The 43,724-nt window shown below is 43.1% G+C and carries 47 protein-coding genes and 2 pseudogenes; 27 read left to right on the top strand and 22 right to left on the bottom strand.

What is annotated here, in order from left to right:
- Positions 1-546: 546 nt before the first annotated feature.
- From modB to BLS58_RS07750, 6 genes are all read right to left on the bottom strand, one after another.
- Positions 547-1,197, bottom strand: coding sequence for a molybdate ABC transporter permease subunit (gene modB / locus BLS58_RS07770; protein WP_090397664.1), 651 nt, complete (start codon positions 1,195-1,197; stop codon positions 547-549).
- The gene (modA, locus tag BLS58_RS07765) at positions 1,190-1,963 is read right to left on the bottom strand and encodes a molybdate ABC transporter substrate-binding protein (protein WP_090397662.1); all 774 of its coding nucleotides are present in this window, start codon (positions 1,961-1,963) and stop codon (positions 1,190-1,192) included. Before modA ends, modB begins: the two co-directional genes overlap by 8 nt.
- 19 nt (positions 1,964-1,982) lie before the next feature.
- Positions 1,983-2,207 carry a group-specific protein gene (locus tag BLS58_RS07760; protein WP_090397659.1) on the bottom strand — a complete coding sequence of 75 codons (225 nt, stop codon included), beginning with the start codon at positions 2,205-2,207 and terminating at the stop codon, positions 1,983-1,985.
- A 168-nt stretch (positions 2,208-2,375) separates the two neighbouring features.
- Entirely contained in the window at positions 2,376-2,552 is a 177-nt protein-coding gene (locus BLS58_RS17500) for a hypothetical protein (protein ID WP_176764663.1), read from the bottom strand.
- Positions 2,553-2,578: 26 nt separating this feature from the next.
- On the bottom strand, positions 2,579-2,899 hold the full coding sequence (locus BLS58_RS07755) for a hypothetical protein (protein WP_090397657.1): 321 nt from the start codon (positions 2,897-2,899) through the stop codon (positions 2,579-2,581).
- 20 nt (positions 2,900-2,919) lie between these two features.
- Positions 2,920-3,339 (bottom strand): hemerythrin domain-containing protein, encoded by a 420-nt coding sequence (locus BLS58_RS07750; RefSeq protein ID WP_090397655.1) that lies wholly within the window; start codon positions 3,337-3,339, stop codon positions 2,920-2,922.
- 173 nt (positions 3,340-3,512) lie between these two features.
- On the opposite strand from BLS58_RS07750, the pseudogene sdhB reads away from it, so the two are divergent.
- A pseudogene (gene sdhB / locus BLS58_RS07745) lies at positions 3,513-4,268 on the top strand (succinate dehydrogenase iron-sulfur subunit).
- A 58-nt stretch (positions 4,269-4,326) separates the two neighbouring features.
- Here the strand turns inward: sdhB and BLS58_RS07740 are convergent.
- Positions 4,327-5,274, bottom strand: a complete 948-nt coding sequence (locus BLS58_RS07740; RefSeq protein ID WP_090397653.1) for an Rpn family recombination-promoting nuclease/putative transposase — start codon at positions 5,272-5,274, stop codon at positions 4,327-4,329.
- Between the two features lie 220 nt (positions 5,275-5,494).
- On the opposite strand from BLS58_RS07740, the gene BLS58_RS07735 reads away from it, so the two are divergent.
- From BLS58_RS07735 to BLS58_RS07715, 5 genes are all read left to right on the top strand, one after another.
- A complete protein-coding gene (locus tag BLS58_RS07735; RefSeq protein ID WP_245723104.1) occupies positions 5,495-6,019 on the top strand; it encodes a hypothetical protein in 525 nt (174 codons plus the stop codon).
- An 82-nt stretch (positions 6,020-6,101) separates the two neighbouring features.
- Complete coding sequence (locus BLS58_RS07730) at positions 6,102-6,917, top strand: uroporphyrinogen-III synthase (RefSeq protein WP_090397651.1); 816 nt, start codon at positions 6,102-6,104, stop codon at positions 6,915-6,917.
- A 1-nt stretch (position 6,918) separates the two neighbouring features.
- Entirely contained in the window at positions 6,919-7,983 is a 1,065-nt protein-coding gene (locus BLS58_RS07725) for a sirohydrochlorin chelatase (protein WP_245723103.1), read from the top strand.
- Positions 7,980-8,336 (top strand): NAD(P)-dependent oxidoreductase, encoded by a 357-nt coding sequence (locus BLS58_RS07720; protein WP_090397649.1) that lies wholly within the window; start codon positions 7,980-7,982, stop codon positions 8,334-8,336. Before BLS58_RS07725 ends, BLS58_RS07720 begins: the two co-directional genes overlap by 4 nt.
- A 90-nt stretch (positions 8,337-8,426) precedes the next feature.
- Positions 8,427-8,930, top strand: coding sequence for a CoA transferase (locus BLS58_RS07715; protein ID WP_245723102.1), 504 nt, complete (start codon positions 8,427-8,429; stop codon positions 8,928-8,930).
- Between the two features lie 13 nt (positions 8,931-8,943).
- On the opposite strand, the gene BLS58_RS07710 is transcribed toward BLS58_RS07715, so the two are convergent.
- The 5 genes from BLS58_RS07710 to BLS58_RS07690 form a co-directional block, all read right to left on the bottom strand.
- Positions 8,944-9,327 (bottom strand): 5-carboxymethyl-2-hydroxymuconate Delta-isomerase, encoded by a 384-nt coding sequence (locus BLS58_RS07710; protein WP_090397648.1) that lies wholly within the window; start codon positions 9,325-9,327, stop codon positions 8,944-8,946.
- Positions 9,308-10,081, bottom strand: a complete 774-nt coding sequence (locus BLS58_RS07705; RefSeq protein WP_090397647.1) for a fumarylacetoacetate hydrolase family protein — start codon at positions 10,079-10,081, stop codon at positions 9,308-9,310. The genes BLS58_RS07710 and BLS58_RS07705 overlap by 20 nt, the downstream gene beginning before the upstream one ends.
- On the bottom strand, positions 10,081-10,830 hold the full coding sequence (locus BLS58_RS07700) for a fumarylacetoacetate hydrolase family protein (RefSeq protein WP_090397646.1): 750 nt from the start codon (positions 10,828-10,830) through the stop codon (positions 10,081-10,083). The genes BLS58_RS07705 and BLS58_RS07700 overlap by 1 nt, the downstream gene beginning before the upstream one ends.
- 21 nt (positions 10,831-10,851) lie before the next feature.
- Entirely contained in the window at positions 10,852-11,505 is a 654-nt protein-coding gene (locus tag BLS58_RS07695; RefSeq protein WP_090397645.1) for a GntR family transcriptional regulator, read from the bottom strand.
- Between the two features lie 71 nt (positions 11,506-11,576).
- Complete coding sequence (locus tag BLS58_RS07690; protein ID WP_090397644.1) at positions 11,577-12,461, bottom strand: LysR family transcriptional regulator; 885 nt, start codon at positions 12,459-12,461, stop codon at positions 11,577-11,579.
- A gap of 167 nt (positions 12,462-12,628) precedes the next feature.
- Between BLS58_RS07690 and hpaB the strand changes: the two genes are divergently transcribed.
- The 4 genes from hpaB to BLS58_RS17990 all read left to right on the top strand — a co-directional run bounded on the left by hpaB (position 12,629) and on the right by BLS58_RS17990 (position 16,205).
- A complete protein-coding gene (gene hpaB / locus BLS58_RS07685; RefSeq protein WP_090397643.1) occupies positions 12,629-14,098 on the top strand; it encodes a 4-hydroxyphenylacetate 3-monooxygenase, oxygenase component in 1,470 nt (489 codons plus the stop codon).
- A 21-nt stretch (positions 14,099-14,119) separates the two neighbouring features.
- The gene (gene hpaD, locus BLS58_RS07680; protein ID WP_090397642.1) at positions 14,120-15,097 is read left to right on the top strand and encodes a 3,4-dihydroxyphenylacetate 2,3-dioxygenase; all 978 of its coding nucleotides are present in this window, start codon (positions 14,120-14,122) and stop codon (positions 15,095-15,097) included.
- A gap of 23 nt (positions 15,098-15,120) precedes the next feature.
- Entirely contained in the window at positions 15,121-15,585 is a 465-nt protein-coding gene (locus BLS58_RS07675) for a flavin reductase family protein (RefSeq protein ID WP_090397641.1), read from the top strand.
- 431 nt (positions 15,586-16,016) lie between these two features.
- Positions 16,017-16,205: an aldehyde dehydrogenase family protein gene (locus BLS58_RS17990; RefSeq protein WP_245723101.1), complete on the top strand. Its 189-nt coding sequence runs from the start codon at positions 16,017-16,019 to the stop codon at positions 16,203-16,205.
- A 68-nt stretch (positions 16,206-16,273) separates the two neighbouring features.
- Here the strand turns inward: BLS58_RS17990 and BLS58_RS07660 are convergent, their stop codons facing one another.
- The 7 genes from BLS58_RS07660 to hisC are packed head-to-tail and all read right to left on the bottom strand — an operon-like array spanning position 16,274 to position 24,383.
- Positions 16,274-17,149, bottom strand: coding sequence for a CE1 family esterase (locus BLS58_RS07660; RefSeq protein WP_090397636.1), 876 nt, complete (start codon positions 17,147-17,149; stop codon positions 16,274-16,276).
- Positions 17,150-17,170: 21 nt separating this feature from the next.
- Complete coding sequence (gene nhaC / locus BLS58_RS07655; RefSeq protein ID WP_176764661.1) at positions 17,171-18,595, bottom strand: Na+/H+ antiporter NhaC; 1,425 nt, start codon at positions 18,593-18,595, stop codon at positions 17,171-17,173.
- Between the two features lie 31 nt (positions 18,596-18,626).
- Entirely contained in the window at positions 18,627-20,027 is a 1,401-nt protein-coding gene (locus BLS58_RS07650; protein ID WP_090397634.1) for a dihydrolipoyl dehydrogenase family protein, read from the bottom strand.
- On the bottom strand, positions 20,028-21,164 hold the full coding sequence (locus BLS58_RS07645) for a 2-oxo acid dehydrogenase subunit E2 (protein WP_090397632.1): 1,137 nt from the start codon (positions 21,162-21,164) through the stop codon (positions 20,028-20,030).
- Between the two features lie 20 nt (positions 21,165-21,184).
- A complete protein-coding gene (locus BLS58_RS07640) occupies positions 21,185-22,186 on the bottom strand; it encodes an alpha-ketoacid dehydrogenase subunit beta (protein ID WP_090397630.1) in 1,002 nt (333 codons plus the stop codon).
- A 2-nt stretch (positions 22,187-22,188) separates the two neighbouring features.
- Positions 22,189-23,253 (bottom strand): pyruvate dehydrogenase (acetyl-transferring) E1 component subunit alpha, encoded by a 1,065-nt coding sequence (gene pdhA, locus BLS58_RS07635; protein WP_090397628.1) that lies wholly within the window; start codon positions 23,251-23,253, stop codon positions 22,189-22,191.
- Positions 23,253-24,383, bottom strand: coding sequence for a histidinol-phosphate transaminase (gene hisC / locus BLS58_RS07630; RefSeq protein ID WP_342705523.1), 1,131 nt, complete (start codon positions 24,381-24,383; stop codon positions 23,253-23,255). The genes pdhA and hisC overlap by 1 nt, the downstream gene beginning before the upstream one ends.
- Before the next feature lie 388 nt (positions 24,384-24,771).
- On the opposite strand from hisC, the pseudogene BLS58_RS18370 reads away from it, so the two are divergent.
- The 17 genes and pseudogenes from BLS58_RS18370 (at position 24,772) to BLS58_RS07545 (ending at position 40,607) form a co-directional block, all read left to right on the top strand.
- Positions 24,772-25,109 (top strand): annotated as a pseudogene (locus tag BLS58_RS18370) (nucleotidyl transferase family protein).
- On the top strand, positions 25,082-25,213 hold the full coding sequence (locus tag BLS58_RS18485; protein ID WP_090397889.1) for a nucleotidyl transferase family protein: 132 nt from the start codon (positions 25,082-25,084) through the stop codon (positions 25,211-25,213). The pseudogene BLS58_RS18370 and the gene BLS58_RS18485 overlap by 28 nt, the downstream one beginning before the upstream one ends.
- A gap of 404 nt (positions 25,214-25,617) precedes the next feature.
- A complete protein-coding gene (locus BLS58_RS07605; protein WP_090397621.1) occupies positions 25,618-26,100 on the top strand; it encodes a flavin reductase family protein in 483 nt (160 codons plus the stop codon).
- Between the two features lie 262 nt (positions 26,101-26,362).
- On the top strand, positions 26,363-27,454 hold the full coding sequence (locus tag BLS58_RS07600; RefSeq protein ID WP_090397619.1) for a TRAP transporter substrate-binding protein: 1,092 nt from the start codon (positions 26,363-26,365) through the stop codon (positions 27,452-27,454).
- Between the two features lie 4 nt (positions 27,455-27,458).
- Positions 27,459-27,935: a TRAP transporter small permease gene (locus BLS58_RS07595; RefSeq protein ID WP_090397617.1), complete on the top strand. Its 477-nt coding sequence runs from the start codon at positions 27,459-27,461 to the stop codon at positions 27,933-27,935.
- The gene (locus BLS58_RS07590; RefSeq protein WP_090397615.1) at positions 27,935-29,239 is read left to right on the top strand and encodes a TRAP transporter large permease; all 1,305 of its coding nucleotides are present in this window, start codon (positions 27,935-27,937) and stop codon (positions 29,237-29,239) included. Before BLS58_RS07595 ends, BLS58_RS07590 begins: the two co-directional genes overlap by 1 nt.
- A gap of 126 nt (positions 29,240-29,365) precedes the next feature.
- Entirely contained in the window at positions 29,366-31,222 is a 1,857-nt protein-coding gene (locus BLS58_RS07585; protein WP_090397612.1) for a XylR N-terminal domain-containing protein, read from the top strand.
- A 228-nt stretch (positions 31,223-31,450) separates the two neighbouring features.
- Entirely contained in the window at positions 31,451-32,968 is a 1,518-nt protein-coding gene (locus BLS58_RS07580; protein ID WP_090397610.1) for a 4-hydroxyphenylacetate 3-hydroxylase family protein, read from the top strand.
- A gap of 211 nt (positions 32,969-33,179) precedes the next feature.
- Positions 33,180-34,094 carry a 2,4-dihydroxyhept-2-ene-1,7-dioic acid aldolase gene (hpaI, locus tag BLS58_RS07575; RefSeq protein WP_090397609.1) on the top strand — a complete coding sequence of 305 codons (915 nt, stop codon included), beginning with the start codon at positions 33,180-33,182 and terminating at the stop codon, positions 34,092-34,094.
- Positions 34,095-34,241: 147 nt separating this feature from the next.
- Positions 34,242-35,753 carry a 5-carboxymethyl-2-hydroxymuconate semialdehyde dehydrogenase gene (gene hpaE / locus BLS58_RS07570; RefSeq protein ID WP_090397607.1) on the top strand — a complete coding sequence of 504 codons (1,512 nt, stop codon included), beginning with the start codon at positions 34,242-34,244 and terminating at the stop codon, positions 35,751-35,753.
- A gap of 111 nt (positions 35,754-35,864) precedes the next feature.
- Complete coding sequence (locus tag BLS58_RS18365) at positions 35,865-36,077, top strand: hypothetical protein (protein ID WP_425433680.1); 213 nt, start codon at positions 35,865-35,867, stop codon at positions 36,075-36,077.
- A gap of 118 nt (positions 36,078-36,195) precedes the next feature.
- Complete coding sequence (locus BLS58_RS18360; RefSeq protein ID WP_425433679.1) at positions 36,196-36,537, top strand: aldehyde dehydrogenase family protein; 342 nt, start codon at positions 36,196-36,198, stop codon at positions 36,535-36,537.
- Positions 36,476-36,772 carry an aldehyde dehydrogenase family protein gene (locus tag BLS58_RS18355; protein ID WP_425433678.1) on the top strand — a complete coding sequence of 99 codons (297 nt, stop codon included), beginning with the start codon at positions 36,476-36,478 and terminating at the stop codon, positions 36,770-36,772. Before BLS58_RS18360 ends, BLS58_RS18355 begins: the two co-directional genes overlap by 62 nt.
- A gap of 98 nt (positions 36,773-36,870) precedes the next feature.
- Positions 36,871-37,902 carry a TRAP transporter substrate-binding protein gene (locus BLS58_RS07560; RefSeq protein ID WP_090397605.1) on the top strand — a complete coding sequence of 344 codons (1,032 nt, stop codon included), beginning with the start codon at positions 36,871-36,873 and terminating at the stop codon, positions 37,900-37,902.
- A gap of 5 nt (positions 37,903-37,907) precedes the next feature.
- The gene (locus tag BLS58_RS07555; protein ID WP_090397603.1) at positions 37,908-38,411 is read left to right on the top strand and encodes a TRAP transporter small permease; all 504 of its coding nucleotides are present in this window, start codon (positions 37,908-37,910) and stop codon (positions 38,409-38,411) included.
- On the top strand, positions 38,408-39,709 hold the full coding sequence (locus BLS58_RS07550) for a TRAP transporter large permease (RefSeq protein ID WP_090397600.1): 1,302 nt from the start codon (positions 38,408-38,410) through the stop codon (positions 39,707-39,709). Before BLS58_RS07555 ends, BLS58_RS07550 begins: the two co-directional genes overlap by 4 nt.
- Positions 39,710-39,731: 22 nt before the next feature.
- On the top strand, positions 39,732-40,607 hold the full coding sequence (locus BLS58_RS07545) for an FAD synthetase family protein (protein ID WP_090397599.1): 876 nt from the start codon (positions 39,732-39,734) through the stop codon (positions 40,605-40,607).
- Positions 40,608-40,713: 106 nt separating this feature from the next.
- Here the strand turns inward: BLS58_RS07545 and BLS58_RS07540 are convergent, their stop codons facing one another.
- The 3 genes from BLS58_RS07540 to BLS58_RS07530 form a co-directional block, all read right to left on the bottom strand.
- Entirely contained in the window at positions 40,714-41,337 is a 624-nt protein-coding gene (locus BLS58_RS07540; RefSeq protein ID WP_090397598.1) for a transposase, read from the bottom strand.
- Between the two features lie 101 nt (positions 41,338-41,438).
- Complete coding sequence (locus BLS58_RS07535; RefSeq protein ID WP_090397596.1) at positions 41,439-43,199, bottom strand: GMC family oxidoreductase; 1,761 nt, start codon at positions 43,197-43,199, stop codon at positions 41,439-41,441.
- A gap of 41 nt (positions 43,200-43,240) precedes the next feature.
- The gene (locus BLS58_RS07530) at positions 43,241-43,600 is read right to left on the bottom strand and encodes a hypothetical protein (RefSeq protein WP_218126188.1); all 360 of its coding nucleotides are present in this window, start codon (positions 43,598-43,600) and stop codon (positions 43,241-43,243) included.
- Positions 43,601-43,724 lie beyond the last annotated feature (124 nt).

Raw genomic sequence — 43,724 nt, 5'->3', positions numbered from 1 at the left:
GTTGTTATACCCCAAAAGCAGGGCATCTCACTCCGAGAGGGAGAAGAAGCGTGTTGTTATACCCCAAAGGCAGGGCATCTCACTCCGAGAGGGACAAGAAGCGCGTTGTTATACCCCAAAGGCAGGGTATCTCGCTCCGAGAGGAACAAGAAGCGCGTTGCCATACCTCAAAAGCAGGGCATCTCACTCCGAGAGGGCGATGTGATCTCCCTCGGGCTCGTCTTAGAAAGGCGATTTTTATTTCCCTTAAAAATCATTTTACTTTGACTTCACCTTGTGTGCTCAAAGGTATCGAATTCCAAATTCTAGCCTTTGGAATGTAAGCTGGCATAATGCTGAGTTCACTGATAAATTTTTAGATATCGCTGATATCTGACTCGGGTTCGGGGGATTCCATTAAAAGCAAAGGTCATGGCGGTGTTGATTCTATGGGTCTCTTTGTTGTTTACAATCTTTTTCCTTATTCTATTGGTGAGCATTCAATGGTTGTTGTTATTCATTGGCTCGTGTGTCACATGGTTTATCCTTAAGCAAAAGACGTTGTATTTAAGCGAATCGCCGCACGACAAACAGCAAGCTGAATGATAAAAGCACAATCGCGATCACCCACGTCCACGCGAGAGCCGTGTTGCCGGCTTCCAACGCGGTGAAGATGGCGATGGGCATCGTTTGCGTACGTCCGGGGATATTGCCGGCAAACATAAAAGTGGCGCCGAACTCACCGATCGCCCGAGCGAAGCTTAATATGAGACCGGTGACGAGTGAACGGGAGATCAATGGCATGGATATGTAAAAAAACACTTGCCATTCACGGGCGCCATTGACACGAGCCGCTTCCTCAATTTCAGGCTCAATCGTGCCGAGCCCCGTTTTTACGGACTGATACATAAAAGGAAATCCGACCACAACGGCAACGAGAACGGTGGCTGCCCAAGTGAACATCAAGGACTGTCCGAAGACAACATCCAGGATTTGCCCTGCCCAACCCTGCGCGCCAAAAATAATGATGAACAGAAAGCCGATAACGGTTGGCGGCAGAACCGTCGGCAACATGAACAATGTTTCCATGAGTGTTTTTCCGAAAAAACGCGCCCGAAACATCCAGCGACCGAGGACGATCCCGAGCACAAAGATGATCACCAGCGCGGTAAAGGCCGTCTGGATTGAAATCAAAACAGGGCTCCAAAACTCATTCATCGATGGTCACCTCGTATCCATACGCCTCGTATACCGCCTTGGCTTCATCGCTGACAAGAAAGTTGTACACTTCCAACGCCGCTTCCGGTTGATCGGTCTCCTCGATGATTCCAAGCGGATATATAATATTCCGGTGCAAGGACGTGTCAATCTTCTCCACTGTTTCGACGTCTTCGGAAGAAGCGGCATCGGTGGCAAACACAAATCCGGCGTCCACATTATTAGTTTCATTGTACGTAAGGATTTGGCGAGCGCTCCTCGCCTGCACTATTTTATCGTCCAATATTCCCCACATCTGTAAATTCTCCAATGTTTCCTGCGCGAACTTTCCGGCCGGAACGCTCTCCGGCGTTCCGATCGCGATTGTTTCAATGTCGCTATGCGCCAATTCCTCTAAGTTAGCGATAGGCGTTTCCGTAGCAGCGGGTTTTATCAAGACGAGCTTATTCCCGAGTAAATCCATCGATTGTTCCGGGTTAATTTTTTCAGCTTCGAGCAAGGCAGCAAAATCAGCTTCCGATGCAGAGAAAAAAATATCGAAAGGTGCGCCCTGTTCAATTTGCCGTTGCAATGCCCCTGACCCGCCGAATTGAAAAACGACATCGATATTATCTATGTGATTTTCGATTTCCTCTTCCAGTTCATGAAAAACAGGTTGCAAACTGCTCGCTGCAGCCACCTGTACCTCGGTAGGTTCCTCTGGTTCCTGGGAAGATGCACAGCCGCTTATAAAGATCATCATCAGAATGAATATGTATGTTTTCATTTCGCAAGGAATGGCTCCCCTAACTCAGCTGCAAAATATCAGCATTCCGTTGTTCCTGCTCCTGCGGCTCGGCGAGGTCGTACTTTTTCAATAAATGAAAGAGTTCATTGAGTGTTTCCTGCGCTTGTTCTTGCTGCAAAAGGTGGACAGATTTGTCGTAAACGTCAGTCGGCAAAAATTCGCGTTGACTTTGCAACTTTTTCTGTACTTCTTCAGGTGTGTGATCGATCGGGCAAGATCCCATGATGATCGACTCTCCTTTCTTATCTTACATAAGTGCAACTAAGGCTTTCGCCAGGCTTGGCGATAAGCCAAGTTTTCTTTACTTTATTCTCCCACAAACGCGTAGGGATGAAAAGTATGATAATATGTATATAGAATGTATGTTTCAAGGGAGAGGTTAGGATGAAACTCAGGACATTTGTCCGGTTAAAAGCTCTTTCTTTCGCAGGGAACTGCTCGCGGCTTGATCCCTTGATTTGTTTTTCCTTTTTATTCCTTTTGGGTCGCTTTTTCCTGTTTGCTCAGGACATTTACCGATCAAATCTTCCCGGTCCTGGATGAGATGGTCATCATCACATAAAAACAAAGGTCATCCTCCTTTTCTGCCTGTTTTTAAGGCTTCATCCTTTGAAAATAATCACTGACCATCACTTTGACACAATTTTTGCCGACCGCATGGATAAAGTCAGTAATGGTCGTATCCATTTGTTCAATGGCTTGATGAGAAAATGAATGTCGTTCTTCATGGTTAAAATCATCGCCATACCGTATAATCAGTTCCAATTCATGCTCCTCGCTGATCGCGGTCGCTTCGATATCGTACGAGTGGACATTATGAGTTGACTCCAATTCAATGGTGACGTGTTGGTATAAGGAAGGGGAAACCACCCGTAACAGTCGTTCCCGTTTCCAATCCCGTCCCTCGGCTTCCATGTTGCACCTCCAATGCCGGGTTAATGCTCCGGCAAAATTTTCTCCTCTTCCTGATTGTGTAAGACATCGACGAGAATCAATGCCTGAAACCGTTGGAGTACTTGGTCATTAATGCCTTCGGTGCCGAGCAGCTCCTTAATCTCTTCGACGAGCAGCCGTAAGAGATCATGGTCACGCGTTAAACCAATGACGGCTTCATTCAATTCCGCCGACTCCTCGGCCAGTTCTTTATAGAGTCCCTCTTCTTCGGAGGCCGCATGCTGTAAAGTCCGCGTTTCCCAATGTTCAACACCGATATAAGCCGTCTCCAAAGCCTTTTCGTATTGTTCCTTTTTGAGTAATTCCTCGAGTATATCAGTGATTTCTCGAGCCTCATTCAAGGCGGCTTCATGGATGGAAGAGTGGCTGTCAACTTTCCGCAACGCCGGTCCTGAAGTCATTTGTCTCAGCTCCTTTTCCATATATTTCAGGATGTAGGCAAAGATCACCATCCCAAAGCAGTAGACTAAATCGATTATAAAAAAACATTAAGGGTAAAAAAGTGATTTTTATCACACATAGGAGAATTTTGTTATGTAAGAATGGAGTATAGTGCATAATGAGGGGGACTTGCATGAGTGAAGAGCAACATGTTCGTTTGATTGTCACAAGACAGAATCATCCGGAGGCCTCGCTTTATACAGAGACCTTTGCTATTCCATATCGTCCGAATATGAATGTGATCAGCGCGTTAATGGAAATTCGACGAAACCCGATCACTGTTGATGGCGTGGAAACGTCGCCGATGGTGTGGGACATGAATCGTCTGGAGGAAGTGTGCGGAGCATGTTCGATGGTCATTAATGGCTGGCCCCAGCAGTCGTGCGCGGCGCTTATCGACGACTTGGAACATCCCATCCATCTGGAGCCAATGAAAACATTTCCGGTCGTCCGCGACCTGATCGTGGATCGCAGCCAAATGTTCGATTCCCTGAAGAAAGTAAAAGCCTGGATTCCCATCGATGGAACGTATGACCTTGGGCCCGGTCCGCGATGGCTGAAAATAAACGGCAATGGGCGTACGAACTTTCCAAATGCATGACTTGCGGGGTCTGCCTGGAAGTCTGTCCGAATGTCAATGACCATTCCAATTTTATGGGGCCCGCTCCCGTCATTCAGCCTCGCCTTTTTAATGCGCATCCATCCGGGAAGATGCATAAAAGCGAGCGTTTGCAGGGGATTATGGGTGAAGGTGGTTTACAGGATTGCGGGAATGCTCAAAATTGTGTGGAATCGTGCCCCGAAAGGCATCCCGATCACGACATCGATCGCCGCTCTCAACCGTGATATGAGCCTGCAATCTTTCCGTAATTTTTTTGGCGATCGTTAATGGTTAGGCTATGGAAGCAAGCAGGCTTGCTGTCACGTTAAGCCTGCTTTATCTTCTTTTAATTCTGATTCTTGATTTCCTCCAACTCATCTTCAGTGATGTTTGTTATTTCAATAATTTCTTGAGCTGAATAGCCTTTTTCTAGCATAACTTCAGCAATTTCTTTTGTATTTTGTCTTTTTATTTCCTCTTCTTCCCTTCTCAGCTTTTCAAATACAGGTTTGAACGTCGGTGGGTCGGGAAACGAAGTATCATGCATAAGGCTCACCTCCTCTTCTACTTTTGAGCTAAACTCACCTTGTAGCTTTTGGTCCATTTCCTCAGGCATAGCCAACAAAAAATCGACAAACAATATCAACGAAGTAGTATTCTCGCGTGAGTAGTTCTTGTGACGGATGATCAAGTCGAACAGCCGGCGTTTGAATTGATAGCGGTCATCGGCGTTTTTTTCACTTTTTAGGGCGTATTTACCGGCTAATACGACGAGGGCAAAAGGGTTGTTTGAATGCAGTAGCGTTTCTTCATCCTCACGCCAAATCTTATAGGTGTTGTAGGCGTAGGTTAGATTCGTTCCGTGGAAATGGTAGTCGTAGGATGTGGGATGGAACGACCGGTCAGCATCGGTGAGGAGAGCAATGGCATAGATCTTTTGGTTGTACTTGTCGAAAATACGGTAGAAATATTGAAACATTCGTTCCGCAAAATCATCTTCTTTGTCGCGTTGGACCTCAACATGAACAAGAATCCACTGTTCTTTACCGTCTTGTAGATGCACTTTCATGAGTTTGTCCGTGTACTTCGTCCCTTTTTTCACCGGAAATGTGCGTTTAAGTTCCTGTTCCAGTGAGTCAGGTTGCTTGCTCCAATCCATTTGTTCGTAAAGATCGGGAGCAAAAAATAGCATGAATGGTTCGAACAGATCGGTGATCACTTTTTTCCAAAGGCCGTCATGGTCCAAATGCCGGGCGGGTTCTTCCCGGACGAGTACTGGCATCGCATTTGTCATTATTTTACCACATCCTTTGTTTGAATATGAACATCCTTATAGGCAGAATACCATAAAGCAGAAATGAAAACAAGTGTTCCTGTATTATTTTTCATAAAAATAACTGCAAATATAAAGGGAAGTACTGGATCGTATAAATAAAGTGACTCCGGCCAAAATTAATGAAGGTAAGGATCATGTCATGTGATCTTTTTAAATAAAAACAGCTGGAGGCGTTCCTATGAGCGAAGTTATTCGTCCTGAAGTTGAAGCCAACGACCACGCAGTGGCTGAAGAGGTCAGTGGACTGAAAGAGCAATTGCAACAAATGCAGCAGCAAAATAATCAACAATCGTCCGGACAAAGTCAACAGTCATCTGGCCAGCAGGGTTCCAACCAGCAGTTGGATTCGTTGGTTCAACAACTGCAACAATTCAGCGACCAAACGACGCAACAGAGCCAACAAGCCGATCAGCAACTTCAGCAGTCGATGCAACAAGCCGTTGATATTTTGAGCCAGGGTTTGCAGACCGTGCAATCCAATCAGGCTTTAAGCCAGGTGAATCAAGCCTTGAAACAAGCCGAGCAACAACTTGACCAAATCAACCAGCAGTCAAAACAACAGCAACAAAGCCAACAAGGCCAGATGGGTCAAATGGGCGGCCAGCAAGGCCAGCAACAAGGTTCACAATCAGCGCAAGGGCAACAACAAAGCTCGCAGGGACAGTCCGCGCAAGGGTCGCAGGGAAGCCAAAGTTTTCAATAACCTTCCCATTGGGTCATATAACGCTGCTTTGGCGTTATATGGCCTTTTAAGTTAGGATGTGTTACAGGGAGGGAGTTGGAGAATGAACCATCTAGAGGGCAAATATGTGGCGCTAACGGCTTCGCGAAAAACGGATGATATGCAGACGCTTTTACGTAAACAAGGGGCGACGAGCGAAGTGCGGTCGATGCAAGGAACCGTCAAGCAAGATCAAGAAGCGGTTACGCGCTTAATGCAGGAAGGGCTGGCGGGCCGTGTTGATTGGTTTATTTTTACCACAGGCATCGGGGTTACCACCCTTATGGCATATGCCGACGAGGCGGGGATGAAAGAGCGGTTTTTGGAAAAAATGCAATCGGCACACGTCGCTGCCCGTGGATACAAGACGGTCGCGGCTTTGAAAAAATTAGGCATTAACGTGGATATACGTTCAGATGATGGCACAACCGCGGGGTTGAAGGAGAAATTAAAAACCGTCAATTTTTCCGGTGAACATGTGATTATTCAGCAATACGGGGTCTCTTCGCCGGTGTTGGAGGAATACCTAGAAGAACAAGGCGCGACACTCACAACGTGGCTACCTTATGTGCATGAGGCGCCAGATGATGCGGCGGTGGATCTTTTTATAGAGGAACTGCTTGCGGAAAAATACGACGCTGTCTGTTTCACCACCGGTTTGCAAGTCAGATCACTGTTTAATCGTGCCAATGAAGTGGATAGGCACCGGCAGTTGCTGAGGGTTTTTGCAGACAAGACGATTGCCACTGCTGTAGGCAAGGTGACCGCCGAAGCACTCGAGGAAGAGAGTGTATCGCGGGTAGTAGTACCAACAACCGAACGCATGGGCGCGATGATGGTGGAACTTGGGCGGTATGTGAGTGGAGAGGAGGTTAATTAAAATGGTCCAACGAATCATGAATGCTTCCAAAACAATGCTTGAAGATACGCTTCATGAGCATGGCTTTACTCATCTTAACGTTCGAACGCATGGATCTCATCTCGTTATCTATTCTGAGGAAGATATGGTAAAGGTCAATCGTGCGAGACTGACTCGTTTTAATCTCCAGACGTATGAACTGAGTATATGCAATCATCGCGGAGAATGGGAAGCCACCCCTTTTAGCGGTACGATGGCTGAAATGCTCACTTTAATAATTGAAAAATTTCCGCACACACTATCGAGAACTTTGCAGGCGATTTTATACGTTGGACACGGAAGCCGAGTAAAGGAAGGCAACGAGCAATTTGAAACGTTTATCGATTATGTCAAAAACAATTATGAAACAGAAATGATTCAAGAGATCGCCTACATTGAATTGGTTTCACCGACGATTACGGAAGGAATAAAAGCTTGCATAGAACAGGGTGCGACGAAGATCGCCGTCGTCCCGGTATTGCTGTTGAGCGCCTCCCACGCAAATGTAGATATTCCCCGTGAGTTGGAACGGGCAAAAGAAACGTATCCACACGTAAAGATATCCTGCGGCAGACCCTTCGGTATCGAAGATGATGTGATCGACGTGGCTGTTAGCCGTTTGCTGCACGCCGGGTTGCCGGCATTGGGAGATGATCGGGAGCGTGAAGACTGCACGGTGTTAGTGGTCGGCAGAGGTTCGAGTGATGGAAAGCAGCCAAGCGACGTCGCAAAAATCGCGCGCCTGATTTATGAAAGAGTCGCCTGCAATAACGTGGAAACGTGTTTTTTGGCCGCTACGACGCCGACGGTCGAGCAGGGGCTCGCGAAAGTGGAAAAACTGGAAGCGCCGCAGGTATATGTGTTGCCGTATTTATTATTTACCGGGGTGTTGATGGAAGAGTTGGATGAAATGCTTCGTGAACGTGAAGGGAAGGCAAACACTCGCTATACGCTTTGTGATTTTCTCGGTTCCGACGATGGGTTGAGCGATGTTTTGGCGAGACGAACAGAAGAAGCCTTGAATGAGGAAGGGCGTGTGTATACATGAGCGCTCTCCCTTTTATGATTGAGATGAGCGAAATGAGTTGTGCCGTCGTCGGCGGGGGCGATGTCGCTTGCCGACGGGTGAAATTATTATTGGAAGCGGAAGCGGCGGAAGTTGCCGTGATCGCGCCTACGCTTAATGAAGAGCTGCTGGGTTTGGAACGGGCAGGCCGGTTCAGATGGGATTGCCGATCGGCGGTGGCATCGGAAGTATTTTTGAGTGACAAGTTATTTTTATGTACGAATCAACCTGAGCTACATGAAGCGATAAAGAAAAATAAAGCGCCGCGGCAGTTAGTGTATTTTGCTGACGATGCCGGGGAGGGGAATTTTTGGGAGATAAAAAGTTTATATTGAGTAAGGAACGAATGTTCCTTACAATAATTTAGTCAGTGACTATTTATCAGCCATTATCAAAATATCAAACACTCACACTCCAGACCGGGGGTGACCGAGCTAAATTCGCCTGAAATATCTTTCATCATATCCCAGTCGTTCGGAGGCTTCTTTTCCGGCTTTGATCACTTTTTTAGATATATCGGGAACCTAATAGTCTTTCATGCGCTGGATGGGGTCTACAACGGTAATCGCGCTGACCACTTTTCCTGTATTATGATCCCTTATAGTGCGGAAGCAAATGCCAAAGGCCGCTCTGACCTTGCTGAAGATCCTGCGTATGTGACCAACCAGGGTAGGGCGGATAATGTAGAATATCTGGATAAGGTTATTGAGGATTGGGCACAACAACGTACACAGAAAGAAGTGCAACAAATACTTGATGAAGCAAGGGTGCCGGTAGGGCCGATCTATAGTATAGAAGATATCGCTAAGGATGAACAATATCAGGATCGGGAAATGCTTCAAACGGTCGAATTGCCGGATGGGGAGAAGGTAAGAGTCCCGGGGATTGTGCTGAAGTTATCTGAAGCACCTGGGGAGGGACTCTACTGATTTTATGATAGATTCATTTAAACCTCTTATGCAAATTATTCTGCTTATAACTTCCCTCGTTCGGAAATTCTTCAATGTTTAATGATAGCGCTAGGTAGCTCGATGAATGGATGTCTGCGAAATCTTCTGTTAGGACTTCAAATAAGGCTTTCCCCACCTCTTCTTTTTCCTCAGTGGAACGGCCTGGACCGATTTTTAAAGTGGCGTGAACAAAAGCATCCTCTTCTGTACCGTCGGCGATTACATAGTTTTCAAGTTTGATCGCACGAACGCGAATGCCACCCGTAGGGAAAATATGGTCTTTTTCACGTAATGTTTCATTTAAACGTTCCAATAAGTTCTGAATGGCAATGCGATCCTCTAAGTTATCTGTATACTCAACGATTAAGTGAGGCATTGTCCTCCTCCTTCAGCTTGGGAATGATCGTGTTCTTGAGGCTTCCCAGCCCTTCGATTTCCGTTTCCACGACATCACCCGCTTCGACTTTAGTAACGCCCTTCGGTGTTCCTGTGAGGATGATATCCCCGGGTTGAAGCGTCATAAAACCACTTAAATATTCAATAAGAAAGGGTATGGAGAACACCATATCTTTTGTCGTGCCTTCTTGAGTCGTGACACCGTTGACTTTCGTACGCAAAGCGAGATTCATAGGTTCAGAGACATCCTCTACACTTGTGAGCCAAGGACCGATTGGCGTACACGTATCCCGATTTTTCACTCTTAGATTCGGGCGGTAATAATTTTCCAAATAATCACGAATCGCATAGTCATTGGCAACTGTGTAGCCCTCGACATAGTCATAAGCATCGGCTTGTTTAATGTTTTTCCCTTGTTTACCGATGACAACAGCAAGCTCGCATTCATAATGCATATGGGTTGCTTCTTCCGGTCGTATCGATTCAGCATTATGGCCGATAAAAGTATTTGGACCTTTCAAAAAAACGAGGGGTTCTTTTGGTGGTTCAAAAGAGAGTTCGCTCGCGTGATCGGCATAATTTAATCCCAAAGCAAATGTCGTTTGCGGGGTGACGGGAGGCAGCCACGTCACCTCTTGTTCTTTATATGTCCGCCCGTCTAATAGTTGGACGCCGTTTTCCGTTTGAATGACATCATGAATATTTCCACTGACTGCAATTCGGCCTTTTTTCATCACTGATCCCCTCCTGACAAAATGCTGTTTTCCAGCATTCCAACATTTTCAATCTTCACTTGAACCTTATCGCCACTTTTGACACTCGGTGTTTCGTACGGTACGCCGGTCAGTAAAACATCGCCTTTCGTCATTGACATAAAGGAAGTGACGTCGCTGATCAGTCGGCGAACATCGCGAACGAGTGAAGATGTATTAGCTTCATGCGCAAGTTCTCTATTAATATATGTTTTGATCTGTAATCGGTCAGGATCCATCACATCGGATGGCTTTATAATCCATGGACCGATTGGGCAAAATTGGTCGCGAGCTTGATGTTTTAATGCCGGGCGATGTAGATTCCCGTGAGGGACGTGCAGGTCGTTGACAATAGTAAATCCAGCTACATTGTCGAGTGATCGATCAGGGCTCGCCTGTGTAGCTGTTTGTTTGAAAACAATGCCAAGAGATGGACCGGTCTGCAATTCATTGATGTCCTCAGGCAGATAAACGGTTGAGCGGTGTGGCGTCCATGTATTTTTTGGTTTAATATACAAGACGGGTGCCTGAGGTGGTTGATTGTATGGTTTTTCATGAAAATCTGATTCGTACGCTTGCAAACTCTCTTTATAATTTAGAGCGACTCCATAAATGGTTCCAGAAACTGGGACATCCCATTCGTTTTCTCCGTTGTCATCAGGTAACTCTGTTGTTTGTACATCCAAATCCTTGCTCAGGGGCGATCCCTGGATAAAAGCTTTTGCATTCATGGGTGAAAGCACCTCTCTTAATCACGATTTGTTTTTAAAGGCATGTAATGTATTCAGTTTATGATCTCGGGCAAAAGCCTCTATTTCATATGGTGGTTTGTTTTCAGCTATCATACTCAATAATGTTTCATGTTCGGTTATCGATTGGGGAGCTCTGGAAGGGTAAAAGGATATCCCTCCATTGCGAACACTATCCAAACGTTCCCAAACCTTAATAATATCTTGAATGAGCAGTTGATTTGGACAGTGTTTGTAAATCGCCATGTGAAACGTTTGATTGAGCTCTCCAAAACGCTGGAGTTCATAGTTTTGAACAACTTCTCTTAATTGTTCATTGATGGAAGTGAGTTCCTGAAGATCATCCTGATTTATATAGGGTGTACTTTTCGCGGTTGCGTAACCCTCGAGAATGGCGAGTAATTCAAGTGATTCTTTGTAAACATTGTCATTAATTGAGCGGACAACAGCACCAACGTTTTGTTCATATTTAATCAATTGGTCTGCTTCAAGTTGTCGCAAGGCCTCACGGACAGGGATGTGGCTGGATCCAACCTCCTTAGCTATTTGGTCAATAACGATGCGTTGTCCTTGGGTGTAAGTGCCATCTAAAATACGCGTTCGGATAACTTCATAGGCGTATTTTGTTTTATTTATCTTGCTTTCTTTTCTCTCCATGCCATCACTATATATGATTTAGTATATGATTTCAATCATAAAAAGCCGTTAACCGCCTCCAAACCCTTTGTTTAATACAGCTCTTCCATATTGGCAATGACCTCGCGCGCCGGCTTTGAAAGAAATCGATCTTTTCCCCACAGCAGGGCTGCCTCTGCCTGGACTTTGAAATCTTTGAGATGGAAAACGCGTAAGTTTTCTTGTGAAAAAGCTTCGAGTGTTGATTTCGGCACAATCGTCCCCCCTGTTCCGGCTGCTGTAAGAGATAACAACATGGCGGCATCTGGGCATTCAACGACTATATTAGGATTGAAGCCGAGTCGTTGGAACTCATCGGTTACGATTTCAAACTGCCCTTTCCCGCTTAAACGGTGAAGGAGAAGGAGAGGAATGCCATCTAAATCCTTCATATATACACTGTCTTTGTCACAAAATCCTTCCCATTGATCAGAAATGACAAACATATATGGCTCGGGCGGGATAAGCACTGAAGAAAACTCTGTGTCATTTGCCGGTAATCGCACAATGGCAAGCTCAATTTCTCTTTCGTATATTTCTTTTGTCAGTGTGTACGTATCTCCTTCTCGAATTTTAAATTGGACACCAGGAAATCGTTCGCGAATGTGTGTGATCTGTTGGAGAAGATAGGCAAAGCAAGATTTGTTTGCTCCGATTTTAAGAACACCTTTGACTCCACTATCGACTGCTTGCACTTCTGCAATGGTATCTTCTATTCCATTTAAAATATCAGATGTCTTGCGATAAAGCGTCTCTCCCGATTCAGTTAATATCAACGATCGACCATTTCTTTCGAATAAAGTGACATTAAGTTCTTCTTCCAGAAGTTTGAGTTGCTGACTTAGAGGGGGTTGTGCGATGTGTAATTTTTTTGCTGCACGAGTGATTTGCCCTTCATCCGCAATGGTTTTAAAATAGCGCAACCGTCTAATTTCCAATTTCGACACCTCCCATATTTAAATCATATGCGAAATCAATATTATAAATATTTATCATATTTGTTAGTCCATGATAATATGAAAGCGTAATCAGTTCAACTGTTAAATTTATTTTGACGATTATTTTAAGTGTACAACAAGGGATAAACAGAAAGGGTGAATTGTTAATGCCAGCGAAAACAGGCGAACAATATAAACAAGGGTTAAGAGAAGCGAATAACAATGTCTATATTCATGGGGAACGCGTGGAGGATCCCACGACTCATCCAGCGTTCAAAAATGTGATTGATTCCATGGCTAACCTTTATGATTTACAGCACGAAAAACCGGAGAAGATGTTGTACACGTCACCAACGAGTGGTGAAAAAGTTGGAATGACATTTCTTCGCCCGGAATCCATTGAGGATCTAGCCAAAAGGCGTGAAGCGATTCAAGAGTGGGCGAGGACATCCGGAGGGATGATGGGACGCTCTCCTGATTATCTAAATGCAGAAGTGATGGCGATGGGCGTTGCCAATGACCTTTTTGCTGAAGATGATCAAATGTTTGCGGACAATGCCCGCAGGTTCTATGAATATGCGCGAGAAAATGACATCAGTTTGACGCATACGCTCATCCACCCCCAAGTCAATCGTGAAAAAGCACAACACGAACAAAAGGATGCAAACGTGGCCCTGCATTTAAAAGAAAAACGTGAAGACGGCATCATCGTAGAAGGGGCGCGCCTGCTTGCGACTCAAGGTGGAATCACTGATGAGATACTCGTTTTCCCTTCAACCGTAAAGCCGGCTGGAGAACTTGATGATCCGTATTCGCTTGCTTTCGTTGTGCCGAATAATACGGATGGCTTGAAATTTATTAGCCGTGAATCGTTTGATTATGGAAGATCGGAATGGGACCATCCATTGGGCAGTCGTTTTGAAGAAGGCGATGCCATCGTATATTTTGATAACGTTTTCGTGCCGTGGGATCGTGTCTTCGTCTGTGGAAACTCTTCAATTTGTAACCGTACTTTCTTAGAGACGAACGCGGTTGTTCATATGTCTCACCAAGTGGTAGCTAAAAACGTCGTAAAAACAGAGTTCGTTTTGGGTACGGTGCTTAAGCTTATGGAATCAATCGGGATCGACGGGTTCCAGCATGTAAAAGATAAAGGCACAGAGATCATGTTGACGTTGGAAACGATGAAATCTCATTTATACCGTGCCGAGCAAAACGCAACGTTAGATAAATGGGGAACGATGACGCCTGACTTTGAAGCTTTAAATGCGGCGAGAAATTGGTATCCAAACGTATATCCACGGTTGGTTGAAATCTTGAGAATTTTGGGTGCGTCCGGTTTGATGGGAATACCGACCGAGGCTGATTTTCAAAATGAAGAGCTTGGGCCGATCGTGAATCGCGCGCTCCAGTCCAAAAATATGGAAGGGTATGAACGTGTGAAACTTTTCCGTTTAGCCTGGGATCTTACGCTTAGTTCATTCGGAAGTCGTCAAATGCACTATGAGTATTACTTCTTTGGAGATCCTATTAAGATGAGGATGAGTTATTTTGATGGATATGATAAGGAACCGTACAAAGCCTATGTTCAAGACTTTTTGGATCAAGTGAAATCATCAAAACCGAGCCATGTCTAAACTTAATAAGGGGGAAGTCGAATGAATTTTGATATTATCCGTGCCGGCCGTGTCAAATTCCATGTCGAAGATTTAGAGCGTTCAAAGACATTTTACGATGCCCTCGGATTCATTGAAACTGAGCGTGATGATTGCCATATCTATTTACGAGGTTTAGAAGAGCACAACCACCACAGTATTTGTTTGAAAAAAAGTAATGAGCCCGTTGCTGAAGTCATCAGTTACAAAGTAGCTGACGATCGTCACTTGGATGAGCTTGCCTCATTTTTTGAAAACAAGGGACAGCTGATTAAATGGAAGGAAGCAGGAGAGGAAAAAGCGCTCGGCCGCACGTTGCGTACTACGGATAACTCCGGGCTAACAATAGAATTTTATGCTGAAATGGAACAGGCAGAGATCATGCTGCAGCGCTATGATCTATACAAAGGTGCAAATGTTCAGCGTATTGACCATTTTAACTGTATGGTTCCCGATGTGGAATCTGCATACAAGTTTTATATTGATGAACTCGGGTTCAGATGCTCAGAGTATACCGCGGCTGCTGACGAAAAAATATGGGCTGCTTGGCTGCACCGGAAACCAAGCGTCCATGATGTTGCATTTATGAATGGGATTGGTCCACGCCTCCATCATGTCGGTTTTTGGTTGAGTGACCCAATGAGCATTATCAATTGCTGCGATGTATTAGCCGCATTGAATTATGGGCCGAACATTGAACGAGGGCCGGGTCGTCACGGATTATCCAACGCCTTTTTCCTCTATTTACGGGATCCAGATGGTCATCGTATAGAATTGTACAATGGCGACTATTTGACCAGTGACCCTGATTTCAAACCAAAACGTTGGGATCTGGATGATCCAAAACGTCAAACCTTTTGGGGGCATGAAGCGCCGGATAGCTGGTTTGAAGAGGCCACACAGTTTTTGGACGTGAATGGAAGAAAAACGGAGACTTCTGAGCCACTTTTAGAGAAGAAAAAACCGACGTTTGTCATCTAAAAAAAGCAATGAGGTGAATATATATGGATGATAAGTTATTTAGGGCCGCGATGGGGAAATTCACAACGGGTGTGACCATCATAACAACAGAAGTTGATGGTGGAGTTCGCGGAATGACGGCGAATGCCTTCATGTCAGTATCAATGGATCCTAAACTTATATTGATCTCTGTTGGCCATAAAGCAAAAATGAAGGAACAAATTGAAGCATCAGGACAGTTCGCAGTCAATGTGCTCTCGAATGACCAAAAGGAAATGTCAATGATTTTCGCCGGACAGAAAACAGATAAGCAAGATGTAGAGTTTAATTATTTTGAAGGACTGCCGGTTATTGATAACTCTTTGGTATCTATCGCTTGCGATGTTCATAACAGTCACGATGAAGGGGATCACACATTATTCATCGGGAAAGTAAAGAATATAGAGATCCAAGACGGGGATCCGTTGGCGTTTCACGAGGGCTCCTACAAACAATTACAAGAAGCGTAAGATAAACGATCTGATACAGGTTCATGGGACTTTATCCGACGGAGGTTAGCCTTCGTCGGATAGTTGTTTACCAATATCTAAGGAGATCGACCAGTCAACTGTGATACATTCCTTCACATAAGGGAAACAGCATGAATCATTTCCCTCCATCAGTCCATAAAGTATGGGTTAATCTGTACGGAGAGGCGGAAGAGTATGAATGAGTTTCCATTAAGCAAGGGATTATTCTTTCCACCCTTTCAACCAAACCTTGAAATAGATACAGAATACTACGTAGAACATAGAACAGGTAGTTCTTTGCATCAAACTAGTTTCCTATTTTATTTTGTTGCCAGTCAAAAAATCCTTATGCCACTATTTATGGAAGTGTTTATCATGAACAGCCAATAACCCTTCATAAAAACTGCGAGTACTTTGATAAAGGAGAGCGATTGGCACTTGAAATTGAGTCTGGAACGACCCACGTAAACGACATGCCGGCAGTGTTAGAGGCAAATGTTCCATTCGGCGGCGTAAAAAACAGTGGTATCGGTCGTTTTGGTCATGAATGGGTAATAGAGGAGCTGACAACAACGAAATGGGTATCCGTGCAAAAAGCAAAGCTTGATTATCCATTCTGATATAGACTCATAAAAATAATGGTGAACGTGTCGTAATGGCCGTTCACCATTATTTTTGACTGGAGAAGTTACATCCACTGCTTAAACGTATCCCAAATAACTTTGCTGGCATCCATTTGTTGGCTCACTTTTCCATTGGAAGCAGGGGATTGAACCTTTGGTCCTCCTGGCCATGTATGCCCCCCTCCTTTTACGTGATAAAATGTAACGAGGGTAGTTTCATCTTGACCCATATACTTTGTTTGTTCAATGCGTGTTGGGTCTTGGAGTTCTAAAGGCGATAGACGCTCTGTTTTTGTATGATTGGATCTATAGGCAACTATCTCTGCGCATTCTCGTGCACCTAGCAAACCGCTAATGACAAAGGATTTTTCACCGGCAGCATCTGCAGCGGAAAAAGGGACAACCGGGTCGGCATCTCCCATAATAAAAATCAAAGGAGGAAAGGCTTCAATATTACTCTGCAAATGTTTTGGAAGAGGCCCGGCGACACCCGCAATCGCTGTAAATGTATTTGGACATTCAATCGCGAGACGAAAGCTAAAGCTGGATCCATTTGAAAAACCGGTCGTGTATATACGTTGCTTGTCGACAGAATAAGAATTTTGCCATTTGCTCATTAAGGCTTGAACAAATGAGACATCATCAATTTTGGCTATATAAGCTGGATTATCTTTTAAGCCTTCGTTCCATCGTTTGGAAAAAGGGTCAGACTCATTTACATGTGTCGCTTCAGGATAGATAACGAAAAAATTTTCTCTCTCTGCCAGTTCATGAAATTTTGTTAAGCGGCTATGATGCTCAGCGCTGCTTCCCGCTCCATGAAAGCTGAGCAGGAGCGGGAGCGCGTGATTACCATCGTAAGATGTTGGAACGTAGTACAAAAAAGATCGTTCTAGCCCCTGGATGTTTATTGTTTCTTTTGTTAATTTTCCTTTTTGCATATCTATCCAACCTCTTGGAAATTACATATTTTTGGTAGAATCTTCGTTTTTATCTACATTCCTATCCTTTTTATCCTCATTTAATTTTGTTAAAGTCCACCCGGTATACGCATAAAAGAGGGCGATAAACGGAGTGACCAGGCTTAAAAATACAAAGAATACGTATTCCATTCCAACGTTCAATGTTGTCATTACGAAAGCCCCGATAACTCCCCATGGGATGAGTGGGTGTAAGATGGTCCCTCCATCTTCGACCGTCCGACTCAAGTTTTTCGGATGCAGGTTGTGATGTCGGTAAGAATCTTCATACATTTGTGCCGGCAGGAGGATAGACAGATATTGCTCTCCTGTAACGACATTGACGCCAAAGGCAGAGGCTAATGTGGATGCAATGGTATTTCCTCTGCTTCTAAGTGCTCGTTTGATTCCTTCGATTAAGGCTGCTGCTATGCCAATCCCTTGGATTAATCCCCCGAACGCGAGCGCGATGATAATTAAAGAAACACCGAATAGCATACCTTCTAAACCGCCCAGGGTTAAGAGCTCATCAATGGCTTCATGCCCGGTTTCGGCTTCATATCCAAAATGCGCAGCATTGATAATGTCCCCGAAGGTGCTGCCGGGTACGGTAAGGAATGTCGTTAAAGCAGCAACTATTAACCCTAATGAAAGCGCAGGGATGGGCTTGATCCTTCTTATGGCTAAAACAATAATTACTAGCGGTGATAAAAGCGTCACAAGGGTGATCGGAAATTCAGATTGAAGCACTTGCAGCATCTCTTCAATCTGACCGGTGGTCGCGGTACCATCATGGGTAAAGGCTCCAATCAGACCGAAAATAATTAGTGAAATGATAAGAGCCGGAATGGTCGTCCATAACATGTGGCGAATGTGTTCAAAGATGTTTGTCTTTGCTACCGCGGCCGCAAGGTTAGTCGTGTCTGAAAGTGGGGAAAGTTTGTCGCCGAAGATGGCACCGCTTACAATGGCACCTGCAGTTATAGCCGGCTCTACCCCCATGCCATACGAGACGCCCATTAATGATACACCGATTGTTCCCATTGCGCCTAATGAGGTTCCAGTCATGATCGCCAGAATAGCGGTGATGATGACAGTAGAAATTAAAAACGTCGCGGGCGAAAGAATTTGCAAACCATAATAGGTAATCGTTTGTACAGTGCCGTTTAAAACCCAGACCCCAATTAACGTTCCAATCAAACTCAGAATGAGTATTGCGGGAATACCATTTGAAATCCCTTTTACGAGATCGCTTTCCATCTCATGCCACTGGTATTTCAGTTTAAAGCCATAGACCGCAGCGACCATAATCCCTATTAATATGGGAATATGTGGTGCTGTTTCATAATAAAGAATACTCACCGCCAGAATCGCGATAATAATTAATAAAACCAGTGCGGACCCTTTTGTAGATGCTTTGTGTTCCATAATAATGCCCCCTCGGAGTTTTTTTGTGGACTTACATTCGATGCACAGCAATCCCAAACACATCTTCAGACGCTTCGAACCAGGCTTCATTTAAGCTTGGATGCGGGTAATAAGGGTAGGACACGTCCTCGATGCGTGCGCCCATCTCCAAAGCTTGTATAGCTTGGCTGATAAGTTCGACGGCGCCACTTCCTAATGAATGAAAGCCTAAGATCACATCTGTTTCTTTTTCACTAATGATTTTAAAGAGCCCTTCATTTTTATTGGTAATGGAAGCGTAAGCATTTGAGCGTAGCGGAAACGTACCAACATTAATGTCATAGCCGACTTTTATCGCCTCTTCTTCCGTGAGCCCGGTGATGGCAATGGGTCTGATGCCATGGGTTACCATTGGACAAGCCCACGGGTCCCATTCACTCCTTTCCCCGGCTATACGTTCAGCTGCTACTTTTCCTTGTTTGATAGCTTCGACGGCAAGCGAGCCGTGTGAGGTAACGTCCCCAACCGCGTAAATGTGAGGTTGATTTGTTTGTGTTGTTGCCGTGATTGGTATAAATCCTCCATCGGTGATTTCAATCCCTCCAGCGTCAAGAGCTAAAGCGTCTGTATTGGCCACCCGGTTACATGATAAAAAGAGATGGGATGCAGTAATGGTTTGCTCTTGATCTCCGGTGAATATGGTAGCTTCAACCTGGTCCTCAAAAGGAGAGACATTTACTAGAGAGTTGTTCTTTAGTACCTTCACCTTATTTTTTTTGAAAAGCCTAGTCAGCTCTTTATTAATTTCCTGATCATATGGCAACGGCTCATCGAGTGCTAGGGTTATTTCAGTCCCGAAAGCGGCATAGGAAGAAGCGACTTCGATCGCATGGTAATCGGAACCGAAAACAATTAAGTGTTCGGGCAGGTCTGTTTGTTTGTAAATGGAGGTAGGGTCGAGAATTCTTTCATGGTTTATATCGAAACCATCCGGCCGGATATATGAAGATCCCGTGGCGATGACTGCCTGTTTAAATTGATATTTCTCAAAAGAATCACCATTCTCTATCCCTATCTGGCCCTCCGATAAAAACTTGGCTTCCCCTTGGATGACTTCAACACGATGTTTTTTTAATAGTGATTCCACGCCACCCGTCAATTGTTTAATGAGTGTGGATTTTTTTTGTTGTAATTCGGCCAGATTAAATGTTGGTAAATGCACATTTATTCCGTATGAAGGCATATCGTTGGCATCGCGCAATCTCTTGGCTGCTTCGGCAAAAAGTTTCGAAGATATGCAGCCATTGTGAATACATACGCCACCAGGCACTTCTTTTTCAATTAAGGCCACTTCTTGACCAAGCTGTGCGGCCCGGATGGCTGCGTGATAACCACCAGGCCCTCCTCCTATGATAATGACGTCTTTTTCGTGAGCAAAATCTCCGACGACCAACTATATCAACTCCAAAGTCAGTAAATTTGGGTTCTCTATAAATTGTTTTAAACGTCGGCAAAACGCGATTGCTGTTAAGCCGGTGACAGCACGAGGATCAAACAGTAAAGTGATATCGGCCATGGATCGAACGGTGATTTCCTGATGATAGACAGCTGTCTTTCCCTGAACAGGGCTAAAAATCAGCATGCCAGATTGAGAGCTTTCTTCAGAAATCGACCCAATATTGCTTTCGTTTTCGAGATGATGGATAGCAAATGTGTAGTTCTGATCATGCTCTCCATTGGATGAAGATTTCTCAATGTTTAAAATGGAGGCTTGATCTACATTTGGAATCACTTTTGGTTCCATGTGAGGTTGGGTCACGCTTATATGGCAATCCAATGCGAAATGAACTTTTGCCTCTGCTTCATCGATAAGTGCATTTAATGAAGGATAATCCTTTAATGCGACTTGAGCAGCTTTTATGATAAATGAATGCAGGGAAATGCCCCATTCTTTTTCTAGCTTAAGAAGTTTCGTGAAATCCATCTCTTCAGTGTGAATGCCGCTAGGTGTCTGTGTAAGTGGCAGAATTTCTCGGACTTGGCGTTCTGCCGTCGGTTCTGGTGTAGGGTTTACAACTTTATCATGAGAAGATGATGTTGTTTGAGCAGTTTCTGTCTGTGGCGTTGTTGCTTGCTTGATATAATTATAGACATCTTCGTCCATGACCCGACCGGCCGGACCGGTCCCCTCTACCTGTGCCATATCAACGTCGTTATCTCTGGCAATTTTACGTGTATAAGGTGAGGCAAGCTTCCAGGGCGGAGCGGGAGATGTTTGTTGCAACGGTTCTCCAACTGAAGGTGTTGCTTCTTTGGATGATGCTGTCGGTTCCGGAGCCTCATTGGCTGCTTGTCCGGGTTCATCAATGTTAAGAATGGTATCCCCAACTTCAATAACATCTCCAATATTTGCTTGGATGTTACTCACTACCCCTTTTGATGGCGCGGTGAGTTCAGCGGTCATTTTATCCGTTTGTACTTCCACGAGCGGCGCGTCGGTTTCTACTGGTTCGCCGTTATCGACCAAAAAACGTAGGACTTCCGCTTCGTGCATACCTTCTCCAATGTCGTGCAACTTTACTTCCACCATGGATACCACCCCTCTTTTTCTTAAAAATTTACTGCATTGACGATTGCTGCTTGGATTTTTGCCGCACTTGGTAAATATTCTTGCTCTAATGAATAAACGGGTACCGGAGTGTCGAAGCCGGTGACTCGCTGGATTGGCGCACGCAAGTAAAGAAACGATGTGTCATTGATGAGTGAGATGACATCATTGCTAACCCCACCGGTGGCCGGTGCTTCATGGATGATAGCGGCACGGCCGGTTTTTTGTACGGAAGCTGAGATTGTTTCTTTATCCAGAGGATAGAGCGTTCGCAAATCAATCACTTCACAAGACATATTTTGTTCTTCTTCCAATGTCTCGATCGCTTTCATCGTATCCATGACCATTGCTCCCCATGTAAAGACAGAGATATCATCGCCTTGTTTAAGCACGGATGCACGGCCGATGTCGATGGTATATTTTCCATCAGGCACTTCGGTACGGTTGGAGCGATAGCAACGCAACGGCTCTAAAAACATGACAGGGTCAGGATCGTCGATACTTGCGATCAAAAGCCCTTTCGCGTCATATGCATTTGATGGAACAACGACTTTTATCCCCGGCATATGCGTGAATAGACTTTCGACGCTATCAGAGTGAATTTCAGGAGCCTTCACACCGGCACCGTATGGTGCACGAACAACCACCGGGACAGTAAATCGTCCTAGCGAGCGTTGCCGTAAGCGTGTTGCATGGGTCATGAGCTGATTGAACCCAGGGTAAATAAATCCTAAAAATTGAATTTCTGCAATGGGTCGAAAACCGTTGGCTGCAAGTCCGATGCTATTTCCGATAATGCCTGATTCGGAAATGGGTGTATCAATGATTCGGTCTTCCCCGTATTTTTCATGCAGGCCTTCTGTGGCACGAAAGACACCGCCGTTCACGCCAATATCTTCGCCAAGAATGATGACGTCTTCATTTTCTTTTAGCATTTCGTCCATCGCGTTGCGGACGCCTTCAATCATGGTCATCTTTTTGGTGTTCACTGCTGGGCTTACCATTGTTATTCCTCCCCTTGTACAGCAAGATGTTGATTGACCTGCTCTTGAATCGTCCAGGTTGGCCGATCATATACATAGTCAAAAAGTTGTCTCAGGTCAGGTTCAGGGTATGCTTCCATTTCAGCGATAGCGGTTTCAATTTCATCTGTAATTTCTTCTTCGATCGTTTTGAGCCAATCCTCGTTCCAGGTGTTTTGCGTTTGTAAATAACGCTGAACGCGGAGAAGGGGGTCGGTCGTTTCCCGCCGTGTTTCCGATTCATTTTGGTCACGGTATTTTGAAGCGTCATCTGCGGTGGTGTGAGCACCATACCGCCATGTGACGGCTTCGATTAATGTCGGTCCTTGGTTTGCTCTTGCTCGATCTACTGATGCTTTCGTTGCCGCAAAAACAGCCAGCACATCATTCCCATCGATGCGTAAACAATCCATGTCATAGGCGAGCCCTTTTTGCGCGATGGTTTTCGTTTTCATCTGCCTTTCCATCGGGACGCTGATGGCATAGCCATTGTTTTGATTGAAAAAGATGGTCGGGATGTTGAATACGCTACCAAAATTCAATGCTTCGTGAAAATCCCCTTCAGAAGTCGCTCCATCTCCAAAGTACACGAGGGAAACACGATCCGAACCGTGTTTTTTTTCTGCCCAAGCCGCGCCTGTCGCGTGTAACAGCTGGGATGCTATCGGAATGCCAGGCGGGAAAATGTTGACCCCTTCCGGCGGAACGTTCCCTTCCGGGCGCCCGCGCCAATTTAGAAGCAAATTTCGCATGGAGTGACCAAATGTCAAAGTGGCCGCATGGTCCCGATAAGTCGGGAATATCCAATCACCTTCTTCTAGAGCCACAGCGCTCCCGATTTGTGCAGCTTCCTGCCCCTCGTAAGGGACGTATGTGCCAATTTTGCCTTGGCGTTGCAAGTTGACACATTTTTTGTCGAGCATTCGAGCACACAACATTTTATAGTAAAAAGATTTTACTTTTTCTGTAGAAATGTCGTTCAGGGCATCCGCATCAACGATCTCTCCATCTTCATTGATGATTTGTTGCATCGGGAAATCTTCAATCATCACGCATCAACCTTTCGACTGTAGTGATTTGCATGTCGCTGTAAAATCTCTTCCAAAGCTTCGATAAATAATCGATTTTCCTCTTCAGTGCCAATGGTGAGGCGAATCATTGTAGGATAACCCATCAAATGTCCCGGTCTAATAATGATTCCATTTTTTAAAAGTTCGTCATTGATGGTTTCAGCCGGTATTTTTGTATCTACCATTATGAAATTCGTGTGTGTAGAAAAATAGGAAAGCCCTAACCTTTGAAAAGCATTCTCCAAATAAAGCCGCCCATTATTGTTTTGTTCTTGTGTCTTTTTCATGAAGGCATCATCATCCAAACAAGCATAAGCGGCTGCTTGTGCAAAACGGTTTACGTTAAATGGTTCTTTGCTTTTTAGCAGTTCTGAAACGATTGCCGGATGCATAATGCCATAGCCTACCCGCAATGATGCCAGCCCATAAATTTTTGAAAACGTACGAAGAATAATCAAGTTCTCGTGTTTATCCAAAAAATTAATGGATTGGAAATAATCATCCGTGCGTATATATTCATAATACGCTTCGTCTATAATGACAAGGATATGTGATGGGATACGTTTGATAAAAGCTTCAAGTTCATGTGCAGAAACCATTGTGCCGGTAGGATTGTTCGGATTGCACACAATGATCATTTTGGTATTCTTGTTGATCGCGTTCTCCATTGCTTGTAAATCATGGACCCCGCCTGTTTTCATCGGAACCTCGACAGGCACGCCACCGTCAATAATGACGTTTGTTTTATACCGTGGGAAGGTAACGCTTGCCATGATTACCTCATCGTTATCTTGTAAATATGACCGGGTCATCATGCGAATGATTTCATCGGAACCATTTCCTAGAACGAGCTGATCCGCACTTACCTCTAAACGTTTGGCGAGTTTATTCGCTAGCACCGGTGCGGTGATTTCGGGATATAGATGCATATTTTCCATTTCATCCGTAATGGCTTGCTTTGCAAGCGAAGAAGATCCAAACGGATTTTCATTGGAAGCCATTTTAATCACATTTGTTATACCCAGTTCTCGCTGTAATTCTTCGATTGGTTTCCCGGGTGAATACATTGAGATGTGTCTCAATTGTTCTCGTGGTTGTATTGGGCACACTTATAGATTCCTCCTTGCGATGGGGTGGTATCAGGCAGCATATATTTATCAGAAAAAATAGGCAAGTCTGCCATTTAAAGCTTTTAAGCTTTTATGGGCTAAAGAAGAAATCGTGACAGATGATCTTCATAAGCTCGTCAAAGTGTTTTGATCATGCGCCATGGTGGTAGATAGAGCTTGTTAGATTTATAAACTGAAGAAATTTCCTATACAAATAAAATATCGATTACAAAAGAAATATGTATAAGTGGAGCGACCATCCATGATTGGTGATTAAGATTAAATAAAAATTGTTGTACATATGTAAAATGATAGACAATGATTGTCGTAGTTTTTAACCAAAATCGTTTGGTAAACTAAGTTTAAGATTTTATACAGGAGGGGAGATATGGAGATCGTTCATATAAATCACGCTAATCAAAGAAGTGACACAAAGCCTCATGTAATGGCGGTTGGTTTTTTTGATGGTGTACATTTGGGACATAAAGAATTATTGAACCATGCGTGGGAAACTGGTAAAAAACATAATATTCTATTTTCAGTTATGACTTTAGCCCGCATCCTGATGAGGTGATCAAAGGGGATAACAACCGCAAATATTTATCTCCCTTGCCGCAAAAGATTGAAAAACTGGAAACGATGGGCGTAGATAGATTATTTGTTACAGAGTTTGACAAAAAGTTTGCTTCAGCCCACCAATTGATTTTATACAAAATTTTATTGTAGAACTGAATGCCATACATGTAGTTGTAGGGTTTGATTTCACATTTGGTCATAAAGCAAAGGGAAATGTCCAGTTTCTACAGGAGGCCACAAGAATATCCGTTTAGTCTTTCCGTTATTCCAAAGAAAACGTACTTGGGTAAGAAAATAAGTTCTACCCTTATTAGAGAAATGATTCAAGAAGGCAAGATGGATTTGATCCCTTATTATTTAGGTTCACATTATAATGTAAGCGTTAACTTAATTCGATCTGAAAAGAATGGGAGGGTAGCTGTCACATCCCGTGGAAGTAACCTTTTACCGAATGATGGGTCGTATTATGTAGAAATCACGCAAGGCAAGAGAAAGATACAAGGGAAATATCATCTATACCCGGGAATGGAACATGCGGAAATAACGAGTCATTTCATTAATCGATTGGATCAACATTGTTCACTGAAATTTTTAAGCAAAATAGAATCTATTTTCAACAGTATCGGTATAAATTAAATTAAGGGGAGGAGATTTTATCATGCAAGATAAAACTTTTCGCAATGCAATGGCTCGGTTTGCCACGGGCGTTACTGTCATTACAACAAAGGTTGGTGAAGATATTCATGGAATGACCGCGAACGCATTTATGTCAATATCATTAGACCCGAAATTGATAACGGTTTCAGTTGACAACAATGCGACCATGCTTGAAAAAATAAAATCTTCTGGCCAGTTTACCGTCAGTTTTCTTTCAGAAGACCAACAGGACATTGCCATGCACTTCGCGGGACAAACGAATGAAGAAAAAGATATTAATTTTGACATTATCAACGATGTCCCGGCGATTAAAGATGCACTGGCTTCAATTGTTTGTGATCTAGAGCGATCATATGAAGTTGGCGATCATACGTTGTTTATAGGAGAAGTAGCAGAAATTAATTTGACAGACGGGAACCCGTTAACCTTTTTCAAAGGAAAATATGGTCAGTATCAGCCGGTTGAATATGCTGATACATTATAAAAATATAGCACCTTCTATCGCGGAAATTCTCACGTGATAGATTTTATTTAGGCGAATCTTGATATCTGAAAAAAGTTTAATGTAACCAGTGATGACTGTGTTGTAATTATATATGATTTAATATATAATTACAACAAATAGTGAAAGCGATTACAGTGGGAAAGGGGGTATTACATATAGATACAAAGTTTCAGAATCCCTTGCTGCACCCATCTCCTTGATGAATGTCAGAGGTCTATAATAATAATTGGAGGGTCATCAGATGAAAAAGGGTTTTGTCAGAAATAGTACCGGACTTATAATGCTGTCACTTTTTGTTTTGTTGCTGACAGCTTGCGGTGCCGCGGAGGAATCCAGTGGTGAGGATGGCGATGCCGACCAAGACGAACAAGAAAGTATGGACTTGGTTTTTTCCCATTTCCAACCAGCGAACCACCCCATTCAAACGGAGGTTTTAGATGGACTTGACGAGGATTTGAATGAACAGACAGATGGAAGAATTAATATGGAATTCTATGCCGACAATACCCTCGGTGATCCGGAATCCCATTATGATATGACAGTATCAGGTGAAGCGGATATTGGGTTAAGTGTATACGGTTATGCACCGGGAAGCTTCGATCTTGTAACAGTCATGGAATTGCCGTTTCTGGCAGAGTCAGCTGAACACGCATCGGAAATTCTAATGACGTTATATGAAGAGTTTCCCGAATTACAGGAGGAACATGATGATACTCATCCCCTATTCCTTTATTCCGCTGAGCCTGCGCAAATTATGAGCAATGATTATAGAATTGAGACACCGGAAGATATAGAAGGCCTTCGCGTACGATCCCCGTCCCCGCTTGCTAACGATATTATAGAATCAATGGGCGCGACAGCGGTTTCGATGCCAATGGGTGATGTTTATGAAGCTCTTGATAGAGGGGTAATCGATGCTGCGATGGTACCGTTAGAAACCCTTTATAATTATAGTTTCCACGAGGTGGTAGAATATATCACAATCGGAAACTTTTCCGCTACGCCTTTCTTTAGCGTAATGAATCAAAATACGTATGATGGTATAGGTGATTCGGATCAGGAAGTATTAGACAGTCTCACTGGCAAAGAATTGGCGACTGAAGCAGGAAGCGTTTATGATGAGGACGGTGAAGCCGGGTTGGATGCTGCAATTGACTCAGGTGCTGAAATTATTGAATTAGAGGGCGACACACTCGAACCATGGGAGGAAGCGTTAGAACCCGTTGTGGGTTCATGGCTTGAGGAAAGAGAAAGTGAAGGGTATGACGCAACGGAATTATATGAGCGTGCGATGGAATTGAGAGATGAATTGAGTGGTGACGGAGAGGAGTAATATCGTGGAGAAGGTCATTATTAAATTAAACAACGGGCTGCAATATGCAGCCCAAGTTGTTTTAATTATCATGGTATTCTTAGTCACATTTGACGTCCTTGGCAGATGGCTCTTCAGCCAGCCGATCTCGGGTGCTGTTGAAGTTACGGAGCTTGGCCTGTCCATGGTTATATTTCTAACCATTGCCTATACCCATTTAAAAGAGGAACATATTTCGATTGATTTTGTTTTTAATAAATTCCCTGCAAAAGTTCAACGGATCATGGAAGGGATTGTCAACCTCATTATTACAGCATTGATGCTTTTGCTGGCATCGAGTTTGTTTTTGTATACAGAACGTTTACTCACTGCAGGGAGAGTAACAGGTGATTTAGGTTTACCTGTATATTTATTTGCTGGACTGGCGGCTATTTGTGCAATCGTTTTTGCTTTAACCAGCCTGTTACTGTCCCTAAAATATTTTGGAAAGGTGGGTAAATGATGAGTTCGGAACTGATTGGCTTAATGGGGATAATCGCCGTTCTTGTTTTATTTTTCCTGAAAGTCCCGGTGGCGATCACCCTGATTATCGTCAGTTTACTTGGAACGGCCCTAATTAATAGCTGGGACGTAGCATTCTCTCAGTTGGGTAGAACCCCATTTGATACATCGAGTGATTATTCATTGAGTGTTATCCCATTATTTATTTTGATGGGTATGATTTTATCTTATACAGGTATCGGTAGCGATTTATATCGTATGGTTGATAGCTGGATTGGTCATTTTCGTGGCGGTTTGGCGATGGCAACCATTGGGACTGCAGCTATTTTTTCATCTATATCCGGTTCTTTAAATGCTACGACCGCTACAGTGGCAAAGATCTCTTTACCTGAAATGGAAAAATATAAGTATAAACCTGGGTTATCAACATCTAGTGTTGCCGCAGGTGGAACACTTGGGATTTTAATTCCGCCAAGCGTTATATTAATTTTATATGGTATCCTGACGATGGAGCCAATTGGTGCATTGTTAATTTCAGGGATCATTCCGGGTATTTTACAAATTTTGATCTTCCTAATTACGGTTGCCATTCTGGTTCGCAAAGATCCTTCCATTGCACCGCCCAGAGAAGGCATAGCTACCTTTTCTGAACGATTTCGTACACTGAAAAATATATGGCCGTTTATAGGTCTGTTTCTTGTCAGTATTGGCGGTATTTATTTAGGGGTCTTTACGCCGACAGAAGCAGCTGGTGTAGGTGCTTTTGGTGCACTTATGTTCGCGCTCATCTCTCGAAAGCTCAATTGGCAAAGGTTAAAGCATTCGCTGGAGGATGCGGTTCGGCTCACTGCTTTCATTTTCCTTATTATAATAGGGGCAAATTTATTTGGACAATTTTTGGCAGTTAGCAGGATTCCGGTAATGCTTACAACATTTGTGGGAAATCTTGATATGAATCCATATCTTGTTCTGATTGCTATATTAGCTGCATTATTAATCCTCGGCTGTTTCATTGAGAGTCTGGCGCTCATTGTTATTACATTGCCGATTTTATACCCGATTATTACCGATTTAGGGTTTGATGGTATTTGGTTTGGTGTTATTATGATCATGGTTATAAATATTGGTGCATTAACGCCGCCGTTAGGAATAAGTGCTTTTGTAATTAAAGGGGTAGCAAAAAATGTTCCGATAGAGACCATCTTCAGGGGTATTATCCCAATGATCATTGCGATGATCATCTGTGTGGGAATACTTATCATTTTCCCTCAACTGGTTACAATTTTACCGGATTTAATGAATTAGTATAAAAATAGTATCCTAAACTGTGAAAAAAATAGACTATACTGATGGGAGACAGTATTGTCTATTTTTACATTTTGACAACTATAGACGGTATCTTTGATATGAAGTAAAGGTAGGGATGAAAAAATGGCATCTTCTCAAAATCTATATGATATTATCACAGATGACGATGGTAAGATATATTTAGATGATGAAAGAATGATATTAACATCAACGTCTGTTTTTGGGACGCTTAGAAAAGATTTGATGGATAATATTTCGGTAGACCGAACAAAAGGATTCCTTATTCGATATGGGTGGAACTTGGGTAAAAATGATGCACAAAAAGTGCTTTCGAAAGATTTTTCTTCACTGGAAGAGGTTTTAAAACAGGGCCCCATCTTACATGCGATGAAAGGCTACACAAAAGTAAAAAGATCCGACCTGCAGATCAGATTTTCTTTAGATGGAGCAATTGAAACTATTCATGTAGAAGGGATTTGGTCTGATTCTTATGAGGCTGAAGAGTATTTAAGACAATTCGGAAACTCTGAATCTTCTGTTTGTCATACCCTAGTTGGTTACGCAAGTGGTTATTATTCGGAAATTTGCCAACAACCTGTGCTTTTTAAAGAAGCTTCCTGTAAAGCATCAGGTTCCAATGATTGCTATTATATTGGGAAAACATTACTTGAATGGGAAGGGGAGATTGACGATGAGCTAAAGTATTTTGAAAATACAACAATTGTCAAAGAGTTAGAGGACACGTATGAAAAACTATTGGAAGAACGTAATAACCTTGCCAAAACGTTTGCCATTCACAAAAGAATAACCGACGAACTCGTAAACGAAAATGATTTACAATCCATTGCCGATGTTATTTTTCAGGAGACACAATTACCTCTTGTAATAGAAGATTCAAAGTTCCATATGTTAGCGAATTCGGGTTTGACATTGTCCTTTTATAATGAAGTGTACGAAAATTCCGCCTCTTTATTTCGTGAAAGCCACTATTTTTTTGATACAAAAGAGATTGATGGGGGATCTTTTAATCGATTAATTACACCAATAAAACTTAAGAAGAAGTGTGTAGGCTACTGCTCTTTTATATTCAATAAAGGCTTTGATATTTCACAAGTTGATCATATGATACTTGAACGGGCAGCATCGGTTTGTTCTCTTTATATGTTGAATGAAAAGAGTGCTTTTGAAGCAACAGAACGAATGAAGGGTAATTTTTTAGAGCAAATAATAAATGAGAATTTAATGTCAGAAAATGAAATCTTAAACCGAGGTACTTATATTAATATGGATCTTAGAAAGCCCTATTATATCGTTGCTTTAAAATACAACAATCATTTCACAGATTCGCAAAATGAGTTGCTTTTTCATGAGCAGGTAACGGAATATATCATGCAATATTTTAAACAGAGATCAAATACGTTAATTGGACAGTACGCAGGTACATTTATATTGCTTATTCAGCTGGAAGCAGGAGATGGTGAAATAAAAAAGTTATGCCATAATTTAATGAAACATTTAAACCGAAATTTTAAAGAGCATACATTCAAAATAGGCGTAAGTACTTTAGCGGAACAAATCCATCAAGCCCCAGATCGCTATAAAGAATCTCGTACAGCATTACAAATGACTGACTTTGTCGATAATGTCACTTTATTTGATGATCTAAGTATGGCAGGTATGTTGATTCATTCCAAACATAAGGGAGCAGTGGAACAAAAAGCTAGGCAGCTCTTAGGTCCATTGTATGAACAGAGAGAAGAGAATGCTGAGCTTATCAGGACGCTTTATGTATTTCTTACACATGGAGGCAACCTGGAAAAATCTAAGAAAGATCTTTCTATATCAATGAGTGGATTGAGGTATAGGATAAAAAGATTAGAGGAAATGCTTGGCCAAAAGGTCCGTGATCCATCTAATGGTTATCAGCTTTTGCTGACCTTGCAAGTATTAGTTGCGCAGAGAGAGCTGACAGTCGAATAAAATGTAAGTTTTCTGCCTTACGGCAGAATTTTTTTGTTCAGCTGATTAAATAAAAATTGCTTAAAACTACTCAATTTAAAGACAATTATTGTCGTATATAATGACGCTTTCATTTGATAACCTAACTGTATAGTTCAGTATTGAGTAATAAGGCGAAATTAATCGTCTTTGTCTTTGGTCTGTTCAGATCACTACTAAGTGAAGATTAAAAAAATGGAGGTTTTTTAAATGATGAACGGCAAAGAGTATCTTGAAAGTCTGAGGGATGGGCGAGAGGTGTTCTTGAACGGTGAAAAAGTGGATGATGTTACGACACATCCGGCATATCGAAATGCTGCTCGTTCGGTTGCCCAGTTATATGATGCACTACATGATCGGGAAACACCCGATATTCTTACAACAGAATCAGAGTTTGGTTTCCGCACGCATAAATTCTTTAAAGCTTCTAAGAGTGCAGAGGAACTACTGGGTGCGAGAGATGCAATGGCAGAGTGGTCAAAATTAAGCTATGGTTTTATGGGGCGAACTCCGGATTATAAGGCAGCATTTACAGCTTCTTTAGGCCCATATGCAGATTTTTACAAAGGCTTCGAAGATAACGCAAGAAGATGGTATAAAAAAGCTCAAAAAGAAGTTCCCTTTTGTAATCATACAATTGTAAACCCGCAACTGGACCGAGATCAACCACTTCATAAAAATAAGGAAGTATTTGTTCGGGCTGTTGAAGAAAGAGATGATGGAGTGATTGTTAGCGGTGCCAAGATGGTGGGTACGTCAGCTGCATTAACGCATTATAACTTTGTAGCAAACTATTCTCCCCAAGACTTAGGAGAAGGAGATATAAGTCACGCGATCATTTTCTTTGTACCTATGAATGCACCAGGGTTGAAGGTTATTAGTCGTCAATCTTATGAAGAAATGGCTACCAAGATGGGGACACCCTATGATTATCCTTTATCTAGCCGTTTTGATGAGAACGACGCAGTTATTGTTTTGGATAATGTCCTTATACCGTGGGAAGACATTTTAACCTACAACAATGTTGAGATAGCAAATGGTTTCAGGCCAAAAACTGGTTGGGTGAATCGTTATACTTTTCAAGGATGTACACGTTTTGCAATTAAACTAGATTTTATGGTTGGTCTGCTTTTGAAAGCAACGGAAATTGCGGGGACGAGTAAATTTAGAGGAGTTCAGGCTAACATTGGTGAAGTGATTTCTTACAGAAATATGTTCTGGGCGATTTCAACAGCCATGGCTACAAACCCCGAACAAGGTCCGGGCGGCATCGTGTTGCCTAATTCAACGTATGCCACAGCTTATCGTACATTTGCACCATCAGTTTGGCCGAAGATAAAACAAATTTTTGAACAGGTTGTAGCAGGTGGTTTGATTCAGATGCCGTCCAGCGCTAATGATTTTCTTAACCCGGAACTCCGTCCATATTTAGATCAGTACTATAAGGGATCTGGTGGTGTAAGTGCTGAAGAAAGGATTAAGGTTCTGAAATTAACTTGGGATGCCATCGGAACAGAGTTTGGTGGCCGTAATGAATTATATGAAATCAACTATGCCGGCAATCACGAAGGCATCCGATTAGATGCACTAAAAATGGCGGATACAGCGGGGCAAACTGATCAATATAAAGCGTTTGTTGATCAAGCTTTAAGTGATTATGATCTTTCTGGGTGGACGTCAAATACTTGGATTAATCCTGAAGAAGAGTTTGAAAAAACTTTTCAATAGTGATTAAGGAGAACCCTCTTTGCATTATGGAAGGCGCCTGAAGCATAAGGGGGTATCTTTTTTCTCAATTATCTTGGTAGAAAAATCAAGCGTCCCAAATGCTGTTAAAGCGTATACCCTCAAGAATTCTTCGAAATATTATAGACAATGTTGAAATGATATACAAAATCATATATAATTTATTTAACATAACAATGAGGAGGGCATTGATGTGGCTTACGAAGAAATTAAAAGAAAACTGAGAGGGTCTATCGCACCTGTAGTGACGCCATTTAAAGCAAATCACGAGGTGGATTATGAAAAGCAATCAGGGTTGATCGAATTTCAGCTCGAAAATGGCTCTCATGCTATCTCTGTTACAGGAACTTCCGGAGAACCAAGCTCGCTCACAACTGAAGAGCGTGTAAAAGTAATGGAGAATGCGATGAAAACGATTAATGGCCGTGTTCCTTTTGCTCCCGGCACTGGTTCCACCAACCACGATGAAACTATCTATTTAACAAAGAAAGCAGAAGAAATGGGTGCTGATGCGGCGATGGTGATTGTGCCGTATTATAATAAACCGAACCAGGAAGCTCTGTATACACATTTTAAAACGGTTGCAGACGCTGTTGAAATTCCCATTATTATTTACAACATCCCGGGGCGGACAGCTCAAAACCTTGAAGTTTCTACGATGGCTCGACTTGTGAACGACTGCCCAAATATTGTTGGGGCAAAAGAATCCAACAAAGACTTTGAACATGTAAATAGAGTTATGCTTTACTGTGGCAGAGATTTCCTTCTTTATTCTGGTATCGAATTGCTTTGCTATCCAATGCTTGCGATCGGTGGAGCAGGATCCATCAGTGCAACAGCGAACGTTGAGCCAAAGAAAGTAGCAGAGTTGCACAATGCTTGGGAAGAAGGCGATGTGAAACACGCACAAGATCTTCACTTTGAACTTATGAAGTTAAATGACGTACTGTTCAAGGATACTAATCCTGCCCCGGTGAAAGCTGCGTTAGGCATGATGGGGAAAATTGAACCCGTTCTTCGTTTGCCAATGGGTCTGCCATCTAAAAGTTTGCAAGAAGAAATTAGTGAAACATTGAAAGAATACGACATTAGTGCACAGCATGCGTAAAACAAAAAAGCTGCTCTATATAGCTGTAAGAGCTTATGGAGCAGTTTTCAGTTTCGAAAAAGACGCAGGCAAATTAAATTGTTGAAATCATATATTATTTTATATATAATAATAGTATAAGGGAAATCTTAAACGAGGAGTGATAACGTGTCTAAACAAGTAGCGAGTGCAACGTTGGATTCTGTGAAGAAAAATGTGAAAGACATTCAACTTTACATTGATGGAAATTTTGTGAATGCTGCGAATCAAGAAGTATTTTCAAATCACAATCCATTCACCAATGACAAAATCAATGATGTTGCTTCCGGAGATAAAGATGATATTGAGCAAGCAGTCTCGGCAGCTCGTAAAGCGTTTAAAGGCGAATGGGGGCAGCTTAAACTCAAAGATCGCCTAGCTTACATTAACAAAATTGCAGATTTAATCGATGAACACATCGATGAAATAGCACCGCTAGAATCGTACGATACAGGTCTTCCGATTAGCCAGACGAAAAAAATGGTCGCCCGTGCGGCGCATAACTTCCGTTTTTATGCCGAGATGGTTAATAGCCGCCTGGTCGGTGAAGTGTATCAAGTTGATGACGAATTTTTAAACTACACTATTCATAAACCGGTTGGCATTGCCGGCCTCATCACACCGTGGAATGCACCATTTATGCTGGAAACATGGAAGATCGCACCAGCTTTAGCTACTGGGAACACCGTTGTGTTAAAACCTGCAGAATGGTCTCCGCTAACCGCGAACCGTTTGGCAGAAATTATTGATAAAGCAGGATTGCCAAATGGCGTATTTAATGTCGTGCATGGTTATGGAGAAACAGCTGGTGCTTCTCTTGTTGCCCATCCGGATGTGGAACTCATTTCATTCACCGGAGAAACAACGACAGGCTCAGAAATCATGAAAAATGGTGCTGATTCACTTAAACAATTTTCAATGGAACTGGGTGGTAAATCTCCGATTATCGTATTTGATGATGCGGATTTCGAACGAGCACTAGACGCTGCCACATGGGGAATTTTCTCATTTAATGGCGAGCGTTGCACAGCAAATTCTCGTATATATTTGCATGAGAGTATCGCTGAAAGTTTTACAGAAAGATTAAAGGAAAGAGTTCAAAATATTGCTGTCGGTGATCCGATGGATGAGAAAACGCAAGTAGGCCCGCTTATCCATACGAATCATTATGAAAACGTAAAGGGATATTTGGAGCTGGCAAAAGAAGAAGGCTGTGAAGTTTTCAGCGGTAACATCCCAGAAGAAGTAAGCCGAGGAAACTTTATTGCGCCTACCATTCTGCTAGGTGCTCAAAACTATATGCGTATCGTGCAAGAGGAAATATTTGGTCCAATCATTGCTGTAATGACATTCAAAGATGAAGAAGAAGTGATTGATCTTGCCAATGATGTACGGTATGGACTTGCCGGATACGTCTGGACAAACGATATCAAACGAGGTCATCGAGTTGCCCAAGCCATTGATTCCGGAATGCTTTGGGTTAATTCCCAAAATGTCAGAGATCTTCGTACGCCATTTGGAGGTTCAAAACATAGTGGGATTGGCAGAGAAGGTGGCCACTATGCCTTTGAATTTTATACAGAGATTCAAATTATCCATGTCGCACTTGGCGATCACCATATCCCGCAGTTTGGCAAATAAAAAGCGTAGGACGTATTTACTGGAGAAGTCTCGAGCGTTTGTATAAAGCGCTCGGCTTCTTCGAAACAGTTGGAAGCGTTTTATTTAAAAGCGGGGCGAGGAGTTGGGAATATGTTGAAAATGGACATAGCTGTAAAACACCCTTTATTTATAGGAGGAAAATGGCAGGAAGCTAATCAATATGATGAACTACGCTCCCCCTATTCTTCTGAAAAGATAACAGAAATACCAAAAGCAACAAGCGAGGAAACGGAGGCGGCCATTCAAGCGGCAGAAAATGCTCAAGAAGAGATGCAACAGCATGCAACAGTTAAGTGCTCATGAAAGCTGCAGGGCTCATTGCCAAGGAAGCTGACAAACCAATAGCCACAGCTAGAGGGGAAGTGGATCGTACAAATTTGCTTCTCAAGAAGCTAATCAATTATATGGGGAAACGCTACCAATGGACGCAGCGCCGGGAGGCGAACGTAGACTTGGATATACCGTTCTTGAACCCCTAGGTAAGATCGGGGCCATTACACCATTTAACTTTCCGATGAATTTAGTCGCTCATAAAGTAGGGCCGGCAATTGCGACCGGTAACACGATTGTTTTAACCGGCTTCCCAAACACCATTATCTTCTTTCTTTTTAGCAGAGCTACTTCAAGAAGCCGGACTGCCCGATGGTGCATAAATGTCATAACTGGCAGTGGGCGTTCCGTAGGAAATCAGATTGTGACAGATGAACGTAAGTATGATTACTTTCAACGGAAGTCCAGAAGTCGGAAAAGAGATTCGGTGTAAAGCAAGTTTACGTTTTGGCTTGCAAGCAGGTATCTACACAGGAGATATTCAAAAAGCCATGAAAGCATCTGATCAACTTGAAGTGGACGGCGTCATGATCAATGATATACCAACCTTTAGGGTCGACCATATGCCATATGGTGGAGTGAAGGAAAGCGGCACTGGCCGAGAGGGTATTCGTTATTCTGTGAAAGAGATGACGGAAATGAAATTTGTGATGGTCAATAATAATTAGGATTTTCTGATCGATCCTCCCTAAGAAATGGGGGGATCGGATCAGTAGACATATATTGCATTGTGTAAGCGATGACAAAGATGGAAGGGGTGTACTTGATGAAGAAACTTTTACCGTTATTCGCCAGTTTGGTCTTGTTAGGTGCTTGTGACATTACTGAAGGAGCGTCAGGTACGACAAACGAAAATAATGAACTCATATTTTCTCATTTTTTCCCTGATAATCATATTCAAGAAACTGAACTTGTCAGTGGCTTCATTGATGAGACAGAAGAAGCAACAGAAGGCAGAGTGACATTTTCATCTTACTCAGGTGGGCAACTGGCAGATCCGGACGGACATTATGAAGCAGCGGCTACAGGTGTAGCTGATGCCGGATTTAGTGTTCACAGTTATACACCAGGGCAATTCCCTTTAACATCGGTTATGGAATTGCCGTTTATGAGTGGGTCGGGAACGACTGGATCAGAAACGTTGTGGCAGCTATATGAAGAATTTCCGGAGATACAGGATGAATACGATGACACCGTTCCCTTATGGTTGTCCACTTCAGAACCCGGATATATTTTCACAAGGGATGAACCTGTGGAGCGTCCTGAAGACCTTGAAGGCATGATTATTCGTTCTCCATCACCTGAGGTAAACAATTGGTTGGAATTGATGGGAGCAACTCCGGTGTCCATGCCTATGGCAGATACTTATCAGGCCCTGCAACAGGGTGTTGTCGACGGAACTGTTGGCCCTCCCCACACCTTAGTTGACTATAGTTTACATGAACTAGTGGACTATGTAACCGTTGGAGATTTTTATTTCACAACATTCTTTGGTGTCATGAATCAAGACAGCTGGAACTCTATTGATGAGGAAGATCAGGAGGCCATGAAAAAAATCATGGGCGAAGAAACCGCGAGCACTGCCGGTGAAATTATCGATGAGCGTTCTGACGAAGCAATGGAGGCAGCGGTAGAATCGGGCGCTGAAATTATTGAGTTAAATGATGACCAACTCGAGAAATGGGAGGAAGAAATGCAGCCCGTTATTGATGATTGGATTAATCGCATGGAGGAAGAAGGTCTCCCCGGTGAAGAAGTTTACAAAAGAGCTGAGGAATTAGGAGATGAACAGGGGTAGATAAGATGTGGCAGTATATTGAAAAAGCTGAAAAGGTAGTAACAGCCCTGAGCAAATTCTTCCTCATATGTGCGAGTATTATCATACTCTTTATCATGGCGTTAATCCCAGTGGATATTCTATTGCGGTATTTTTTTAGCCAATCTATTACGGGCACCTATGAATTGGTGGAGATGGGAACCGCATTAATGATTTTTTTTGCCCTAGCGATGACCCATCATTATCGAGAGCATATTGCTATTGGTTTTTTGGTCGATCGATTGTCCCATCGAGTTAGGAATTTTATTGAGGGATCGGTCGAGGCTGTTGTGTTCATCGTAGTGATTGTAATGGGCTATCAACTATGGGAACATGCAATGCGAATTATGAACCGCTCGATCATTACGACTGACCTTGGCCTCCCGCTGTATCCTTTTATCATTATTGTAGCAGGTGCCACGTTTATATTTGCGGCCAAAGTTTTGTTTAATGGCTTGAGTCATTTCAGGGAGGTGGCGCAGAAATCATGAGTCCGGAATTTATAGGCATAATGGGTGTTGTGGCTCTTCTCTTGCTATTTTTATTTAAATTTCCTGTCAGTATTGCCTTGATCATTGTTGGTGTTACAGGGTTTGGTTTGATCAGGGGATTTGATACGGCAATGGTACAATTAGGAAGTATGCCATTTAACACAGTAAGCGATTACTCATTAAGCGTCATTCCCCTTTTTATTTTAATGGGCATGTTTTTGTCTCATAGTGGGTTCGGGCAAGATTTGTATCAATCCGTTGACAAGTGGATCGGGCATTTAAAGGGAGGAATGGCGGTCACCACCATAGGGACCAGCTCAGTCTTTGCTGCAATTTCCGGCTCCGTCAATGCCACCACCGCTACGGTCGCAAGGATCTCTATCCCTGAAATGAGACGCTATAACTATAGTATGTCTCTTTCTGCGGCTTGTGTAGCGGCAGGTGGAACGTTAGGACCGTTAATCCCTCCTAGTGTCATTCTAATATTATATGGAATTCTGACAATGGAGGATATAGGGTCACTCCTTATTGCCGGGATTATCCCCGGAATTGTCATGATGCTTATTTTTATACTCGTGATATATTTATGGATTGCTAAATATCCCGATGCGGCTCCTCCAACCAGTAAATCTTCCTGGAGTGATCGTTTTCGTTCATTGAAAAATGTTTGGCCGTTTATCTTTTTATTTATCGTCAGCATTGGCGGTATTTATTTGGGGATATTTACACCTACAGAAGCGGGTTCTGTCGGAGCGTTTGGCTCGTTTCTTTTGGCAGTATTAACCCGACGCCTCAACTGGTCAGCATTAGGAAAAGCCTTAAGTGATACATTACGTTTATCGGCGATGATCTTTTTAATTTTGATCGGCGCCGAACTCTTCAGCCAATTTTTATCGATTAGTCGTATCCCTACAGAGCTTACTTCGTTTGTCCAACAGCTTGATTGGTCGCCAATTATGATTTTAGCTGCTATTTTACTTGTTTATTTTCTGTTAGGGCTGTTTTTAGAAGGCATCGCGATCCTTGTGCTCACACTCCCCATTGTTTATCCTTTAATTACATCTCTTGGTTTTGATGGCCTTTGGTTTGGAGTAATAATGGTAATGGTCGTTAACATTGGTTTAATCACACCTCCGCTTGGCATTAGTATTTACATTATCAGCGGTGTCGTAAAGGATATCCCTATTGAGAAAATATTCAAAGCGGTTATGCCTATGGTGGGGGCGTTAATTATCGGTGTGATTTTGTTTACGTTATTCCCGGAAATTATTATGGTTTTACCTGATTTGATGAACTGACATATTCAGGAGGGAGGATAATATGAAAACCATCAAGCTACACCACCCAATATCAAATACGTGTAAAGACAATAGTGAACCGTGTGTGATGGCTTTAGGTTTTTTTGATGGCCTACATTTAGGTCATCGCCAGATCATAAAAACAGCAAAGTCACTGGCTGATGAAAAAAATGTTCAGCTGGCGGTTATGACATTTTTCCCCCATCCAAGTGCTGTTATTAAAAAAGGGGAGCAAATAACAAAGTATTTGACTCCTCTTGCTGTCAAAGAAAAGATGTTTGCAAAACTTGGTGTCGATTTATTGTACGTTGTGGATTTTAATACAGAAGTGGCCAAAATACCCCATGATGCTTTCGTCGATGAATACTTGTATGGTTTGAAATGTCGGCATGCTGTAGCCGGGTTTGATTATAAGTATGGATTTAAGGGGAAAGGCGATATGGCTCAACTGAATGTTGACGCCGCCGGCCGTTTTGGAGTGACCATTGTCGAAAAGCAGGAAAAGCATAATAATAAGATCAGTTCAACGTTATTACGTGACCTTATTTCTTCCGGAAAAGTAGAGGATATCCCTGATTATCTCGGCCAGCGCTATGAATGCCGGGGCATGTTGCATAATAAAGGAAAGCACCGCGTTCTTTATATCGATCCCGACTATTTTCTTCCGTGTCCAGGCGCTTATGAAGTCACTTTGGTCAACGGTAGTCTGGTTACTAAAGGCATTTGTGAGGTGTCCTCCTGCGATCGGCCGGGTGAACTAAATGTTAGATTGTTTCATGATCAATCAATTGCAAATGAAACACCTATTCACTTGCATTGGGAAAGCTTTATTGCCGATTACGAAATGGATGCATTTCATGCGCAGAGTCGGTTTGATGATATGGAAGTGAGTATGTGATTTAAAAGAGCTGAGAGCAAGTAATGGTACACCTGCTAACATTAGTAATAGTTAACCAGTAGTTATTATTTTGCCTCAGCTAGTGCAGAATATCTGAAATAAACGGTCACACCTGTAAAGGACGACCTTTGTACGTCCATCGAAACGGTTTGGCAAGAAAACGATTATAATAATCGCTATAATGAGCTAAGCGATAAGCCAAATTGTCAATGGATGTAAAACTGGCTCTCGGATTGATTAAGTCACGGCTCAGAATGCTAAACCAACATTCAATTTGATTGAGCCATGAGCAGTGCTTCGGTGTATAAACGAACTGGATGCGATGACTTTGGTCTTTGAGAAATTGCTTTCGGGTTTTCTTGGTTTTTAGGACGCCGGAATGGCCTTTCTTGCCGAGTGTATCTTGTGGAATACCGCATTGGTCAGCGACAAAATGGACTAAAGATTCAGATTGATGCGTATTAAGTTGATCAAGCACAAAGACATACAAGGCCTCGGGATCCTGAGCCACAACGTTTCCGATGTGTTCAACAAAGTCCTTTTCCTTTCGGGTGGGTCGAATCATCGGAGCCACAATTTTTCCTGTCTGAACGTCTCGGGAGGCGATCAGACCGGTCGTGCCATGCCGGATGTATTCTTGTTCCCGTTTTTCCGGGGAACCCGGCTTCATCGGTTTCGCAGGACGGGCATGTTCAAGGGCTTGGATACCGGTTTTTTCATCGGTGCACAAGTAAAACCTCACCGTTATGTGCCGACAAGCAAGGGAATCATTTAAAAGATGAGGCTGCAAATAAATAGGTGTCACTGCCTCAGATGCAGTGACACCTTGCTTTAGACTTTCCGTTGTTGTTGAGATTTCTCGGTGTTTCCCTTCACCAATAGGCCTCCGCCGTTATCCAAATATTGCTCAATGCCATCGGCAGCACGATAGGCTAATGCACCCACTGTTTTGGTCGGGTGATAGTTAGGAAAGTGAGGGAATGCGGAAGCACCTACGACAAACAAATTCTCGGCGTCCCACATTTGTAAATAGTTATTGACTGCAGATGTTTCCGGATCATCACCCATTATTACACCACCGGCATAATGGGCGCCGACGTACGCGTTGTTAAATTCTTCCGGAACATCATCAGTGTCGATAATATCTGCTCCCATCTCTTCTGCCACTTCTCTGCATACATCGATACCGTAAAGCTGGAGATTTCGATCCTGCTCCGTATATTCGTTAGTGACTCGCAAGAGAGGATCCCCGTAGGGATCAGTATAGGTAGGATCAAGATCCAAATAATTATGGTACCAGGGTAATGTCGCATGTTGAAAGCGCAAGTACATATTCCGATTAGCATAAAATAAGGACTTCTCTTTAAATTCCCGACCCCAACTTGGCGTTCCGTCCGGTACACTATTGCTTTCAATTGGTCTATCTCCATATTGCCTGTATTCGACATGCCCACCGTGAATAAAATCCAAGTCAGTATGATCAATATTATCTCCACTAAAATCGTCGAAGGTAACGCCTAAACCACCGGCTCCCATGTATAGATTAAACTTTTTCTCATTAAAAAATGCTCTAGCCCCCAAAAAATTATTGCTGAACTGTCCAGTGAAATTTTTACCAATCACACCTTCTTGTGTATCAGGGTTGTAAGGGGTGCCTATGTCCGATAGTAATAACAGGCGCGTATTAGTGAAGGTAAAACCAGCCAGCACGACGACATCTGCCGGCTGTTCATATTCTATCCCAGAAGCTGTATCTACATATACAACACCGGTTGCCTGATCCCCATCATAGGTCACTCGCCGTACATTTGCTTTCGCTCGCAATTCAAAATTCCCAGTTTCACGAGCCGTTGGAAGCACAGTTACGATTGGATCCGCTTTTGCACCATAATCGCAACCATATGAATCACAAAAAGCACAATATTGGCATTGCGCAATCGTCTGGCCATCTGGATTTTCATAAACTTCTGTAATGTTTGCAGACGGCTGTGCATAGGGGTGATAACCGAGATTGGCTGCGGCCTCTTTAAATAAAGCAATATTGGGGGTTTCAACCATTGGTGGATTGGGATAATCAATGGATCGCTCGGGCCCGATTGGATTAGGTTCCCCAGATATCCCCGCCGTTAGTTCAAATTGAGCATAATATTCTTCAAATTCGTCGTAAGTGATCCCCCAATCCTGGATCGTCATCCCTTCCGGGATTTTATCACTGCCATATCGTTCAACCGTTCTGCTGTAGATTTCAAAATCGTATGGGAGAAACGGGAACGTCGCCCCAGCCCAGTGGACACTTCCTCCCCCCTCGTCATTACCGGCGATCATGTCACTTTGCGTTCGCACAGGCAAGGCTGTAATATCTCTTTTGTGCCGTGATGTAATCGTCTCCTTTGACAAATTTTGCATCATTTCATATCGTGTTGAAAAACGCAGTTCATCCTTCACATGGATATAATCATCAATCGTTTTTTCTTCGCCTCGTTCTAAACAGACGACTTCATGCCCTGCTTTTGCCATTTCTGCACAGACAATGCCACCTGCCCAGCCGCTGCCCACGACGAGGACCTCTACTTTATCCAATTGTGTTGGCATCTTATCCCTCCTGAGGTTAAAAAATACTTATTGGTAGGGTTTCACAAATGAATATGAACATGCGTATTTTTTCTTTTTTTTATGGATAAAATTTTTTTCAACCCAGATTTCGCAGGGGCTCCACCCAAGGCAATAATTAATGATGGGTATGGAAAAGCTGCCTTTGGAATGAATGGCCTTGATGGATGGGCAGCTGACAAACCTTGAGCCTCCTCTCCATGATTCGACACCAAATGAACACAGGACTGTCCCGTCCGTGATGTCTTTGGACACCCCTGTATACACGAGAGAGGTTGTATCAAAGTGTAGGCCTTTCCACGTACATTTTCTTGAAGGTTGAATTCCCAAGTGTTGTCATCGAGTTGTTCGTAGTCTTCTGCCAAACCGGGTTGAATTTCCATATTTTCGTCCTGATACACTAACGTTTCATAGATATTCGTGTAGACGATATCGGAAGGCACATCTTTACTGTCACTCACTGAGCGTGTTCAATCCTAAAAGTGACAGAATATCCTTGAAAAGCGC

The organism is Natribacillus halophilus, from assembly GCF_900100185.1.
GTDB lineage: Bacteria > Bacillota > Bacilli > Bacillales > Marinococcaceae > Natribacillus > Natribacillus halophilus.
The sequence above is the reverse complement of the archived record's forward strand: the minus strand, read 5'-3'. Positions and strand labels throughout refer to the sequence as shown.

What these genes read in the sequence shown, in the direction of transcription:
- BLS58_RS07675 (WP_090397641.1), top strand. Translation starts at nt 15,121, where the DNA reads ATGGATGATAAGTTATTTAGGGCCGCGATGGGGAAATTCACAACGGGT.
- BLS58_RS18360 (WP_425433679.1), top strand. Translation starts at nt 36,196, where the DNA reads ATGGACGCAGCGCCGGGAGGCGAACGTAGACTTGGATATACCGTTCTT.
- BLS58_RS07720 (WP_090397649.1), top strand. Translation starts at nt 7,980, where the DNA reads ATGAGCGCTCTCCCTTTTATGATTGAGATGAGCGAAATGAGTTGTGCC.
- hpaB (WP_090397643.1), top strand. Translation starts at nt 12,629, where the DNA reads ATGCCAGCGAAAACAGGCGAACAATATAAACAAGGGTTAAGAGAAGCG.
- BLS58_RS07645 (WP_090397632.1), bottom strand. Translation starts at nt 21,164, where the DNA reads ATGGTGGAAGTAAAGTTGCACGACATTGGAGAAGGTATGCACGAAGCG.
- BLS58_RS07730 (WP_090397651.1), top strand. Translation starts at nt 6,102, where the DNA reads ATGAACCATCTAGAGGGCAAATATGTGGCGCTAACGGCTTCGCGAAAA.
- BLS58_RS07705 (WP_090397647.1), bottom strand. Translation starts at nt 10,081, where the DNA reads ATGAAAAAAGGCCGAATTGCAGTCAGTGGAAATATTCATGATGTCATT.
- BLS58_RS07750 (WP_090397655.1), bottom strand. Translation starts at nt 3,339, where the DNA reads ATGACTTCAGGACCGGCGTTGCGGAAAGTTGACAGCCACTCTTCCATC.
- BLS58_RS07695 (WP_090397645.1), bottom strand. Translation starts at nt 11,505, where the DNA reads ATGGAGAGAAAAGAAAGCAAGATAAATAAAACAAAATACGCCTATGAA.
- BLS58_RS07580 (WP_090397610.1), top strand. Translation starts at nt 31,451, where the DNA reads ATGATGAACGGCAAAGAGTATCTTGAAAGTCTGAGGGATGGGCGAGAG.
- pdhA (WP_090397628.1), bottom strand. Translation starts at nt 23,253, where the DNA reads ATGATTGAAGATTTCCCGATGCAACAAATCATCAATGAAGATGGAGAG.
- nhaC (WP_176764661.1), bottom strand. Translation starts at nt 18,595, where the DNA reads ATGGAACACAAAGCATCTACAAAAGGGTCCGCACTGGTTTTATTAATT.
- BLS58_RS07660 (WP_090397636.1), bottom strand. Translation starts at nt 17,149, where the DNA reads ATGCAAAAAGGAAAATTAACAAAAGAAACAATAAACATCCAGGGGCTA.
- BLS58_RS18365 (WP_425433680.1), top strand. Translation starts at nt 35,865, where the DNA reads ATGTTGAAAATGGACATAGCTGTAAAACACCCTTTATTTATAGGAGGA.
- BLS58_RS07735 (WP_245723104.1), top strand. Translation starts at nt 5,495, where the DNA reads ATGAGCGAAGTTATTCGTCCTGAAGTTGAAGCCAACGACCACGCAGTG.
- BLS58_RS07585 (WP_090397612.1), top strand. Translation starts at nt 29,366, where the DNA reads ATGGCATCTTCTCAAAATCTATATGATATTATCACAGATGACGATGGT.
- modB (WP_090397664.1), bottom strand. Translation starts at nt 1,197, where the DNA reads ATGAATGAGTTTTGGAGCCCTGTTTTGATTTCAATCCAGACGGCCTTT.
- BLS58_RS07605 (WP_090397621.1), top strand. Translation starts at nt 25,618, where the DNA reads ATGCAAGATAAAACTTTTCGCAATGCAATGGCTCGGTTTGCCACGGGC.
- BLS58_RS07535 (WP_090397596.1), bottom strand. Translation starts at nt 43,199, where the DNA reads ATGCCAACACAATTGGATAAAGTAGAGGTCCTCGTCGTGGGCAGCGGC.
- BLS58_RS07545 (WP_090397599.1), top strand. Translation starts at nt 39,732, where the DNA reads ATGAAAACCATCAAGCTACACCACCCAATATCAAATACGTGTAAAGAC.
- modA (WP_090397662.1), bottom strand. Translation starts at nt 1,963, where the DNA reads ATGAAAACATACATATTCATTCTGATGATGATCTTTATAAGCGGCTGT.
- BLS58_RS07755 (WP_090397657.1), bottom strand. Translation starts at nt 2,899, where the DNA reads ATGGAAGCCGAGGGACGGGATTGGAAACGGGAACGACTGTTACGGGTG.
- BLS58_RS07590 (WP_090397615.1), top strand. Translation starts at nt 27,935, where the DNA reads ATGAGTTCGGAACTGATTGGCTTAATGGGGATAATCGCCGTTCTTGTT.
- BLS58_RS07600 (WP_090397619.1), top strand. Translation starts at nt 26,363, where the DNA reads ATGAAAAAGGGTTTTGTCAGAAATAGTACCGGACTTATAATGCTGTCA.
- BLS58_RS07560 (WP_090397605.1), top strand. Translation starts at nt 36,871, where the DNA reads ATGAAGAAACTTTTACCGTTATTCGCCAGTTTGGTCTTGTTAGGTGCT.
- BLS58_RS07760 (WP_090397659.1), bottom strand. Translation starts at nt 2,207, where the DNA reads ATGGGATCTTGCCCGATCGATCACACACCTGAAGAAGTACAGAAAAAG.
- hpaD (WP_090397642.1), top strand. Translation starts at nt 14,120, where the DNA reads ATGAATTTTGATATTATCCGTGCCGGCCGTGTCAAATTCCATGTCGAA.
- BLS58_RS07700 (WP_090397646.1), bottom strand. Translation starts at nt 10,830, where the DNA reads ATGAATGCAAAAGCTTTTATCCAGGGATCGCCCCTGAGCAAGGATTTG.
- BLS58_RS07550 (WP_090397600.1), top strand. Translation starts at nt 38,408, where the DNA reads ATGAGTCCGGAATTTATAGGCATAATGGGTGTTGTGGCTCTTCTCTTG.
- BLS58_RS07725 (WP_245723103.1), top strand. Translation starts at nt 6,919, where the DNA reads ATGGTCCAACGAATCATGAATGCTTCCAAAACAATGCTTGAAGATACG.
- BLS58_RS18355 (WP_425433678.1), top strand. Translation starts at nt 36,476, where the DNA reads ATGAACGTAAGTATGATTACTTTCAACGGAAGTCCAGAAGTCGGAAAA.
- BLS58_RS07530 (WP_218126188.1), bottom strand. Translation starts at nt 43,600, where the DNA reads ATGGAAATTCAACCCGGTTTGGCAGAAGACTACGAACAACTCGATGAC.
- BLS58_RS07555 (WP_090397603.1), top strand. Translation starts at nt 37,908, where the DNA reads ATGTGGCAGTATATTGAAAAAGCTGAAAAGGTAGTAACAGCCCTGAGC.
- BLS58_RS07740 (WP_090397653.1), bottom strand. Translation starts at nt 5,274, where the DNA reads ATGACAAATGCGATGCCAGTACTCGTCCGGGAAGAACCCGCCCGGCAT.
- BLS58_RS07710 (WP_090397648.1), bottom strand. Translation starts at nt 9,327, where the DNA reads ATGCCTCACTTAATCGTTGAGTATACAGATAACTTAGAGGATCGCATT.
- BLS58_RS07640 (WP_090397630.1), bottom strand. Translation starts at nt 22,186, where the DNA reads ATGGTAAGCCCAGCAGTGAACACCAAAAAGATGACCATGATTGAAGGC.